Here is a 49,540-nt window from a genome sequence, read left to right as displayed (position 1 = left end):
CGCCCCCCGCCCCCCCCCCCCCCCCCCCCCCCCCCCCCCCCCCCCCCCCCCCCCCCCCCCCCCCCCCCCCCGCCGGGGTTCCCCCCCCTGCTCAGACCGCCTTGAGGAACGCCTCGCGGCGCACCGCCTGCTCCACCGGGTCCGGCACCGGCAGCGAGGCGATGAGCCTGCGGGTGTATGGGTGCTGCGGGTCGCCCATGACCTGGTTGCCGATGCCCTCCTCGACGAGCTTGCCGCGGTAGAGCACCCCCACCCAGGTGGAGAGCATGTCGACCACGGCCAGGTCGTGGGAGATGAACAGGGCCGCGAAGCCCAGCTCGGACTGCAGCTCCTTGAACAATTCCAGCACCTTGGCCTGCACCGAGACGTCCAGGGCGCTGGTCGGCTCGTCGGCGATCAGCAGCTTCGGGTCCAGCGCCAGGGCCCGGGCCAGCGAGGCACGCTGGCGCTGCCCGCCGGAGAGCTCGTGCGGGAAGCGGGCGGCGAACGCGGCCGGCAGCTGCACCGCCTCGAGCAGCTCGTCGACCCGCCTGCGGGCGGCCCGGGCATCGAGCGCCTTGTGCACCAGCAGCGGCTCGGCAACGCATTCGCCGATGCTCAGCTGCGGGTTGAAGCTGGCCGCCGGATCCTGGAACACGAACCCGATGTCCTGGCGCAGCTTCTTGAAGCTGCGCTCCTTGAAGTCGAGCATCTCGTAGCCGAAGACCTTCAGCGAACCGGAACTGACCTTGTTCAGCCCGGCGATGGCCCGGCCGATGGTGGTCTTCCCGGACCCGGACTCGCCCACCAGCCCGTAGACCTCCCCCGCGCAGATTTGCAGCGAGACGTCGTCGACGGCCGTGAACGAGGGCGTTCCCAGGCGCCCGGGATAGACGATGGAAAGGTTGGTGGCTTGGACCAGCACCTCCTTGTCCTGTCCGGAGCGGGAGGTCATCCCGGCCGAGGCGGAGTTCCTGCCCAGGTGCGGCACCGCCGCCAGCAGCGCCTTGGTGTAGTCCTGGCGCGGGTTGGCGAAGAGCTCGGCGCTCGGCGCGCTCTCCACGATCTTGCCCTGGTACATCACCACCACCCGGTCCGCCAGGTCCGCGACCACCCCCATGTTGTGGGTGATCAGCACGATCCCGGTGTTGAAGTCGTCGCGCACCTCGCGCAGCAGCTCCAGGATCTCTGCCTGCACCGTGACATCCAGCGCCGTGGTCGGCTCGTCCGCGACGATCAGCGCCGGGTTCAGGGCCAGGGCCGCGGCGATGATGACGCGCTGCTTCTGCCCGCCGGAGAACTGGTGCGGGTAGTAGTTGACCCGCTTCTCCGGCTCCGGGATGCCGACCTTGCGCAGCACCTCGATGGCGCGGGCCTTGGCCTCCCTGCGCCCGACCTTGCCGTGGGCGCGGATGCCCTCGGCGATCTGCCAGCCCACGGTGTACACCGGGTTCAGCGCGGTGGAGGGCTCCTGGAACACCATGGAGACCTCGTCCCCGCGCACCGCGCGCAGCTCGCGGGCGCCCAGGGTGAGCATGTTGCTGCCCTTGAGCACCACGGCCCCGCGGGCCACCGCGGTCTCGGCGAGCAGCCCCAGGATGGTGCGGGCCGTCACCGACTTGCCCGAGCCGGATTCGCCGACCACCGCGACGACCTCGCCGGCGGCGACCTCGAAGCCGACGCCGCGCACCGCCGGGACTTCCCCGGCGTCGGTGGTGAAGGTGACCTCGAGGTCCTTGATTTCCAGGACCGTGCCGTCGGCGCGGCCGATCACGTCCTTGCGGTGTGCGTTCATGCTGTGGCCTTTCCGCCGCGACGCTTTGCTTTTCGGCGCATCCGCAACCGCGGGTCCGCCAGGTCGTTCATGGATTCGCCCACCAGGGTCAGGCCGAGCACCGTGAGCACGATGGCGGCGCCCGGGAAGACGCCGGTCCACCAGATGCCGCTGGTGGCGTCGCTGAGCGCGCGGTTCAGGTCAAAGCCCCACTCGGCGGCCTTGGTCGGTTCGATGCCGAAGCCCAGGAAGCCCAGGCCCGCCAGGGTCAGCAGCGCCTCGGAGGCGTTGAGCGTGAAGATCAGCGGCAGCGTGCGGGTGGCGTTTCGGAAGATGTGCTTGGCCATGATCCGCACGTTCGAGGCGCCGACGACCTTGGCGGACTCGACGAAGGGCTCGGCCTTCAGCCGCACGGTCTCGGCGCGGATCACCCGGAAGTACTGCGGGATGAAGACCACGGTGATGGAGATCGCCGCGGCCATGATGCCGCCCCACAGGCTCGATTGGCCCTTGGAGATCACGATCGACATCACGATGGCCAGCAGCAGCGAGGGGAAGGCGTAGATGGCATCGGCCAGCACCACCAGCACCCGGTCCAGCCAGCCGCCGATGTACCCGGAGACCAGGCCCAGGATCACGCCGAGGAAGATGGAGAAGACCACGGCGACCACGATCACCGCGACGGCGGTCTGGGCGCCCCAGAGGGTGCGGGAGAAGACGTCGAACCCGCCCACCGTGGTGCCCCAGAGGAACCTGCCGCCGGGGGCGGCCTGCGTGGGGAAGTTTCCCTCGGCGTCGGAGGCCTGGGCATACCCGTAGGGTGCCAGCACCGGGGCGAAGATCGCCGCCAGCAGGAAGAGGGCGGTCAGCACCAGGCCCGCCACCAGCATTCCGCGCTGCAGCCCGGCGCTCATCCGGTAGTGGGAAATGATCGGCAGCCGCGTCCACAGCGGCTTCCTGGCCCCGAGGGCCGTCAGCGTTGTTGTGCCCATGGCTAGAACCTCACTCGGGGGTCGATGAGCGCGGCAATGATGTCCACGATGAAGTTGGTGAGCGCGACGATGACCGCCAGCAGCACCACGATGCCCTGCACGGCCACGAAGTCGCGGGCCGTGAGGTATTCGGCCAGCTGGAAGCCCAGGCCCTTCCACTCGAAGGTGGTCTCGGTGAGCACCGCGCCGCCGAGCAGCAACGCGATCTGCAGGCCCATGACCGTGATGATCGGGATCAATGCCGGGCGGTAGGCGTGCTTGGTGAGGAGCCGGTATTCGGAGACCCCGCGCGAGCGGCCGGCCTCCACGTATTCGCGGCCCAGGGTGCCGATGACGTTGGTGCGCACCAGACGCAGGAACACCCCGGCGGTCAGCAGGCCCAGGGCGACGGCGGGCAGGATCGCGTGCTCGATGACGTCGGATGCCGCGGCCATGTTCCCGGAGCGCAGCGCGTCAAGCAGGAAGATGCCGCTGGGGTTCTGCAGCCTGGTCAGGGCGAGTTCTGCGCTGATGCCGGCCCGGCCGGCAATCGGCAGCCAGCCCAGCCAGACCCCGAAGACGAGCTTGAGCAGCAGCCCGGCAAAGAACACCGGGGTGGCGTAGCAGAGGATCGCGAAGACGCGCAGGATCGCGTCGGGCCAGCGGTCGCGCAGCTTGGCCGAGATCAGGCCGAAGGGAATTCCGATCAGCAGGGCGACGACCAGCGAGTTGAAGGCCAGCTCGGCGGTTGCTGCGCCATAGGTGGCCAGCACCTCGGTCACCGCGCGGTTGTCGGTGAGGGTCCGGCCGAAGTTGCCGGTGAACACCTGTCCGAGGTACTCGAAGTACTGGATGAGGACCGGGCGGTCGTAGCCCGCGGCGGCGATGCGCTCGGCCAGCTGGTCGGGTGTCAGGCGGCCGCCGAGGGCGGCGGTGATCGGGTCTCCGGTGACGCGCATCAGGAAGAACACGAGTGTCACCAATATGAAGATGGTGGGGAAGATCAGCAGGAAGCGTGTGACGAGGTAACGTACAAAGCTGCCTCCTGCCTTGGTTGCCGTTGCTGCCGGTGTCGGTGGTGGCGACTCGGCTTCGGCGAGGTCGGTCATGATGGCCATTGATGGTGCGTCCTAGCTAGGTTGGGGCTGTGGGCGGCGGGCCCGGACATGGCCCGCCCCGGCTCCCCTCCGTGGGAGGGGAACCGGGGCCGGGGTGTCGGCGGAACCCGCCGGGGTGGGTGGCTACTTGGAGATGACACCCAAGCGGAACTTGAACGACGGGTCGAGTGTCTTCTCGACACCCGAGACGTCGGCTCCCGCGACGGCAACCTGCGCACCCTGCAACAGCGGGATGGTGGAGAGGTCGCCGGCGACCTTGGTCTGGATTTCCTCGATCAAGGCGGTGCGCTTGGCAGCGTCGGTTTCCACGCGCTGTTCGCTGATCAGCGTGTCCACTTCCTTGTTGTCATAGGCGTTGCCCAGGAAGTTGTTCTTGGCGAAGAACGGACTCAGGTAGTTGTCGGCATCCGAGTAGTCCGGGTACCAACCGAGCTGGTAGGACGGGTAGTCGGTGACGCGCGACTTCTGGTAGGTCACCCATTCGGTGGACTGCAGATCGACCTTGAACAGGCCGCCCTTTTCCAGCTGGCTCTTGACCAGGGCGTATTCGTCGCCCGAGCTGGGGCCGTAGTGGTCGGGGTTGTACTGGAGCTTCAGGTCGACCGGGGCGCTGACCCCTGCAGCCTCGAGGACCGCCTTGGCCTTGTCCAGCGACGGCTTCCCGTCTTCGCCGTACATGTCCTTGAGCGGTTCGATGGCTCCGGTGAAGCCCTGCGGCACGAAGGAGTACGCCGGCAGGTACGTGCCCTTGTAGACGCCAGTGGCAATCGCCTCGCGGTCAACGAGGTTGGCCGCCGCCTGGCGAACGGCCAGTGCCTTGGCCGGATCGGCGTTGTCGGTCTTGGCGCCGAACGGCATGATGTCGAAGTTGAAGACGATGTAGCGCAGCTCGCCGCCCGGGCCCGTGAGGACCTTGACCTTGGAGTCCTTGCCCAGGTCCTCCACGTCGGTGGGCGAAAGTGCGCGCCAGGCGACGTCGATGTTGCCCTGCTGCACGTCGAGCTTCAGGTTGTTGGAATCCGCGTAGTACTTGATGTTGGCAGCGCTGTTCGCCGGGGCTTCCAGCAGGCCCTTGTAGCCGTCATAGGGCTTGAAGGAAACCAGCGAATTCTTCGCGTAGCTCTCGATCGTGTACGGTCCGGCAAAGGACTTGCCGGCGATGATGTCCTCATCGGGGAGGACCTTGTCGGCGGGGAAGACCTCGTCGTCGACGATGGGGCCCACGGGGCTGGTGAGCACCTGCGGGAAGGTCTGGTCGTTGCCGCGCTTGAGCTTGAACACCACGGTGGTGGCATCCGGGGCCGAAACGCTGTCGAGGTTGCCCAGCAGGGAGGACGGCCCGTTGGGATCGGCGATCTTTACCTGGCGGTCGAACGTGTGCTTGACGTCCTTGGAGTCAAGGGCGGTGCCACTGGCCCATTTCAGGTCGGCCTTGAGCTTGACGGTGTATTCGGTTGGCGTGGTGAACTCGGCCGATTCCGCGATGTCGTTCACCGGGTCCGCCGAGCCGGGGACCGAGTTGAGCAGGAACGGGAAGATCTGGTTCATGACCATGAACGAACCGTTGTCGTAAGAGCCTGCCGGGTCGAGCGTGGTGACCTTGTCCGTGGTTCCCACGGTGATCGGGCCACCGGCTGGGGCGGATTCGCCTCCGGTGCCGGCGCCTGGTGTTTCGGCCGGACCGGTGCACCCGGTCAGGGCCAGGGCGGAGATGCCGATAACGGCTGCGGCGAGGCGCATCCCGTTTTTCTTGCGGGCCATGAGCATTCCTTATCTGTCAGCGAGCATGTGAGGTGATAGAAAACACATGCTTCATACAGCTTAGGTGATCATCGTCACTACGCACCACCGCCTGCCTCATTGGACCGAATTGAAATGAAAATGCAACCAGCTGCCCGCCCGATTCCACCCCCGCGGCACCCGAGGCCCCTTCCCGCCCATCCCCCTCCGTCCCCGCTCCCCGGCGAAGTGGCCTAGGGTTAAGCACGATGATGACACGAAGAGACGCTGCGATTGCGTTGGATATCCCCATGGAAATGGCCAAGCGGCACGGCATCCCGCCGCGCCTGAGCGAGGCCGCATTCGCCGAAATGAACGCCAATCCCCCGGCTTGGCTGATCCAGTCGCGCGCCAACCGCACCGGCAAGCGCCCCGTCTGGGTGCACCTGACCTGCGCCGTTTGCGGTTTCACCGAGGCCGAACGGCCCAAGAAGTGGTGGCCGGAATTCGACTTCGTGCACTGCGCCGAGCACGGTCCGGCCCAGTTGCCCCGGCTCGAGGCCGGCAAGACGCGCCTGGAATACCCGGACATCACCCCACGCATGTACGGAATCGTCGACGAGGCCAAGGCCTAGCCGCACCTGTTGCAATTCAACGTCCCGTCTTCCGTCCCGCCTCCCGCGGGGCCGAAGGCGGGACGTTTGCGTGTGGCATGCGGCACGCGGAGCGTGAGAACGTGCCGTCGAGTGCGCCCCCCGAGCCGCAGGAACCCGGGATGAGCGAGAAGGGTCTCTGGCCCCGAAGGTGCCGCTGAAAACAAGCCAACCGTTCATGGCGGTCTGCGACGGGGCCGAGCGGGGCTATCGCTCGCTGTCGATGGCGTTGGCCGCGTTTCCCGTTTCCGGAGGTCCCTCGAGTCGCCTGTAGCGGACCAGCATCACACCGCTCTTGAAGGATCTCGGCGGCTCGACCAATTCGAAGCGGGTGGGTGCCGTGCCGGCCGGAAAAAGCCGCTTTCCCTCCCCGATCACGACCGGGCAGACCCACAGGTTCACCCGGTCAACCAGGCCTTCGCGAAACAGGGTCTGCAGGAGGTTCGCGCTTCCCCAGGTGTGGATCTGTTCGTGCCGCTGCCGCAGGTCGCGAACCTCCCGCGCGGCATCGGCGACCTGCGTGCTGGTGGCCCAGGTCAATTCCGGTTTGCCGCGGGATGCCACGTACTTGGGCACCCGGTTGAAGACGCTACCGATCTCGTCGCTCGCGCTCGGCCAGTAGCAGCGGAAGATGTCGTATGTCGTCCGGCCCAGCAGCAGCGCGTCGGATGCCTGCACGTCCCGTACCAGCACGTCGGATGACTCCTGGTCCCAGAATGGACGCTCCCATCCGGCGTACTCGAAGTCCCCGTCTTGTTCGTTTGGGCCACCATTGGCCTGGATCACGCCGTCAAGCGTGATGTTCATATTGACGTGTAGCTCGCCCATGATGCCGTTCCCCTGATCATTCGCGTAGTGTCCACCGGACCACCCTTGCAGCCAGTATCCGACCGGCGTCTCGAATCGACAACAGGCCTTGCTGGTCTCTTTCGGGGGTACCGCTGCGACTTTGCCATTCACATGGCCCAAGGCCATTGCGCTGCTGCTGACGAATGATCCTGGCTTCAGGTCAGGGGTTTCTCAATGTTGGTTCTTGACGTCCTGCACGGACCGCGACAGCAGGCAGAACTCATTTCCCTCGGGATCGCTCAAGACGACCCAGCTGACATCCGCTCCCTGGCCCACGTCCGTCCGCTTCGCGCCAAGGGCGAGCAGTCGCTCAAGCTCCTCGGCCGTGGACACGCCATCCGCCCGCAGGTCGAAATGCAGCCGGTTCTTCACGGTCTTGCCCTCGGGCACCGCAAAAACATCGATGGAAGGCCAGGTTTCATCTTTTGGCGCGATGCTGATTCCATCGCTGTCCTCTTCGACAATGTGCCAGTCCAAGACGGCGCACCAGAAATCGGCCACCACCCGCGGCCTGATCGCATCGATGGCAACGGCAGCTATACGACTGGGCATGGGACCACAGTAGACCAGGACATGCGGCCATGGACAGGTCCACCACTTCACGATTCCACTTCGGGTCAAGAGCGTCTTGGGAGCATCACTTGAACGATTCACCCGCGGCAGCGCCGGCCCACCACCGCGTACATGAGTCGTGGCGCCAGACAACCGCGGACCGGGCCGACACGTATGCGCCTTCGGTCCAGGGGGCATGGGTGGCCACGATTCAGGGTACCCCCGTCGGACGGTTTGTGGCGCGGAAGACCTGAACCTGGACGTGGTTCCGCCAGCCTGGCTGCCTACGGCTTGGCAGGCACGAGGGTGTAGCGGTCAAGCCCGCATTCGCCCGCCTCATGTTGGAAGCCGCGTCGGGTGAGCAGCTTGGCGGAAACGGTGTTGGCAGGGTCCACGCGGGCAAAGAGTTCCCGGGAATCGTAAACCTCGGGAATCGTGGTCAGCGCGCCATCGAGCATGGAACCGGCAATGCCGCGGCCCCAGTGTTCCGGTGACACCCAGTATCCGATCTCGATGCCGTCGTCCTTGCGGGTGGAGACCACGATGCCGACGCGATTTCCTGTTTCCGTCGCCAGGAACCAGCGGGATGATCCCGCGAGATCGAGGGCCTCCTCCGCAAGCGCTGCACGGACGCGGTCCTCGATGGTTTGCCGGTCCCAGGGCCGACCGTCCCCAATGAAGCGAGTGACGCGCTCGTCGGAGGCCATGCCGGCGAAAAATGCCGCGTCAGACTCTTGAAATGGCTGCAGGGTAACGGAAGGAAGTTGCGGCATTGAAACCCTTTCGGAGTTGGCGGGGACTTGGCCAACCTATCAAGGGCCAGGGATTGTGCTGAATCCCCAAGAGGGCTCCAGCGGCCCGAGACGTGGCTGCTGGTCGCGGTCGGCCGGCTTCTTGCTGCCGACCGCGACCAAGCCCGCCTAGCCTGCGATGAGTTCCATGACACGACCCTGGTGGACTGCCCTGTAGATATCGTCACGAATGAGATTGGCTTCCCGGGCGGTGAGGGTGCTTTCGATCGGCCGGAGCGTAATGCGAATCAGTGCGTTCGCCTGCCCTGGTTCGATCTGCAGCCTGTCCCGTGCCGCCACAGGCAGCTCCTCGCAGTCGGTCAATCCAAGAAGTTCAACCGATTCAAGGTCGTCCATGCGCTCCCCGAGCGCTTGGCGGACTTCGTCGCCCAGGATCTCCTCGTCGAAGGATGTTGGGACGACGATCGAGATGTCGCGCCGAATCGGAGGAAGAAGCGAGACCGGTTGCCACGGCGCCAGATCGAGCATCTGGGTTCCGATGCGTTGGTCACGGGCACGCAGGAGCCGGATGTCGGGAATGCCCTTGCGCAGCATCAGCGCCCGGTCCAGGCCCATTCCCAGGGCGAGGCCCGACCACCGCTCCGGGTCGAGTCCGGCCTCGTTGAAGAGGTGCGGCGCCATCATGCCGCATTCGGCGAGTTCCAACCATATGCTGCCGACCAGCACGTCCACTTGCAGCCCGTTGGTCGTGTAGGGATGGACGGCAGGCACCGTGCGCCATTGGGCACCGGGCAAGACCGCTTCGACGAGGACGGCGATCATCGCTTCAAGGTCGGCCGGCCCCAGGGCCGGGGATGGACAGATCCGCCACAGGTCGACCTGGTGGGGGGCGCCGACGTGGGTCCGGTCGATGGCGTCCCGTCGATACACCAGCCCGGGCATGACGACCAGTTCGTCCAACGCGCCGGTTCGCGGCAGATTCCTGAGCAACGACGGGACCGATGCCGAGGTGTGGCTCCTGAGCATCGCCGTGGGGCTCACGTATCGCGAATACCGTTGATCGCGGGTCACGGTCGACGCGGAGAAGCCCAGGTTGTCGTAGTTGTCGGCGACCGAGACCAGGGGGCTGTTTCGCACCGTCTTGGCGACCAAGCCCCAACGTTGGGTGAGAGCCGTGGTGACCTGGTGCAGCAGCTCTTGCATGGCGTGTGGGCCGTGCTCGGGATTGGAGAGATCGCGGAGCGTTAAAGCGTCGTGGAGTTCATCTGCGGAAAGATAAGTAGTCATGGGAAGTCCTTGTCTGGGTTTGGATCGGTGGATAATCCCCCGATCCGCTCCGCCGCCAGGACCTAGGCGCGCGCCTCAGAGCCCTCGCGACCGGCAACCGGTCGGGGGCTGATAAATCGCAGAGAGATACGCATGAGGCCAAGGCTAGCAGGTTGCCCATTTCCGTCCAAGGGAACCCTTGGCCTGGCGCACGCGGCGACCGCAGGTCGAATGAAGCCTCATGTTGGCCCGGCACTCTCTGTTTGCGTTCTGGCTCGAGTCCGCCGGCCAACGCTGCCACGATGTACGCCATTTCAGGGCTGACGGATGTTCGCCACATTGGTCAACTTTCGTGCCGCAACGCCATGCGACCCCGAGGCGCAGCCGAAACCTTCGCGGAAACCGTGTTTTGGCCTGGGCCCGCTGTCGCCGATTACATTGCCACCTCTTCGATTTTGGAACCGGATTGGAATGAAGTGACTCAGAGTTCTTCAACTCGTCTGAGGATGGTCGACCATTTGCTTGCCCTATCTTGAATTATTCATTCCCGACCTAGGTGCGCATAGAGCCCCGGGACAGGAAAACGAGAGTTGACAGGGCCTTCCGGGTGGCAAACTGCAAACATGCCAGCTAAAGTCGAATTGGGGCGGCTTCCAAGTCATTGGGAGTCCTATACGCTTGGGGACTTGCCAATACCTGGGACTCCTCGACTGGCGGACCGGGTTGGTAATTCAACTTCATCGGTTCCAAGACAAAGGCCTAGGTCATGAAAACTCCTTCTGCGCGTACCCGGAAAATCGCCATGTTCGGCGCGGCCCCGCTGGCCATCTTGATTGCCGGCGGAATGGTCTGGCAGGGTTCCCAAGCTGCCTTTACCGCTTCCACCCGAAACGCCGGCAGCGCATGGAGCACCGGCAACGTCGTCCTCACCGACGACGACCTGGGTGCCGCCGCATTCACGGTGGAAAACATAGTCCCAGGCCAGGCCGGCCAAAAATGCATCGTGGTTACTTCCCAATCCAACGTCCCGGGCGAGGTTCGTGCCTACACGCAGAATCTGATATCCGCGAAGGGCCTCGAGGACCGGATCTTCTTCGACTTGGAGCAGGGCACGGGCGGCTCGTTCAACGATTGCACCGGTTTCACGCCCACCGCCAACAACGTCCCCGAACTGCCCCTCTCCACGCTGGCGTCGGTCAACCGAGACTTTGCCACCGGCGGCGCGCCGTGGGATACGGCAGGCAACCCCGGCGAGACCCAGAGCTATCGCGGGACTTGGCGCTTCGACACCACCGGCATGAGCCAGAGTGAGGTCAACGCCCTGCAAGGCGCCCGCGTGGGCATCGACCTGGTGTGGGAGCTCCAGTCCGACCAGTCGCCCACGGCGCCGTAGCCGGGCGGCTACGGCAGATCTAACCTGTGAACCGGGAGGAACCCGGGTCCGCCCGGAAACCCTCCCGGTGGTACCCGCTGTTTTCCGCTGACGGCTGGACGCTGTTCCTGGCGTCCATTGCCTCGCGGCTGTATCTAGGCGTGTTGCTGAGCCTTGCACTGATCGCGATGCTGCCTGCCGTGCTGGGCTGGCACGGCACGGTGGTGCAGAGCGGTTCCATGGAACCTCACATCAATGCCGGCGATGTAGTGCTGGCTGCGGATTTCGGAGCAACCCAGCAGGTTCCGGTTGGCGGCGTGGTGGAGTTCACCAGCCCGGCCGAGGCCGAACCCGGCGGTGCGGAGAGGATCCGGCTGCACCGGATCGTTGCCGAGAACCCGGACGGAACCTTTGTCACGGCGGGCGACGCAAACGTCCAGGTGGACAGCACCCCGCTGGAGCGCGGGCAGATCACCGGGCAAGCCAGGATCCTCGTTCCGGCCATCGGGCTCCCCGGCTTCTGGCTGGGCAGTGGAAACCTCACCGCGCTGGCCTGGTGGGGCGTGCTGACGCTGCTCGCGGTCGTCGTGGCTGTGTTCGGAAGCCGCACCTCCGAAGACGGTGAAGACGGGAGTGAACGGAACGATGACAACGGCGACTCGGCCCCCACCGGCAACCGGACAGGGCGATGGAAATCCGGTGCTGCCCTCGCCATCGTTGCTGCTCTTGCCGCCTTGGTGTTTGCCACCGCCACGGCTTTCTCGTCCGCGGCATTCACTGCAGCCACCTCGAACGCCTCCAATGTGTTCGGAGCCGCGGAAGACTGGACGCCGCCAACCGCAGCCATGTCGAGTCCCGGGTCCACGGTCCGGGCAGGCGTAACCCTGACGGCGGTAGCCAGCGATGGTGAAACCGGGATCCGCAGCGTGGCCATCCAGTACCTGCCACCCAATGGCGAGTGGACCACGCTGTGCACCAAAACGGCCGAACCCTACGCGTGCCAATGGAACACGCAGACCGTGCCGGACGGGGACTACAGGCTCCGGGCAGTCGCCACGGACAACTCGGGCCTGAGCACCACCTCGTCCTCGGTGCAAACCACCGTGGCCAACGCGTTCGCGGTGGTCCTCGAGAATCCCGACGAGGTCGTGCGCGGCAACGTGAATCTCACGGCAACCCTGCACAGCCCCGGAAGCACCGCTTACGCCGTCCGCGTAGAGTATTCCTCCGCAGGTGCCAACAAGTGGAACACGCTGTGCCAGAACCTGCTCGCCCCTTACAGATGCACGTGGCCGACAGTAAACTTCGCCAATGACGCCTACGACCTCCGCGCAGTGGCCGTTTCAGGGTCCACGTCCACCTACTCGGACACCGTCACCGACGTGCTGGTGGACAATCTTGCACCCACGGTGACCATGAGCGATCCGGGCACACCGCTGCGAGGCGTCAGCACGTTCGCTGCCATGGCCGCGGACGCCCATTCGGGTGTCAGCCAAGTGCAGATCCAGTACGCCCGCACGGGCACCAGTACCTGGGCACAGTTGTGCACCCTCACCGCGGCACCCTACTCCTGCCGTTTCAACACCACGGCGCTGGCCAGCGCCTCCTACAGTTTCCGGGCCGTCGCTACGGACGACGCGGGCAACAGCACGACGTCGGTTCCCGTGGCCAACAGGGTGGTGGACAATACGGTGTCGTCGGTGTCCATGGAGGATCCCGGCGCCTACCTGACGGGCAATGCAACCCTTTCGGCGGTGGCGAATTCGACGGCGGGCGTGGGCAGCGTCCGGATCCAATCCTCGCCTTCCGGGACGAACACTTGGACCGCGCGCTGCACCCTGGCCTCAGCGCCGTACTCGTGCGACTGGGACACGCGGACCGCGGCGGATGGACTGTACGACTTCCGTGCGATCCTCACCGACGGAACCGGCAGGGAAACGATCTCTGTCCCGGTCACCGCGCGGCGGGTGGACAACAGCCCCCTGCGCGCCGCAGACATCCAGGCCGCCAACGGCACGGGAACCGCGGGCAGGCTCGACGCCGGCGACACCCTGACATTCACCTACAGCCAGCAAGTCAGCCTCCCGTCGGTCACGCCGGGATGGGGCGGCGCTTCCCAGCCGGTGACGGTCCGCTTGCGGGACGGCAACGTCCAGGGCCTGGGCACGGGCGGCAACGCAGACGTGGTGGATATCCAGCGACCGGGCAGCACGGTGAATCTGGGCTCGGTGAACACCAAGGGGAGCTTCGCCAAGAACAATCGGACGGTCACCTTCAACGGCACCATGACGGCCGCAACCCTGACCACCGACGGCGTCCCCCGGACCGTTGTCACCGTGACGCTGGGAAGCCCGTCCAGTGGATCCGGCAGCCTGCGCACCGCCACCACGGCCGGCTCAATGGTGTGGTCCCCGACCTCGTCCGTCACCAGCACCACCGGCGTCGGAAGTTCCCTGGCCCCGGCCACCGAATCGGGATCCGTCGACAAGGATTTCTGAGCCGGGCACAAGCACGGGCACCCTCCGCCCGCCGGGCGCGAAGAAGGCCCCGTTCGGTTTGGTTCATCCAAACCGAACGGGGCCTTCCCTGGCCGTGGCCGGGTTGGCCTAGGACACCAGGGACGGGTCCCAGGCGGTGGAGCGGGCCGAATCGATGGTGGCCTGGCCCAGCACGCGGGTGCCCTGGTAAATGACCATGGTCTGGCCCGGGGCGACACCGCGCATCGGCTCGATGAGCGTGGCGACCAGGACGTTGCTGCCGTCTTCCTGCGGCTCGACGCGGGCGCGGGCATCGACCGGGTCCCCGTGCGCGCGCACCTGGACCATGCAGTCGAACTCGGTGCCGGCGGCCGCGTCGGCGATCGGCAGCCCGGCCCAGGAGATGCGGATGCCGCGCAGCTCGTCGACGGCCAGCAGGGCCTCGGGGCCGACGATGACCTTGTTTTCCTTCGGGCGGATTTCCAGCACGAAGCGGGGCTTGCCGTCGGCCGCGGGAGTGCCGAGCTTCAGGCCCTTGCGCTGCCCGACGGTGAAGGCGTGGGCGCCCTCGTGCTCGCCCAGGGACTTGCCCTCCTGGTCAACGATCTCGCCCTTGGTCATGTCGATGCGCTCGGCCAGCCAGCCGCGGGTGTCCCCGTCGGGGATGAAGCAGATGTCGTGGCTGTCGGGCTTGTTGGCCACCGAGAGCCCGCGTGCCTCGGCCTCTGCACGGACCTCGGCCTTGGACGGGGTGTCGGCCAGCGGGAAGATGCAGTGCTCCAGCTGCTCGTGGGTGAGCACGCCCAGCACGTAGGACTGGTCCTTGGCCCAGTCGGCGGCGCGGTGCAGCTCCGGGTTGCCGGCCTCGTCGCGGATGACCTTGGCGTAGTGGCCGGTGCAGACCGCGTCGAAGCCCAGCGCGATGGCCTTTTCCAGCAGCGCGGCGAACTTGATGCGCTCGTTGCAGCGCATGCAGGGGTTGGGGGTGCGGCCGGCCTCGTACTCGGAGATGAAGTCGTCGACCACATCCTCCTTGAAGCGCTCGGAGAAGTCCCACACGTAGTACGGGATGCCGAGCTTGTCGCAGGCGCGCCAGGCGTCGTTGGAGTCCTCGACGGTGCAGCAGCCGCGGCTGCCGGTGCGCAGGGTCCCGGGCATGCGGCTCAGCGCCAGGTGCACGCCGACGACCTCGTGGCCGGCCTCGACGGCGCGTGCCGCCGCGACCGCGGAGTCGACCCCGCCGCTCATTGCTGCCAAAACCTTCATCGTGTGAACCCTGTCCCTGCCGTTTGGATGCTGCTGACTTGTGCGGCCATGCCGGCCTTTTTGGCCCGTGCATAGGCCTCGGGCAATGCCGCCACCAGTTTCTCAACGTCGGCGGGGCCCGTTGTATGCCCGAGTGTGAAGCGTTGTGCGCCACGTGCCGTGGCCTCGTCCCGGCCCATGGCCAGCAGCACGTGTGAGGGGCGCGGCACCCCGGCGGTGCACGCGGACCCGGTGGAGGAATGGATCCCGAGCATGTCCAGCACGAAAAGCAGCGAGTCGCCCTCGCAGCCCGGGAAGGTGAAGTGCGCGTTGCCCGGCAACCGGGTGCCCGCGTGTGAGGGATCCGCGGTGCCGTTGAACACGGCCTCGGGAATCAGCCTCGACACCCCGTCGATGAGCGCGTCGCGCAGCGTGGCCAGGCGCTCGGCTTCGGCTTCCAGGTTGGCCGCGGCCTGCGTGGCGGCGGCCGCGAAACCGGCGGCGGCCGCGGCGTTCAGCGTGCCGGAGCGCAGCGCGCGTTCGTGCCCGCCGCCGTGCTGCACGGGGGTGAGCACGACATCGCGGCGCACGAAGAGGGCGCCGATTCCCACGGGCCCGCCGATCTTGTGGGCGGAGACGGCCATGGTGGCCAGCCCGGAGCCGGCGAAATCGGTGGGCACCGAGGTGAAGGCCTGCACGGCGTCCGAGTGCACCGGGATGCCGTGGGCGTCGGCGAGCGCAACCACCCGGGCCACGGGCTGGACGCTGCCGACCTCGTTGTTGGCCCACATGAGGGTGATCAGGGCGATGTCGTGGGGGTTCTTCGCGATTTCGCATTCCAGCGCGGCGAGGTCGATGACGCCGTCGGCGTCCACCTCGAGCCAGGTGACCTCGGCCCCCTCGTGGTCCGCCAGCCACTGGACGGTGTCCAGGACCGCGTGGTGTTCGATGACCGAACAGAGGACGCGGGTGCGTGCGGGGTCCGCGGCGTTGCGGTTCCAGTACAGGCCCTTGATCGCGAGGTTGTCCGATTCGGTGCCGCCGGAGGTGAAGACGACCTCCGAGGGGTGGGCCCCGGCCGCGGCGGCCAGCTGTTCGCGGGCCTCCTCCGTGACGCGGTGGGCGCGGCGTCCGGCGCCGTGCAGCGAGGAGGGGTTGCCGGTCTGCGCCAGCTCATGGGTCATCGCGGCAAGCGCGGGTCCCGACATGGGTGTCGTTGCTGCGTGGTCTAGGTATACGGGGCTCGTGGACACCGAACAATTCTAGCCCTCTTGCGGGTTTTCGGGGCGGAGTGATTGCTCACAGCGCCCCCGCCCGCACGCCAACTAGCCCGCCGGCGGGCTAGTTGCCCTCCTGCTGGAAGTACTCCCCCGCCAGCTCCTCGGGGTCGAAGGGCTCGGTGTCGGGCGCAGGCAGCTCGTTGCGGGTGTCGCCCGCGGCATCGAGCCGGGAGTCGGCGTCGACCTCCCACGCCTCGATGCCCTCGCAGCCCAGCAGCGCGTCGATGAGCTCGCGGCTGCCGCCGACGATGGTGGAGTCCTCGTACAGCTCGGTGGACATCAGCCAGGCGCGGTCCTTCGGCCAGGCCAGGTTGGGCGACTGGCGCTGTTCGCCCAGGGAGGTCCGGGCCCACAGCGGGCTGGCCAGGTCCTCCGCATCGCCGCGGAAGACGTAGAAGGAGCGGTAGCCGGAGCCGATCTGCAGCGTCGGGGCGTTCCTGACCTCATCGGAGAACGCCGGCGCCTTCGCCTGGGCCGCAAGCTCCGCGGTGCGCCGCTTGTTTTCCTCCTCGCCCAGCGCGGGATCGTCCTGGATCACGACCTCCACCTGGTCCCCGCCGTGGATGAAGGCCAGTCCGTTCCACAGTGCCAGGTGGATTTCATCCGGGGTACCGGTGTGTGCCGCCAGCACCGGGGCGATGGTGCGCAGCTCGGCGGCCCCGAGGCCGTCCCAGCCCGGGGCCTCGCCCTCCCAGGAGTCCTCTGCCAGCGGCACCCCGTCCTCCCCGATCCCGGAAAGCGCGGCGAACTGCGCCAGCGCGTGCATGGTGCTCCCGCGCCGCTTGGCGATCGCATCCCAGCGCACGGGCTGCCCGTCGGCCCCCATGGCCGGGTGGAAGATCCTCACGTAGGCGGCAAAGCCGCGCGGCACCTGCCCGGCCACCAGGTTCGCGGTGTCGGCGTCACGGCCTTGTTCCGCCAGGGCCTGCACTATCCATGCGCCGGCCTCGGGGGCGACGAAGTTCAAAGTCATTCATACAGGGTACCGAAGCCCGCGCCCGCGGAGCGCCAGGCGGTCCCCCGCCGGCGACCGGGACCCCGTTGCACCCTCCCAAAAGCTTCTAAAACTGATAAGAATGATCTAACAGATCATTGCAAGGAGCCCGCATGAGCATGTATCTACCCGCACTTCGCCATCCGGTCCACCGCTTTGCGCATCGCAGCATCGATTTCAGCACACAGGTCGCGTTGATGGCGATCATCAACCGCACCCCCGACAGCTTCTACGACTCCGGGGCGACCTTTGCCCTGGGCTCCGCCGTGGACGCTGCCCTGCAGGCGGTCGACGCCGGGGCCGACTGGATCGACATCGGCGGGGTGCCCTTCTCCCCCGGCCCGGCCCTGTCGTGGCAGGAAGAGGCCCAGCGGATCGTCCCGGTCATCGAGGCCGTGCGCGCGCAATCGGACGTGATCATCTCCGCCGACACGTTCCTGCCGGAGGTCGCTTCCGCGGCCATGGCCGCCGGCGCCGACGTCATCAACGACACCACCGGACTGAGCAACCCGGAGCTCGGACGGGTCGTGGCCGAGGCCGGGGCGCACCTGGTCATCACGCATTCGCTCGCCGCGCCCCGGACCATCTACCCGCGCCCGACCTACGACGACGTGGTGGCGGAGGTGGCGGGGTACCTGCGCCGGAAGGTCGCCTTCGCCCGCTCCCTGGGGGTCGCAGAGGAGAAGATCATCGTGGACCCGGGCCACGACCTGAACAAGAACACGCTGCACACCCTGGCCATCACCGCCGGGTTCGAGGCGATCGCGGCGCTGGGCTACCCGAGCCTCGCGGCGGTCTCCAACAAGGACTTCATCGGCGAGTCGCTGGATTTGCCCAAGTCCGAACGCACCGCCGGATCCATGGCGGCGGCCACCATGTGCATCATGAACGGGGCCCGGATCATCCGCATGCACAACGTCCCCGAGTCCGTCTCCACCATACGGATGCTGGAGGCCGCCATGGGGTGGCGCGAGCCTGCCTACCTGGTCCACAACATGGGCGACGTCAATCCCCCGGCGCACCCCGGCACCTCGTCGGCCGACACCCAGTCGGCCCGCCGGGACGTCAGGGAGGACGCCTGATGCGCCGCCTGCTGCCGGAGGCCGCGGCCGACCTCGACGATGCCGGGCTGCTGGATTCCTACGCACCCCCGGGAGGCGCGGACCCGTTCGTCCGCTTCAACTTCGTCTCCTCGGTCGACGGGGCCGCGACGCTCGGCGGCCTCTCCGGGGCCCTGGGCACCGCGGCGGACAAGCGTGTGTTCATGCTGCTGCGCCGGGCGGCCGACGTGATCCTGGTCGGCGCCGGGACCGTGCGGGCCGAGGGCTACGACGGGGAGCTGCTCGATGCCCCCTCGCGTGCCTGGCGCCTGGAGCACGGCATGTCCGAACGCCCCGTGCTGGCGGTGGTCTCCGGGCACCTGGGCCTGGACCCCGACGGGGACCTCTTCACCCGGAACCCCGGCAAGATCCTCCTGCTCACTTCCGCCGCGGCGGACCCCGGGCGGGCGGCCGCCCTGGGTGCGGTGGCAGAGGTCGTTTCCGCCGACGCACCGGGAACCTCCATCGACCCCCGGTGGATCATCAAGACGCTGCACGGCAGGGGCCTGCGCGTGATCCATTCCGAGGGCGGGCCCACGCTCCTGGGCGACTTCGTGCGGGCCGACGCGGTGGACAGCCTCTGCGTGACCTTCTCCCCGCTGCTGGCGGCCGGGGACTCGCCCCGGATTGCCCGCGGCGCCGCGCCCGAGGTGCCCCGGGAGCTGGCGCTGCACCTGCTCCTCGAGGAGGACGGAGGCCTGCTGGCCGAATACCGCCGGCCCCGGCCCGGCGGAAGCGCCCCCGCCGGGCAAACACCCACCGGCAACCGGTAGGATCGCTTGAGCAACATCGCGCATCGATGCCTGCTCCCCCGATCCGAAAGGCAGCCACGTGGCCCAGCGGCAAACCCATTATGAGGTACTGGGCGTTGCCCCCACCGCCAGCGCCACCGAGATCAAGTCCGCCTACCGTCGCGCCGCCCGGCTGACGCATCCGGACCACGGCGGAAACGCCCAGGACTTTGCCCGCGCCACCCTGGCCTACGAGACCCTCATCGACCCCGAGGCCCGCACCCGCTACGACCGCAGCTACGGCACCGAGTCAAGCTACCTGCGCGGCAAGGCACCTGCCGGCGGGGCCGGCGGCCCGGCGTCCGGCGGCTCGATGCGTTTCGAGACCGGCGGGCCCCGCCCCGCGGCAACCGACGCCACGGTCTATGTCCCGGGCCTCGATGGCCCCGGCGCCGTCGACCGTGCTACCTCCGTCCGCCAGGTGCACGGCACCCCGCGCAAGCGCGGGATCTTCGGCGCCCAGGCCCGCCTGGCACGCGAGAGCCGCACGGTTCAGTTGCTGACCCGCCAGGTGCTGCCGTCGCTGCCCTCCACGCGCCTGGTCAACGGGCTGCACGCCCCCAACGGCGGCTACATCGACCATGTGCTGCTCGGCGGCTACCGGCTGGCGCTGATCCACTCGATGATGCTGCCCAAGGGCGTCTACCGCTGGGACGGGGCATCGCTGCTGCGCGACGGCAAGCACATCGACCCGCCGCGCATCGCCCCGCTGGTGCACGACATGCAGCGCCTGTTCCCCGAACTGAACGTCACGGGCTGGACCGTCATCCTGTCCCCGGACGGGAACCTGCACGAACCGGTGATCGACTACGCCCGCGGCGGCGAACCGGGGCCCATGAACGTGCTCAACGTCGTCAACGCCATCAACCTGGTGCGGGAAATGAAGATGTTCCTGGGCACCGGGCCCGCCCCGCATGTGGTGGATCGCACAATTCTGGCCCGGCTGCTGGGCGGAATGTACTGACCACGGGGGCCGCACGCCCGGCCGCGGGACGGGCGTGCCGCGCCACGGATCCGGCCCCTGCCGGCGGCGGGTCGTGCGCACCGTAAACTGGGGTGCGTGTTCCGAATCCTTTTTTACACTCCAGAAATTCCCGGCAATACCGGCAACGCCATCCGCCTGGCCGCGGTCACCGGCGCCGAACTGCACCTCGTCGAGCCGCTGGGCTTCGATTTCGAGGACTCCAAACTGCGCCGCGCCGGCCTTGACTACCACGACCTTGCCGTAGTGACGGTCCACCAGGACCTGGCCTCCGCCTGGGAGGCACTGGCCCCCTCGCGCGTCTTCGCCTTCACCTCCGAGGGCGAGACGATGTACACCGACGTCTCCTACCAACCGGGCGACGTGCTGCTCTTCGGCCCCGAGTCCGTCGGACTGCCCGCCGAGGTGAAGAAGGACGCCCACGTCACCGCCACGGTGCGCCTGCCCATGCTGGAGGCCCGGCGCTCGCTGAACCTGGCAAACTCGGCATCCATCGCGGTGTACGAGGCCTGGCGCCAGCACGGATTCGCCGGCACCGGCGCGCGCTAGGCAACGCCACTGCGGGCCGCCGGAACCCAGCCGGCACACAAGAAACACCTAGGCTACTGGCCTATGCTTACACGTGGCCTTCCCCGGCCACCCAACTCGATTTCCAAAGGACGGCAACCCTCATGACCGGCATCGATCCCTCCATCCCCGCGCACCGCGGCGACGAGAACGACGAGAACCTCGGCATGGACCTCGTCGACCAGGTTTCCACCCATGCCGAGCGCCCCGCCCGGCGCCCGCTGAAGCGCTGGATGTTCGTGGTCGCGGCCCTGGCCGTGGTCGTCATCGGCCTCGTCGCCGGGCTGGTGAACCTGATTCCGACCAACTACGTCTCCAAGGTCGAGCGCGCCTCCGACCAGGTCGTCGCGCAGACGGAGCTGGAAGACGGCGGGCACGCGGTGCTCACCACCTCGGCCAAGGCCGACGCCGGCATGGTCGAGCTGACCGACCTGCCGCGCCTGGAAGCCAACGAAACCTACGCGGTGTGGCTCATCGAGGCCTCCACCGACAGGCCGACCCTGCTGGCCAACGTCCTTCCCGACGAGAATCCCATCCGGGAGGGCTTCAACGGCGTCGGGAAGATCGGCTCGGTGATGGTCTCGCTGGAGCCCGCCGACGGCAGCAGCACCGCCCCGAGCACCGAGCCGCTCGCCGTGCTCGACCTGCCCGAGGCCAAGTAGCGCGGCACCCGCGCCGCACACGAAAGTGGGCCGCCACCCCCCCTTCACGGGGAGTGGCGGCCCACTTTCACTTAATGCCGCCGCTTGATGCTGCAGCAGCCAGGCGCCTCGGCGCTAGAAGCCTGCGATGGTGTCCGCCGCGTTGACCGCGACCACGTGGAAGGCCTCGGCCAGGGCGCCGGGGGCGAACCCCGCCTTGGTGCCCTGGTCCTGGCACTGGGCGCGCACGTAGCGTTCCATGGCCGGCACGTCGGGGTGCTGGCTCAGGTGCTGGCGCAGCGCCGCAAGCTTCTGCTCGAACACCTCCGTGATGTCCACCCGGTGGTTCTCCCGCTCGGCCGGGGCCCCGTAAAGCCAGAGCCACGGCAGCTTGTACGCTTCCAGACCCGCTTCGAGCAGTTCCGGGTAGGAGAACGGGTTCTCCACCGCCGGATAGATGGCCCGGGTCACCGCCTCCCCGCATGCCAGGTGGTCGGGGTGCGAGCGCTGGATCCGCTCCCAGTTGCGTTCCGGGTGCATGGCCAGAACCACGTCGGGGCGCAGCGCGCGGATCAGCGCGACCACCTGCTTCATGACGCGGTGGTTGGGCTCCAGGAACCCGTCGGCCTCCCCCAGGAAATGCACGGTGTCCACGCCCACCAGGGCCGCGGCCGCGCGCTGCTCGGCGTGCCGGGTGGCGGTGATCTGCTCCGCGGTCCGTGCGTCGAAGCCGCCGGCGTCCCCGTCGGTCATGATGCAGTATTCGACCTGCACGCCCGCCGCGGTCCAGGCAGCCACGGTGCCAGAGGCCCCGAAGTCCAGGTCGTCGGGATGCGCGCCGAAGCACAGCACCCGCTGGACCTTTTGGGCCTGCGGGTCAAAGATTCCCACGCCGCCCTAGCCCTTGCGCCGGCGGATCTCGGCGGCTGCCTGCGGCAGCACCTGCGCCAAATCGCCCACGATGCCCAGGTCCGCGATCTCGAACACCGGGGCGTCGGGGTCCTTGTTGATCGCGATGATGGTCTTGGCGGTCTGCATGCCGGCCTTCTGCTGGATCGCCCCGGAGATGCCCGCGGAAATGTACAGCTGCGGAGAGACCGTCGTGCCGGTCTGCCCCACCTGGGCGGAGTGGTCGATCCACCCGGCGTCGGTGGCCGCGCGCGAGGCGCCCACCGCCGCGCCCAGCGCGTCGGCCAGGTCCTCCACGGGACCGAAGTCCCCGTCCACGCCGCGGCCGCCGGCCACCACGAAGCGGGCCTCGGACAGCTCCGGGCGCCCGGTGGCGGTGTGCGGTGCGGTGGCGGTGATGCGGGCCGCCGGGGCACTGTCCCCGAGTTCAAGCTCGTGCACCGGTGCGGTTGCGCCGGTGGCAGGGGCCGCCTCGGGCAGCTCGACGCTGTTGGCCTTCAGCGTGATCAGCGCCGGGCCGCGGGTGACCTGCGCCTTCACGGTGTAGCTTCCGGCGAGCACCGGCTTGGTCACCGTGAAATCCGCGTCGACGTCGATGGCGTCGGTGATGACCCCGGCGTCCAGGCGCACGGCGGTGCGGGCGGCGATTTCGCGGCCCTCGACGGTGTTGGGCAGCAGCACCGCGGCGGCGCCCGATGCGAGCACCGCGGCCTCCAGCAGCGAGACGGCGGGGGCGATGAGCCCGGCGGCGTCCAGCCCGCCGGCGGCCGCGTAGAAGCCGGTGGCCCCGGCGGCGCCCAGCGCGGCCAGCGCCTGGCCGTCGGCCGGTCCGCCCAGCACCGCGGTGGCCTGCCCCAGGCGGGCGGCCAGGGCCAGCAGTTCACGCTGCCCCTTGCTGGCCGTGCCGGCGGGGGCGTGGATGTATACCAAAATGTTCGACATGTTTATCCCCTTGTTGGTGCTAGAGCAGCTTGGCGTCGGCAAGGAAGTCCACCAGCGCGATGCCGGCCTGGCCGGAGTCGGTGATGATTTCCCCGCCCGTGCGCGGCGGGCGCGGCACGGCCTCGAGCACGCGGGTCGCGGACCCTGCGGCGCCCACGGCCGATTCGGCCAGGCCCAGCTCGGCAAGCGTGAGCGTGGTGATCTTCTTTTTCTTGGCCGCCAGGATCCCGCGGAAGTTCGGGTAGCGCGGCTCGTTGGCCTGGTCGGTGACCGAGATGACCACCGGCAGCGCGGCTTCCAGGGACTGCGCGCCGTCATCGCCCTGGCGCACCCCGGTGACGGTGTCGGAGCCGGGAGCGAGTTCGACCTTGGAGAGGTTGGTCAGCTGCGCCATGCCCAGGCGTTCGGCCAACTGCGCGGGGACCAGGGAGGTCTCGGCGTCGGTGGAGGCCATGCCGGTGAGCACCACGTCGAAGCCGCCGAGGTGCTTGATGGCGGTGGCCAGCACCAGCGAGGTGGCCCCGGCGTCGGAGCCGGCCAGCGCGGGATCGGTGATGTGCACGCCCTTGGCGGCACCCATCTGCAGGGACTTCTTCACGGCGTTCGCTGCCGCCTCGGGCCCCATGGTCAGGGCCGTGACGGTGTTGCCGGCCTTGTCCCCGCCGCGGGACTCGGCCAGGGCCAGGGCCGCCTCGATGGCGTATTCGTCGAGTTCCGACAGGACGGAGTCCTTGCGGTCCAACCGGTTCCCCGGGCCGGTCAGGTGGCGCTCGAATTGGACATCGGGCACGTGTTTGACCAACACGAGAATGTTCAGGGGCGTGCCGGTGTTCTGGCTCATTGCTGCCTTTCTGCAAAACATGGACAGATCTGCGGGGGAAACGGCGGCCGCTGCGCACGGGCCGCCTCCAGGGGCGGGCGGGACCGGCCCTTCTCCCGGTCTCTATCGTATCGGTGCCGGCGGGTGCCCGGTGGCAGGTGCCGGGGCACCGCGTGCGGCCGGCGCACGGCCCCGACGCGCCAAACGCGCCGGTGCCGGCAGGAAGTGGTGGTTCTCCCTGCCGGCCCCGACGCGTCCGGGTACATTTCGCCGCATTTCGCAGCGTTGCGCCCCGTTTCGCCGTGCGCGGCCCGGCGACGCGCCGCATGTTGCGCCGTGTTGCGGCGCGGTTCTCAGGCGGCCGGGGATTCCCCGACTGTGACGGTGGCCGTTGCGTCCGACCCGCCGCGGGTGTAGTGGATGTCCGCGGTGCCGCCGGCCGGGATCTCGCGGATCGCCGCGGTCAGCGAGGTGCTGTCGGAGATCATGCGGGTGTCGACGCCGGTGATGACGTCGCCGACCTCCAGGCCCGCCTTGGCCGCCGGGCTGTCGGGCACGACCTTCCTGACCTCGGCGCCGACGCTGAAGGAGGACGAGCCGCCGTCCTTCACCGACGCCGCCTTGGCCCGCACCTCGACGCCCAGCATGCCGTGCGAGGCCGAGCCGTCGGCGATGATGTCGTTGGCGATGCGCTTGGCGTAGTCGATCGGGATCGCAAAGCCGACGCCGATCGAGCCGCTGTCCGCGGAGGCGCCGGAGCCGGACCCGGATGAGGCGATCGCGACGTTCACGCCGATGATGTCCCCGTTGACGTCCACCAGGGCGCCGCCGGAGTTGCCGTGGTTGATGGCGGCGTCGGTCTGGATGACGTTGATGTAGATCGAGCCCTCGCCCCCGGACTGCTGCTGTTCCGGGGCGCCGGGGAACTGGAAGTTGAACTGGTTGTCCTCGCCGCTGTCCTCGGCGCCCTCGCCGTCCTTGGGCACCGCCGAGGAGGCGACGGAGATGGTGCGGTTCAGCGTGGAGACGATGCCGTCGGTGACAGTGCCGCTCAGGCCCAGCGGGGCGCCGATAGCGATGGCGGTGTCGCCCACGTTCAGGTTGCCCGAGGCGCCCAGCGTGGCGGGAACCAGGTTCTGCGCGTCGATCTTGATCACCGCGAGGTCCGAGAGCGGGTCGGTGCCCACCAGGGTTCCGTCGTGCACCTTCCCGTCGGAGGTGCGCACGGAGATCGCCGGGCTGCCGGTGGTGCCGCCCAGGGTCACCACGTGGGTGTTGGTGAGGATGTGGCCGGCGGTGTCCAAGATGATCCCGGAGCCAGAGCCGGCCGAACCGGAGCCCGCGACGTCGATGGTCACCACGCTGGGACTGGCCTTGGCCGCCGCGGCGGTGACGGCCGTGACGTTCTTCGGGTTGTTGATCACGACGTCGCCCTGCGGGGTCGCGCTGCTCGATGACACCGTCGTGCCGTTGGAGGACATCACGTAGTTGGCGCCGACAGCCCCGCCGGCACCCACGAGGGCCGCCGCCACCATGCCCACGATCAGGGCACCGGAGGTGAACTTCTTCGGGGCGTTGTTCCGCGCCGGCGGCACCGGGACGGTGAAGGCCGCGGCGTGTTCCTCGGCGGTCGGGGTTCCGTACGGCGAGCCGGCATGCTGCGGCTGTGAGTTCCAGGCGTGCCCCGGTGCCGGCTGGTGTGCCGGCGGCTGCGGCTGCGCGTTGCCGGCGGCGTCCTGTTCGGTGGCACCGGTGTGGCGCGGCAGGGCCTGGGTGGGATCGGCGGCACCGTCGATCTTTGCCGCCGGCGCCTGTGGGGCGGCCGATGTCTCCGGCGTGCTGGCGCCAGTGGCCGGCGGTGCCACCGGGCGCGGCGGCACGGCGCCGGATCCGGATCCGGATCCGGGCTGCGACTCGCCGTCGGCCGGGGTGCCCGGGTTCTTGGACTCGTTCTCGCTCATGGCTCTTCTTCCCATCCTGAAGGTGGACAATCCTGCGTTTCCTGGTTACAACTATGCCCTTGCGGGCTGTGGCGGCGAAAAGGAGAACCTGAGTGTCGGCTGTGAGAATGCGTGATTCCCATCCCCCTGCGCGGTGCTGCGGCGATTCTGTGGACTCGCGCCCATCGCCCCCATAGAATCGACATCGACAGCAGAAACCGGAACGTTGCCAGTATCCACGCACCAGACCAGGCCTTTCTGCGGCCGACCATGCAAGGGTGAAGGAAAAATATGAAGTCGCTCCCCCGGCGGATGGCACTTGTTGCCTCCGCAGGAATCTTGTCCCTGTTCATGCTTGCACCGCCGGCCTCGGCCGACTCCCCCGTGCAGATTCCCCCGGGCGAATTCGTGGTGGACCAGGCACGGGTCCTGGGCTCCGATGCCACCGAGGTGACCGACGCGGTGAACCAGCTGCGCCTGGACACCGGCCAGTCGCTCTTCGTCATCTACGTGGATACCTTCTCCAATCCCGACGACCCCGACGACTGGGTCCGCGAGGTGGCCGAGAACAAGCAGATGGGCAGCAGCGACTCGGTACTGGCCATCGCGGTCGGGCAGCGCCAGGCCCGCCTGGTGTCCCACGACGACGGCGACATCGTCGACCAGGACCAGGAAATCTTCACCAAACTGGTCAGCCCGCAATTGTCGCGGGACGACTGGGCCGCCGCGGCGCTGGGCGCCGTCACCGGCATCGAGAACGTCGCCGCGGGCAACTCCCCCACCGGGCAGGAGGCCACGAACGGAACCGGCGAATCGGGCGGTTCCGGCGGCGGTGCCGGCTGGATCCTGGTCGGCGGCGTCGCGATCGTCGGCGGCGCCACGGCCTGGGCGCTGGCACGCCGCAAGAAGCTTCCCGCCGGTCCCCCGCAGGTGGCCACGGGCCCCGACGGCAAGCCGCTGGAGCCGCTCGCATCGCTCAGCATCCCGGATCTTCGCACCAAGGCGGGCAGCCTGCTGATCGCCGCGGACGATGCCATCCGCTCCTCCGAGCAGGAGGTCGGCTTCGCGCAGGCGCAATTCGGGGAAGCCGCCGTCAAGCCCTTCGCCGAGGACATCGAGGCCGCCAAGGCCCACATGTCCGAATCCTTCAAGTTGCAGCAGCAGCTCGACGACCACATTCCCGACACCGAGGCCGACCAGCGCTCCTGGCTCGGGGAGATCATCCGCCGCTGCGAGGCGGTGAACGAAACCCTGGAGGCGCACACCGAAGAGTTTGCGTCGCTGCGCGAGCTGGAACAGAACGCCCCGGCGGCTGCCGCCTCGCTCAAGGCGCAGATCGAGCCGATGCGCCAGCGCGTCGGCACCGTGCGGGACCAGCTCACCGGGCTCACCGCCCGCTACACCGACGGCGCGCTGCACCAGGTCCACACCAACATCGCCGAGGCCACCGACCGGCTGGACTTCGCCAACACCGCGGTGCTCACCGCGGAGGCGAAGATCTCCGCATCCGAGTCGGCCGAGGCCGCCGTGGCGGTGCGTGCCGGCGAGGACGCCGTGCACCAGGCAACCGTGCTGCTTGACGCCGTCGCCCATGCCGGGGACGACCTGGACAAGGCCCGTGCCGACCTCGAATCCCTGGTCTCCACCGCCGCCAAGGACCTGGCCCAGGGCCGCGCCCTGGTCGCCAACGGCTCCAACCCCGAGCTCGCCGGTTCCGTCGCCGTCCTGGAGGCCGCGCTTTCCTCGGTCCAGACCCAGGTCGGCAGCGGCCGGGTGGACCCGGTGGCGCTCGTCTCGGAGGTCGACGCCGGCCTGCGACCGCTCAACGACCAGCTGAACCGGATCCGCGATGCGCAGGAACGCGCCAACCGCGCGGCCGAATCCCTGCAGGCGGCCATCCGCACTGCACAGATGAAGATCAGCGGCACCGACGACTTCATCAGGGCCAGGCGCGGCGGCGTGGGCGCCACGGCGCGCACCCGCCTGGCCGAGGCCCAGCGCAACCTCGAGGAGGCGTTGCGCCTGGCTCCCTCGGACCCGCTCAATGCCCTGTCCCATGCCGAGCACGCGTCTGCGCTGGCCGACCAGGCCGCACGCGAGGCGGAAAGCGACGTCGACGGCTTCGGTGGCGGTTACGGCGGCGGCTTTGGCGGGGGTCGTGGCGGCGGCAGCGGGCTTGGCGGTGCCATCCTCGGCGGCATCCTCATTGACTCCATCCTGCGCGGCGGTTCACACTCGGGCGACTCCGGCGGCGGCCTCTTTGGCGGCGGCGGGTTCGGCGGGTTCGGCGGCGGTGGCGGAGGCGGCGGCTTCGGTGGCGGCTTCGGCGACGGCGCGGGAGGCAGCTTCTAGGAAGCGCCGGTGCCGCGGAAGCCGTTTTGCACACTCCCGGCCCACAGATTGCAGTACCGCGGTTCCGGAACCCGGAAGCGCGACAGAGAAAAGTTCAACAAGATCAGTCAACGAAAGGTCTCACCGTGGTAAAGCAGTCTATTTTTGGCCGTGTCGCCCAGCTGGCCAAGGCCAACATCAACGCCATGCTCGATTCGGCGGAAGATCCGCAGAAGATGCTCGACCAGATGGTGCGCGACTACACCGATAATATCGCCGAGGCCGAAACGGCAGTGGCGCAGACCATCGGCAACCTGCGCATGATCGAGGAAGACTACACCGAGGACGTGCAGGCCGCCTCCGACTGGGGCAACAAGGCGCTGGCGGCATCGGGCAAGGCCGACGAGTTCCGCTCCGCCGGCGACGGCGCAAATGCCGACAAGTTCGATTCGCTGGCCAAGGTAGCCATCCAGCGCCAGATGCAGTCGGAGTCCGAGGCAAAGTCCGCTGAACCGACCATCACTTCACAGCGCGACATCGTGGACAAGCTCAAGACGGGCCTGGACGCCATGAAGTCCAAGCGCCAGGAGCTTGTTTCCAAGCGCGACGAGCTCGTTGCACGCGCCAAGTCCGCCCAAGCCCAGAACCAGGTGCAGGAGGCCGTGAAGTCCATCGACATCATGGATCCCACCAGCGAGGTCAGCCGCTTCGAGGAAAAGATCCGTCGCGAGGAAGCCCGCGTGCGCGGCGCCGCCGAGCTTGCCTCCTCGTCGCTGGACGCGCAGTTCAACTCGCTGGAGGACATGGGCGAGCAGACCGAGATCGAGGCCCGCCTCGCCGCATTGAAGGCGCCGAAGGCAGCGCCCTCGATCACCACCGGCGCGGGCGAGTAACCCACACCGGCCCGACGCACCACGGCCGCCCGCGGGCTGCCACTCGAGGGGGCGGACGGATACGGGGTACACCGGCACCAAGCCGGAACCCCGTCTCCATCCGCCCCCTTCTTGCTGCCCGGTGGCTTCCCCGCATACAGGACGCGGCCGGATTGTCGTCCCGGCGCGGGCCGCCAATGTCCCGAGGCAAAGCAAGAGCCAGGGGGTCGGGTTGCATTGCCCACCACCATGACTTCCACACGGGGAAGCTGAAACTGGTCAGGGACAGCAATGGCCTGCCAGCGGTCTTGCTGCCCAAGTATCTCGACTCCGAGCAGATTCCTCGCCGCGATGGCCACTGGCAGCGGAGGCGGCAGACAAACCCCACCTTGTTTTAGGGGTATCCGGTTTTCGGGTACTTCACGGTGTTCCCTGGTTCGGCGGTTCACCGTTAATGCAAGAAAGGCCCTGCGGATCCGGAGATTCGCAGGGCCTTCATTGTGGAGATGGGGAGAATTGAACTCCCGTCCGATGTGGTGTTGCCAGGTCTTCTCCGGGCGCAGTTTGCGTTGGAATTTCTCTGCCCCAGCCGTCATGCAAACAAGCGGCTGATCCGGGCACAGTTACCTAAATTATGCGGGTTGTTCCGGTAACACTAACTTCCCGCAGTGGCTATCTAAATGACGTAAGGAACAGGGGCGATAGCATCCCCTGGCTTACGGACTGTCTGGCTGCTTAGGCAGCGAGAGCGAAGTCAGTGCGCTTTGAGTCGGCACTTATTGTTTTGCAAAGAGCGTTTACGAGATAACTTTGCATCCTCGGCCCGCTTCACATGTCGCGACTCACACCGTCGAAACCGATCATCCCCGTATTTTGTTGTCAACGGGCAGCTTGCGCTGCCCCAACCACACGGATTAACCGCGTGTATCCAACCACACGGATTAACCGCGTGTATCTAGTCTAACGCACAATCGCTCCACGTCTATTCCCCGCCCGGTTCCGTCCACTCGGTGCAGGCAGCCGCATAAGGCCCGATACGGGAAAGGTGCGACTATTCGCGCGCTCCGCGGTTGCGTTCCCGCATCGTGCGCAGCGCCTCGCGATTGTCCTGCTTTTCACGCAGGCTCTGGCGCTTGTCATATTCCTTCTTGCCGCGCGCCACGCCGATTTCGATCTTGGCGCGTCCGTTCTTGAAATACAGGCTCAGCGGCACAATCGTCAGACCGGATTCGTTGATCTTGCGTTCGATCTTCAGCAGCTCTTGGCGATGCAGGAGCAGCTTGCGGCGCCGCCGGGCTGCGTGATTTGTCCACGAGCCATTGAGGTACTCCGGAATATAGACATTCTCCACGTACAGCTCACTGCGGTAAAACTGTCCAAATCCATCAACCAGCGATGCCTTGCCCTCACGCAGGGATTTCACCTCGGTCCCGCTGAGCACCATTCCGGCTTCGTAGGTATCGAGAATCTCAAAGTCATGACGGGCCTTGCGGTTGCTGGCAATAATCCGCTGTTCCGGGTCTTTCTTAGACACGTGGGCAACTCCTCTCCGCTAGTGGTTTCGTCACTTGGCGAGCTTATAGCTTACCGCTAGAGAAGTCCCAATGGGTTTACGGCCACACCATTGACAATGGTTTCAAAGTGCATGTGGCAGCCTGTGGAGTTGCCCGTCGTGCCGACATATCCAACGAGCTGGCCCTGATTGACGTTCTGGCCAACGCCAACCACAATGCGCTGCATGTGATGGTAGTTCGTTGCAAGAGCCCTGCCCTTGACCACACCGTGGCTGATGGTGACCTTGTTTCCAGAGGTTCCGCCCCAGCCGGCCATCCAGACTTCGCCATCCGCGGCGGCATAGACCGGCGAGCCGCATTGTCCGCCAAAGCCCCAGTCGACACCGGCGTGCACATAACCGCCTCGTCCACCATAGTCAATGGTTCCTGCTGGCGTGGGCCGCCAACCAAAGCCCGAAGTCTGCCGGCCGCCGGAAACCGGCTTGATCAGGCCCCAGGAACTACGTTCCGGCGGTGCCGCCTGCGGCGCAGGAGCAACGTACTTGGGCTTGACGTAGGTGTTCTTTTTCTTCTGGCGCGCAGCTTCTTCCCTGGCCTCCTTGGCCCGGGCCGCCTCTTCACGCTCCCATTTGGCCTTCGCTTCGGCCACACGCTTGCGCTCGGCTTCCGCCGCCTTGCGTTTGCGCTCGGCTTCCTCACGGATCAGGCGTTCCTGGCGTTCCTTGATTTCCCCGTTGATCTTGACTTGATTGGCCTCTTCGGCGCGCAGCTTCTGCTGAATACGCGGACGCTGGGCCAGAAGCTGGGCACTGAGGGCGTCGGTCTGGGAGATGATCCCATCGAGTTGCTGCTTCTTGGACTCGGCGTCATCACGGGCAACTTGCTCACGAGCCAATGCCGCATCGGCGGCCGACTTGAGATCGGTGATCTCGGCTTCGACCGCAGCCAGTCGCAACTTCGCGTTGGCGTCCGTCGCCGACTGTTCCGACAAGGCGTCGAGAGCCGCGTTCTGAGACCGCATGGCTTGGTCGGCGAGATCCATTCCGGCCGCCAGGTTGCCATCGGATGTAGCGTTCAACAGCAGGGAAAGATCCGATGAAACGCCTCCGCGCTTATAGGCTTCCGTTGCTATCTGCCCGATGATCTCTTTGGAATCCTCCAGCTTCGCCTTGCCCTCGGCAATCTTCACGTTTAGCTGGTCGCGCGTTTCGCGGGCCGCTTGGACCCTGCGGGCAAGGTCGGCGGCCTCATCGGCTGCCCTGCGCACCCGGCCCTGCGCATCGGCCAAGGCTTGTTCGGCTCCGGGAAGCTGTGCCTGCAGTCCGCGAAGCTTGGCATCGGTGACTTTGATGTCGTCGTCCAGGACTTCCAGGTCTTCGGAAAGGTGATCGATGTTCTGTTCAACCTGTTGCTTGCGGTCATCTAGCTCATCGGCGTGGGCGCCTACGCCTCCGGAGACCAGGAGTGCGATCGACAACGCACCCACGGTTCCCGAACGCGCCATGCGGCACCATACTGCTTTGGCTAACATAAATGTCCTTTGAATCCTCGGTGAACTGAATCTTTCTTAGGCAAGCGACGCACTAAACCTTCAAGTAGCGCCGCAAGGTTACCAACGACGATACACCAGCCAAAACCACACCCAGCAAGATCAGCCACGGCGCGACCAGGAAAACTTCCCCTGTGGATATGAATGCCGTGTCCTTGTACTCAAGGGCAAGTTTGTCGTCGATGAGGAACCTCACCGCCGCCCACAAGACGCCACAAGCCAACAATGCGCCAATCAACGCCGAGATGACGCCCTCCAACACGAAGGGCAATTGGAGCGATGACTTTGAGGCACCCACCAAGCGCATGATGCCGGTTTCGCGGCGGCGCAAATAGGCCGACAATCGAATCGTCGTGCCGACCAACAGCACCGCGCACAGGATCATGACCCCGGCAATGCCGATGGCCACGAAGGATGCAATGTTGATGATGGAGAAGATCTTTTCGAGCAGTTCCCGCTGGTCGACCACGACATCAACGCCGTCCATCGACGAGAAGAGTTCCTTGATGATCTGGTATTTTTCCGGATCAACCAGGGAAACCCGGAACGACTCCGGAAGTTGGTCAGCGGTCACGGTTTCACTCATCGAAGAGTTCTCGAACTGTTCGCGGAAGTGGGTGAGGGCCTGGTCCTTCGATTCATATTCGAAGTTGTCCACGTACGGCTTGACCGCTGCCGAGCCCAGCATCGAATCGATTTCGCCACGCTGGTCGGCCGTTACCGCGCCCTCGGCACAGTTGGTGCCTTCATTGTGTTCACCGCACAGATAGATGGCCACCTGGACCTTGTCGTACCAGTAGCCCTTCATCTGCGTGATCTGCATCTGCATGAGCGCCGCGGTGCCGACGAATGTCAACGAAATGAAGGTAACCAAGACAACGGAAACCACCATGGAGAGGTTTCGGCGGAGGCCAGTGCCTACTTCGCCGAGAATAAATCCGAGTTTCATGGCAAGTCGTCCTCAGTGTCAAAGGGCGCAAAGGCCTGGCTACGGTCCGACGGCCTGTGCCAAGTACTGTGGTCGGCCTGGCGCAATTCGCGCGTGCCGTCCTGATTGATCACCGGGATCATCGAGGTGTATTCACCGGCGCTTTCATCGCGCATGATCTTGCCCAGAGAAAGCTCAATAACGCGACGACGCATGGAGTTGACGATTCCGTCGTCGTGCGTGGCCATGATGACCGTGGTGCCGTTTTGGTTGATCCGGTCCAAGACGTTCATGATCCCGACGCTCGTGGCCGGGTCCAGGTTGCCGGTCGGCTCGTCGGCGAGCAAGATCTGTGGCTTGTTGGCGATGGCGCGGGCAATGGCCACGCGCTGCTGTTCACCGCCGGAAAGCTCGTCAGGCTGGCGCTTTTCCTTGCCCTCCAGGCCTACTAGCTTCAGCACCTCGGGAACATGGTCGCGGATTGCGCTTCGGCTCTCCCCCACCACCTGCATGGCAAAGGCGACGTTCTCAAAAACATTCTTCTGCGGCAGCAGACGGAAATCCTGGAAGACGACTCCGATGCCGCGCCGCAATTTGGGCACACGCCACGAGGGAATGCGGGCAACGTTTTGACCGGCGACATGAACGGATCCGCCGGTGGCGACAATTTCGCGCAGGATCAGCCGCAGGAAGGTGGACTTGCCGGAACCGGAGGCCCCAACAAGAAACGCGAAGTCGCCGCGGTCGATCTCAATGGATACGTCGTCAAGGCCAGGGCGCGCATTCTCCGAACCAAGGCGTGACTTTTGGTCATAGACCATCGTGACGTTTTCGAATCTAATCATCGCAGCTCTGCCCGCGGGATCGCCGGCGCATGATCCAGGCACGGGACTTTGTTGAAGGAAGTTGCAAAGCCAGCCCTTGAACTCTATCCGCCCCGGACGCACACATCCGGGACAAAAAGCGGGTGTGTCACGAACCTGTGAGCCAGGTGAACGCGCGCTGCGTGAGGGAAACCCAACGACGCGACATCACTTGAAGGTACCGAAACCACGCACACACGAGGTCGGCCGGAGCCTCGCCTCAACCGTCGTTTGGTCTCTGGTTTTTCCGTCCCGACGTCGATCATCGGAACGGCTTTCCACTACAGCAGTTGCGCGTCCGTTGCGGCGCGGACCTGTTCGGGCGTGACGCCGGGGGCACACTCAACCAACCGCAGGCCGGCACCTGTGACGTCTATTACGGCGAGATCGGTGATGATGCGCTGCACCACTGCGCGACCGGTCAACGGCAGGGTGCACTCGGTGACGATCTTCGCACTGCCGTCCTTGGCCACGTGCTCCATCAAGACGATGACGCGTTTCGCACCATGGACCAGGTCCATGGCACCGCCCGGGCCCTTGACCATCTTGCCGGGGATCATCCAGTTGGCCAGGTCCCCGCCGGCCGACACCTGCATCGCCCCGAGGATCGCCGCATCGATCTTGCCGCCTCGGATCATCGCGAAACTTGTGGCCGAATCGAAGTAGCTGGCGCCGGGAAGCACCGTCACGGTTTCCTTCCCGGCGTTGATCAGGTCGGGATCGACATCGTCCTCGGCGGGATAGGGGCCGACGCCAAGGATTCCGTTCTCCGATTGCAGCACCAGCGTTCGGTCCGCCGGGACATGGTTTGGCACGAGCGTGGGCAGCCCGATGCCGAGGTTGACGTAGGCGCCATCGGGCAGTTCAAGCGCGGCCCGGGCCGCCATTTCATTGCGTGACCAAGGCATTGCCTAGCCCTCCTTCGGGTGTGGCGCGTCGTTGGATTCAGCGGCGGCCGCCTGGACCGTCCGCTTCTCAATCGGCTTTTCAATGTCGGGACCAACCTCCACCACCCGGTGCACAAAGACCCCGGGCAGGTGGACCGCATCGGGATCGAGTTCGCCGGGTTCAACCAGGTGCTCCACTTCGGCGATACAAATCTTCCCCGCCATCGCTGCCACGGGCGAGAACTGCCGCGCGGCCTTGTTGAATATCAGGTTGCCGTGGCGATCCCCGTAAGCCGCGTGGACAAGTGCGTAGTCCGTGACGATGGCTTCCTCCAGCACGAAGGTCCCCGGTTCGCCGCCTGGCGCGAAGTCACGCTGGTCCTTGGGCTTGGAGGCCTGCACGATCTCGCCGTCGGAGCCATATCGCTGGGGCAACCCGCCCTCGGCCACCTGGGTCCCGACGCCGGTGCGCGTGTAAAAGGCGGCGATGCCGGCTCCTCCCGCACGCAGCTTTTCGGCCAGCGTGCCCTGCGGGGTCAGTTCCAGCTCCAGTTCGCCGCTGAGGTAGCGGCGAGCAAATTCCTTGTTTTCGCCGACATAGGAAGACGTCATCTTCGAAATCTGTCCCGCCCGCAGCAAAACGCCCAGTCCGTGTTCGTCGGTTCCGCAGTTGTTCGAAACCACCTTCAGGTCACCCACCCCGGTCTGCAGCAACGCGTGGATCAGTGCGTTGGGATTGCCCGAAAGCCCGAATCCGCCCACTGCGATGGACGCTGACTCGGGAATGTCTGCCACGGCTGCTGCGGCTGATTCGTAGCTCTTGTCTAGCATTCCTGCGCTCCTGGGATTGCGGGTGGACGATGAGGCGAAACCACGGGACTGCCTGCACCAGGCATTTCGCATGGTGCTCTTGCGTCACCGGCTTGCGAGTACCTTGTAGCCACATCGTAGGACGTCCAGGCCCGGAATTCACCCATCGGGATGCAATCGCTCCCCCCGGCGGGCCACTGTGCGGCGGTTCTCCGCGCCCACGGTGCGAAAGGCCCGCAGGGCGTCGGTGCCGTCGGTTTCCGAAAAACGGAAAAGGAGGTTCCGCGGACACGTGGTGAAACGAGTCTGCGGAACCTCCTTGATCCGTACAGTGCCCCCGCGTCCGGCCCGGTGGCCGCCCAGCGTCAGGCTCGTGGATGCCTAGGACTGTGGACGGCGCTGTGCCGCCCGCCACCGGATCCCGGCATCGATGAAGTCATCGAGTTCGCCGTCGAAAACGGCGGAGGTGTTTCCGACCTCGTGTTCGGTGCGCAGGTCCTTCACCATTTGATAGGGGTTGAGCACATAGGAACGCATCTGGTCGCCCCACGAGGCCTTGACGTCGCCGGCCATCTGCTTCTTTTGCGCGTCCTGCTCGGCCTTCTTCACCAACAGCAACCGCGACTGCAGCACGCGCAGTGCCGCCGCACGGTTTTGGATCTGCGACTTCTCGTTCTGCATCGACACCACGATGCCGGTGGGGATGTGAGTCATGCGCACGGCCGAGTCGGTGGTGTTCACGGACTGGCCACCCGGGCCCGAGGAACGATACACATCGACGCGGATTTCGTTCTCCGGGATCTCGATGGAATCGTTTTGCTCGATCAGCGGAATGACCTCGACAGCGGCAAAGGACGTCTGGCGGCGGCCCTGGTTGTCGAAGGGCGAAATGCGCACGAGGCGGTGGGTTCCGGCCTCGACGGACAGCGTGCCGAATGCGTAGGGCGCGTTGATTTCGAAGGTGGCCGATTTCAGGCCGGCCTCTTCGGCGTAGGACGTGTCCATGACCCGTGTCGGGTAGCCGTGCTTTTCGGCCCAACGCATGTACATGCGCATGAGCATCTCGGCGAAGTCCGCGGCGTCCACGCCGCCGGCCCCTGCCCGGATGGTGACAACGGCCTCGCGGGCATCGAATTCGCCGGAGAGCAGGGTCACCACTTCCAGGTTGTCCAAGGCCTTGCGCACCGACTTGAGCTCGGTTTCGGCCTCCTGCATGGCGTCGGCGTCGCCCTCCATTTCGGCGAGCTCGACCAGCACCTCCAGGTCATCGATCCGTGTCTGGATGCTCGTGAGTCGCTCAAGCTCGGACTGGCGGTGCGAGAGCTTGGAGGTGACCACCTGCGCGGCGGCCGGGTTGTCCCAGAGATCGGGAACACCGGCTTCCTCGGAAAGCATCGCAATGTCGGCGCGGATGCGCGGCACATCGGAGACCTCTTCGATGGAGGCGTAGGTGGAGCGCAGTGATTTGATTTCGGCAGAAAAGTCAGTTGAAGCCATGGTAGGTTCCAGCCTACGACATTTACGGCGCCAAGCTTTGCGTCGCGACTTGTTTCCGCCCGAAGGGTCTGCGCCCGGTGATGTAGCCAGGTCGCATTCGCCCCGTCACCGGCGAGCGCGGTTCCACGCGCTTCGTCCCCTCGAAGTTGGCGTTGGCCAGATGCACTCGGTTATTCAACGAGAGAGCAACGTTCGTGCATGGGAATCGACGTGGATGGACACCCCGCGCGGAACCACCCATCCGATGATGGGTGGGTGCACCACCGCGCCGAGCCGCACGTGTGCCGTTACCCCATCGGGTTCCACGCCGGCGCTGACAATGTGCAGGTTTGAAAAGCCGGCACGCGCATTGATGTCAGCAAGGTATTTTTCCGCCGCGTTCCGGACCTCCGCCGGCTGCAGCCGAAGCGAGGCGACGTTCTCGCCGCCCGCCGTAAGTTCAAATTTGTCTGCGGCGACGTGGTTTGGGCTAACGGGATGCAAACGCTGCGCCACGTCAGCTCGAAAAAACGGATCACCGCTGTCACCGATGTCGACGGCGATATGTGCCCTATTTATTCTCCGAGTTATGTTGCTATTTCAAGTAAAGCGGCGGCTACGCCGCCGACATCCGACGTCCTCCCGCACGAACCTCTCGCAAATGGGCTAGAATCGTGCTTCTTTCTGCTCCAGCTCCGCAGGCTTATTCGCCGGAAGCCGCCCGTTCGGCGTCGCGTACTCATCAAGAACCCACTTCCACTTGGATTTCAGACCCGAAGTGGCCCACTTCCGCCCACCTTCGGCGGGAAGCATAAATACCAGCAGGAATCCAGGGGCATTAGGCACAAAGACCTTTAAGCGCTCACGCCAAGCCTGTGGCGACTCATCGGACGCAACAATCCACACGTCCGGCATCTCATGCCACCACTCTTCGGCATTCTTCTTAACTTGGGCATGAATCAGAGTCCTCTGTGTTTCGTCTATGCCGGCCAAGAGAATGATCAAAAAACCGCTCATTTGCCGAAACCCTCTCGAACTTCATTATCAGAGCCGTAAGCATCCGGCTCCTCCACCACCTCGTCAGCGACCAGACCAGTCGGTGCAACCGCAGTACCGGGCCCGCGTTCCAGTTCGACGTCGGATTCGGTAACCTCCAACACCGGAAACGACTCCACTCTGTCACCACGGTTGCTATCGCCAAGAATTAGCGTCTCTTGGATATGAGCGTACTCGGTACCTGTTACCTGGGTCAGCATAAGCTTCGAAGGGTCAATGAGAGAGACAACGAACACACCAGCTAGCAACAGCAGCAGGAGCAGGCCGGAGAACCCGAGTAGGAACGGAATTAGCCACAGCTCTACGTTATTACTGGCCAAGACCGCGACGACGCTTACAGTAGCGAACAGGAGAATGCCGAGAACGGTCGCGTAGAACCCAAGCACCGTTTTCGGATTGATCGTTTGGCGTCCGCGCATAGCGTTCGTGACCTGCTTTATAGCGCTCACGTGTCCACCCCTCCCCTGGCGTGCAACTTCAGCACAGCCGGACTTGAGGGGTTACTGAGAACTGCCCCCTTCACATGAAGCTTACCCGGGCGTCACGGTGTGTCGACAACTTGTCTCGTTCCCGGCCTGAGTGGCTCCGGAAACCAAGAGTTCAACCCGGCGCCGCCGGCGGTGTTCAGGTGATGCGCTGCCTGCCGGGTCATCGAGCCGAGCTCCACAAGGTGGTCGAGCCGGCTGGCCCGCGCGATGGACTTGCGGATGTTCACTGCCCAGTGGTGGCCAGTATGCCGGGTGCCACCAGCCCCCGGTCCCGTTCTCCATCGACCTCCAGGTGGCCGCATGACGCGGCAATTTGTCGGTCCCACCAGTAAGAATGAACAAGCCAACCAGCCCAGGAGCACACCATGAGTGACCACTACGCAGACCACCAGCCCATCCCCCACGGCATCCTCCTGAAGTGGCCTTCCCTGTGCGAAGGTGCGGGGCGCTGGGCGGTCCTGCATGACCTGGAGGGCCCGGCGGGCGTCCTGTTCCATAGCCAGGCCAACGGCATGGGCTTCCTGCCGTTCCGGGCGACACCCATCAGCCTGGCAACCACCATGGGGTACATCCAAGCATCGAACACTGAAGGCAGTTCCCCGGAACGGGTGTTCGATTACTGGGCCGGTTCCGGTTCCGTCAACAGGTACGCCGGGCCGATCCACACCACCGAGGACCTGGGGGCCGTGGCCGACTGGGTGAATGAACACAACGCCGAGCCCCCGGCCGATATGCTGGCCCCGTAGCCTCCAGCCGGACTGGCTACAGCGAACGCCCCGCACAGGACTCAATCCCGTGCGGGGCGTTCTGCGTGCATAGACTGTTCCGGTGAATGGAACCTTGTATGTGCTGGCCCAAGCCGCCGCGCCAGCCGCCGACGCCGCACCAGCCAACCCTCTCGCGGCCCTCCTGGGCGGCGTTCTCCCCCTAGCCACTGGAGTCATCGGCTACCTTGTCGGCTTCCTGCGAGACGCCAACAGGGCCAAGGCAGACCGTGAAGCCCGGCATCAGGAACAGGTCTTAGAAGCTGCGATCGAACTTCTAGGTTCCACTGCCCAATTGCAAAAGAGTGCGGCTATTGTTTTCGCCAAAATGGAAGCAACTAATCAGTTCAACCCTGAGTTTGGGGACTGGTCTGAGGAACAGAAAGAAAAACTATTGGCAGCCAATGCGGCTTTCTATGACGTAGTTCATCAGGAAGAGCGAAAGTCCGCTGACAGAGCCCTCTATGTCGCCATGGACGGCCTAATGAGCACTAGAGAACTAACCAAGCCTCACGCTCTTCGGATTAGCATCCTCGCTCCGAGCATGGAGTCGCTAGCCAACGAGATGGTAAATGCTGCCAGCCATCCTGGAGCATCCGAAGAAACCGACACGGCAAAAAACCTTCAGGCAGAATACGCGGTAGCCAGGGAAGCATTTGCGAACGCCGTCCGTTCCTACCTCAAGGTTCCCACCCGGGGAAGATCCTTCAGACAGAGAGTGCTTTAGCCCGCTTCCGTGGCCCGCGCCCGCCGCTTCCGGGAATACTCCCGCCGGACCGCCAACCTCATTTCTCGGGCCTCAGGTGACTCCAGGGCCAGCCGCTTCCGCTCTTGTTCGCGCCGCGCCACACTGCGCGCCACCTTCCGGGCCTCCAAAATGGCCTGGTCCTGCTCCCGGTCACCACCTGGCACCTGGCCCCCATCCCGAGGCACACCGCCCCACACGCCCCTGCCCTCCCCCAGGCCAACCTCCAGGCACTCCAGACGCACAGGGCAACCGCCACACACAGCAACCGCCCGCGCCGTCCTGTCGGCGTCAGCGGAAGCGAACCAGTCCCCCGGCGACGGATCACCGGCACACGCCGCCCCATGAACCCACTTCACCAGGAACCACGCCCAACCCCGGCCTGGGGCCCCACCAGAACCCCACGGGGCACCTTGGGGCACCCCACAGGACCCCAGTGGGGCATGAATGGGGCACCGTGGGGCACCCCAACGCCCCACCCACGAACCAACGGGCGTGCCAGGACCGAGAAACCAGCCCCGACACGCCCCGCAAATTGCGAAGTCACCGCTAGTTCTTGGCCTTCCCGCGTGCCTGGGCCATGACTTCCTCGACGCTGGGCATGTCCTGGAGTACCGCGTGCAGTTCCCCGGTCAGGAACCCCTGGGCCGCCTTGATCGCCTCCACGGTGCTCCAGCCGCCCTTCTTCCGCCCCAGGCTGGGGTTGCTCACCCAAGCGCCCAGGATGCCCTCCCACCCTTCCTGCATGGCCTTGGCGGCGATACCGCCCGCAATCTCCACGTTGTCGCCCTGGTGCGCCTTCCGCAGAAGCTGGTCGAACGCCTTGGCGGCTTCCTGCTCCGTGGTCAGGGTGGCGTTCAGCGCCTCGATGCGGGCCTTGGTTTCGTGCTCCCGGGCGGGGTCCCGGCGTGTGTAGAGCGGCGCGGTCCCGAACAGGCGTTGCGTTTCCTTGGCAATGGTGGCGCGGGCACCCACCAGGACGCGGGCGCGGTGCCGCACGATGGCCGCCTGGGCCTCCCGCTGGGCCACCTGGGCATCGTAGGGCTTTTGGGCCATCATGGCTTGCACGATACGGTTGCCGCCGGTCTGGCGGGCTTCTGCGGCGTCGTGAAGGGCGGAGCCAATCGGGTTGTTCATTGCGTTGGTATTCATTGTGTTTCTCCTGCTGTTGTGTTCTGCCAGGCTGGCGGTCGCCGCCTGGAGGTCTTTGGGAATGCTGGCCAGCGTGGGCGGTGCCCGTTCCCCGGAATGGCACCTGTTACTGGTCACGGTCGGCACCTTGATTTACTGGCCAGACGTGGCCAGAACCAGGTCACCGGATCAGACACCGGTTTGGCGGCCAATTCAGCCGATTTCACGCGGCCTCGTCCCGGTCGGCAATGCGGCCCATGGCGTCGGCGCGCAAGGTGTAGTAGCTATGCCCGTTGCGCTCCCGCTGGGACAGGTAGCCCGATGCCACCGCCAGGTCCCCCACCGCCAGACTTGCCGCCGTCGCTGGTGCCAGCCGGCCGTACTAGGGCTACGTCGATGTAGGTTGTCGCCCCGTCGAACCAGCGGCCAGTGTCCCGGTCGCGGTCGCGGCGGTGTTCGACACAGGCCAGGCGCAGACGGCAAGCTGTGGTCCCACTGGCCAAGGTCTATAGTTCGGGCTGGGCAGTCACGCGCCCGGTGGCGATCATGGTTGGAAGGCTCATGGTTTTCGTTCCCATCGGTTGGTTCTAGAAGGTGGCACCGGGCTGGGCCCACTGGTCGGCGCGGGAGGTTAGGTCGGCTTGTTGCGCGGCGGTCCAACCCTTGCCTCGATTTGAGCGCGCTTTCCTTGGGTTCTGCGGCGGGCCGTCGAACGTGGCACCGGGTTGGGCCCAATGATCGGTGTAGGCGTCGTCCTGGCGGGCACTGGAGCCCTGCAAGCGTGAGCGCGGTGTCCCATACCCAGGTTTAGGCCCGAATCGCCGGGCCACCGACTCCCCGCGGCCGGGGGCATTGGGTCACGGCAGCGTACTCTCATTTCAAGGGTGCGCTACAGGTCATTCAAATAAAGCTGAGAGTGGGCGGGGGCAGTGGTGAAACTGTGGGGAAGGGTGTCTGACAAAGGCCAGCACCCTGTGGGTTCCTCTTCCAGCTTTGGATCCAGCCCCGTGAGTACCGTCGCCGCACATTGCCGCTGTTCCATGAGTACGTCGGCATAGGATTACGGTCATGCTCAATCTCACCGGCTTCGTGCCCTGGCCACTGAATTCGGATCTGACCGCGTACTGGACAATGTGGGGCACGGTTGCAACCGCCTCCGTCACAGCTCTTCTAGCGCTATTTGCCTATCGCGCCTGGGATACTTCCAAAAAGACCTTGGGTGCTATGCAAAAGCAAGCTAGAGCCGATTTGGGTGAGCGACAGGAATCAAGGGAAATTTCTGCCCTCGCTGACTATCTACTCGCCATGAGTGAAGTGGGGGTCTTGAAGTCGCGCATCCCTGACGGCGCTCCCCGGGCCAGCTTTTTCGATGATCCAGAGCGGCAACGTCTTGAGGCTGAGATTGCCTACGCAGATCATGTTGCCCAAGAGGTCACCGGGCCGATTGAGCGGAACGGCATGATTTGGAGGCTCCACCATCACCGAAATGAGTTAGCGTTAGAGCGAATTCTGTGGGCAGAAATTGACTTAGTCGATGCACTTTCCCAGCTTCATTTCCTGAAAGGATTCCGGCGTGCGCAGGCCATTCATCACTGTCGTAACTTCGTGGAGGAATTCGCTACGGTTCTCAGAGACTGGCAAATGAACACTTCCAATCGTGAGGTACACGTCCGCGAAGCTTCCGAACTGGCATCGACCCTCAAATCACAAATTGAGAGGATCAGCTCGCACGACGTGGAAGATGATTTGGAGCCAGCCACTGAGAAGGAGCCGCCAGCCTAACCATGAAGTCAAAGTCTCCGACGGCTTGTGTGAGCAGCTGGCAACGTTCTGGGATCGCGGAAAGTTTTTGGCGGGTCCCTTCGTGAAGCAGCAGAGCATTGCTCACCTATTTGGTGCGATCCTTGCCGTACCCGGGCGATGGTTTCAGCCGTACGGGTGATCCTGCGGATGGAGCTTTCCTGCCGCGCTCGCCGAACGAACCACGGTTAAGCATCCGTTCCAGTGTGGGCGCTACGGGCGGTAGGTATTGCGAATAATGAAGCTCTCGATGGCAGATTGCTGGATCTTCCAGCGCCATCGAAGTCCTGGCATTTTGATCCCGACCAAGTCCCCGCGCCTCAAAAGTTAGCGGACTGTTTCCGGGTGCATGTCGAGCATTTCGGCGGCACGCACGCTCACGAGTTTCTGCAGTCCTCAGTTCACCATGCTCATCCCCCGGGTTGACTTCACATCCTGACTGGCGGCGCCGAAGTGCGTGCCTAAGCTGCCCTCCACGGCCGGTATGTGTTTCGTTTGATGAAGCGGTCTATGGCTGCCGGCTCCACCTTCCAGCGGCCTCGAAGGCCAGGCATTTTTACTCCGGCAAGATCACCCCGCCGGAGCAGTTCACGCACAGTCTGCGGATGCATTCCCAGTTGCTCGGATGCTTCTTCGATGTTCAACAGCTTCTTCGTCATTTGGATCGCTCACCATGAGACGAGGCATTCTGGAACCATGACACTCCAGCAAGAAGAACTTGCGTTCGAACTGTCGGCCACCCTCGCTAACCTCGCTGTATGGAGTCTGTTGAAGTGCAATTCTCGGCGGCCCGGGAACCCATCCGTGTCCGCCGGCAAGGCCGCGTGTGGCACGTGGTGGCCACGCCGGTGCGCTGGTATGAACGCGTGAAGTAGTGGAAGACCGAGCAATCAGAGCCAACGGATGAGTCGAAGGCATGAAGTCATTACAGCGCTTCGAGCGAGCTCAAATTTTTTACACGCGGAGTGCATGCTAGGTTCATTGTTTCGACGATGAATCATGTTGGGTTCGCGATTTGGGGGAAACTTTGACGAGAGCGAAATCGCTGCTAAGGAAAGTCTGGCGCTCCATTTGTAGCATGGTGGCGGCCATTGTCATCAGCCCAACTTCCAGAATCATTTTTTCGATCTTGACTGGACTTGTGCTCTTGGTTGGCTTCTACGCCGAGAAAGAGCCGGTATGGGTTCAGGGATGGTTGCCAAGTTGGTTTGTCGATTTCTATACCTTGATTGCTGCCCTGCTAACAGTTCAGCCGCTCTTTGGCGGCATCGCCGCGGCGGTCACTAAGAAGAAGTTGAAGCAGTCGCTACGTGAAGGCATGGATGAGGGACTGAAAAGAATCGTTGAATGCATTCGCGATATCGCTCGCATCAACACCCATAACGGCTGGCTGCCAGAGGATGCCCGGCGGTTCGAACGCAGAGTGGTTGAATCGATGCAACAATTGATGCAAATGACGGGGGTCGACGATCCACGGGTTTGTCTATACGAAATCGAAGCTACAGACCGGACACAGGAAGACGCCGCAGGCCGGCCGATAGTAAACGATCTAGCCTATGTGCATCACTACAATCGAGATCGTCCCACTGTTAAGTTCGTCAGAACAGATGAAGAAGCGGCCGGGCTCTTCGAAGCCTTAGACACTGGTCAGCATTCCCGACAGCTGAATCGCCCCAATTACGATCCGGAAAAACACCATTGGCGTTCAGCATTAAGAGTCCCAGTTGAGCACGACGTGAACAGATGGGGCGTTTTGACGGTTGATTCTCCGAAGAAACATGGCATGGCTGAAGGGTACGAAGAGATCCTGGGGTTCGGTGCAGCCTTGGTCGTGGTTGCTCGACTTTGTGAAGAGCACAGCGATGCTCCGACCTTTGAACGATTGCAAGAATCGTTAGGAGACTTTAATGCGTCGGGGGCGTGAGATTCAACGATCTGGCCGTAAGCTACAAGGTAAGAGAGGAGCGTTCCAATGGCTGCCACACAGCAAGCAAACGATCTAGCTGCATTCATTGTCCAACGGCTTGGACGCATCGAGACCCTCAAATTGCAGAAACTCCTGTATTACTGCAACGCGTGGAATTTGGCACTAAGAGGTCGCCCTATGTTTCCTGACCAGATTGAGGCTTGGAAGCATGGCCCCGTCATTAGTTCCATCTACACCATGCATCGAAAAGAAACTTCGGTGGACAGCTGGGAGGCTGGAGACGCAACACGAGTCTCGATGCCGGATCAAGATCTCGCTACTGCGGTGATCAACCTTTACGGTGCGCGTTCTGGTTGGGCGCTTCGCAATTTGACGCATAAAGAAGACCCTTGGATGGCCGCATGGGACCGTTGTGGACACGGCGAAAGGTACGGCGAAGTTATCACCGAGGATGAAATGGGTGCCTACTATAGGGCGCGAATTTCTGCCAAGGAAGAATCCGGCAACGGCTGATTCTTCGGACTATTTCGTGGCATTGATCCAGGCACAACAAATGAGCCCCACCCGATCTTTAGATCGGGTGGGGCTCATTTGTTGTGCACTCCGTTGGGGGACGGAGACGCACCAGGTCCGCAAGCTCTGGGGGAGGCTTGCGCTTCCACGACCCCAGCCAGAGCTAAGTACGAACCGCAAATCAAGCCGTCCGAGAGTTGCTAAACCTGGTCGCGCTCTGGCGACTGGGTAGGCTCGTGCGGGTTGGCGATGGGGAAGCCGCTTTATCCCCCCGTCAATGATTGCTGTATGCGCCTTTCACGGAGTTACGCTGCTGCCGATGCCCGCCGACAGGTCCGCGAATATTGGCTGATGTTCCCTACGGTAGTCACTGGACTTGAGGCAATCGAAGGTACGCGGGGTAGTCATCGCTTCCATGATTACCTTCGCCGCTTCCCATGGGTTGGCTTCAATGTAGCGGCTTATGTCCCGCGGCAGTACGCCTAATACGACCGACAGGGTTCCAACGAGGTTAAGTCCCTGCGCCGCCTCCCTGAGCTTGTCCACGCTCCCGATAAGGGAGCAGCAGCAGTCGATTCCGCTTCGCGCTCTTGGCATTCCTGTTGCCCGCTGTGCCCATGCTTGGCGTGGGGCAGTACGTGGGCCAGAGTCGAGCGCGCTTGAATGGGAGCAAGGGTGAGCCGGGGTCCAATTGTGCGAGCGGCATAGTCATAAGCTCCCCACCGGCCGTCCGGAAAATATTCGGGAAGCACTGTCACAACCGTGACGCACAATTGAGCAATCTCCGATTCGAATTCGGCTATGGCTGCGGCAATGGCCGGCGAGTGTTTGGCGTTGATTGGTTGGGTACCATTGGACATGGTTCTACTCCTGATGGGGCGTGAATCAGGCAGTGCTGGTCCATTTCTTGCCGGAATAACCAGCGCCGCTTCTGTGTGGGTCGTCCTGCCCAATTTCGAAAAGTGGGCGGGCATAGGTACGGCCCCAGTCAATTGACGGGGCTGGTGAGGGAACTCGCCGTTGGGTCGCGCCGAATCAACGATTGAATCTTCAATTCTTTCACCAGTTTTCCGCGTGGAGTAATCTCTTCCATGACTGCTCAGGTCACCCCAGACAGCCGTTAAATAGCCGGCTCCGCGCCCGGCTGGAGCTATCGCCGAATGCCCGGCAGGGGAAGCCGCTGAGCTGCTGCAGCTCCCCCAGCAAAATCAGCTGGCTTCTTCCATGCGCAGCAGACGGGACATGGTCGATACGCTCACCTGTGCGGCGTCAGCAATTTCCTTGGGGCCCATGTCGTTGCCTGCGTGCAGCTTCTTCACAAGAGCCACCTTCTTTGCGTCGAACGTGCGGGGCCGGCCGCCCAGCTTGCCTCGCTCCCGGGCCTTCTCACGGCCTTTGCTCGTGCGCTCGTTGATCAGTGCGCGTTCGAATTCGGCAATAGCTTTGAACATAGAAAATGCCCCGCAACAATCTGTCAGGCTCGCGGGGCATTGATTTCCCTATGCGTAAATTGCTACCGGGATAACCCGAACCACGGGGCCCTTGAGTTCAAGCGTAAAGCTGGCATCGAATTTTCCGTCAGCTCCAGCTTCGTCAAATTTCTCGCCCAGTTCATCCAGCCACGGCTGCTGAATTCGATTGAGAAATTTGTTTCGAGCAAGAATGGAGTCACTGACGGCAGTGACGCTCACAACCTTCCCCAAGACCTTGAATTGGCCGTCCAATATTCTGTCTTGGTCCTTCCCAATGAAATGCTCCGTGTCGCAAATGACTACTGCCGTTGCGCCCTGCCTGCGAGATCCGGTCACGACTGAACCGAAGAATTCTCTAGTGATCTCATTCTTGAAGTCCTGGCGCAACGCGCTCACAACGGCCGAGGCCATTTGCGCATCGCCTTCAGCTTTGTAGCGCTCCTTCTGAATAAAATTCTGCAACTGATCATGACCCGAACTCTCGTAAGAATCCCAGTTCTCAAGAACCTTCTGTTTCGATTGGTAATGCACGAAGGCCGCCGCAAGATCTGGCGTGACAAGATCCAACAAAGTGTTAAACTCATTTGGCCGGAACCCGGCTGTAAACTCGACGAAATCGCCAGGTTCCAGTTCTTTCGTCGAGCCACGGTCCGTTAATTTCTGAACTACTCTCGAATGCTGAAGGTACGCCTTCACCGCCTGGAAGTGATAATGAGCGGTGTAGGTGAAGGTATCTGTCGTCGAAAGCTCATCCCTCGATCCGCTAGTGCTGCCAGTCTGCCCATTCGCATTCGCATGCGCGCTGGCATTGCCGAAGAACGGGATGCTACCACCAACCTTTCCCCCGGCCTCGACTCCGGCAGTCGAACTCGAATTGGAGTCAACAGCGGCTACCGACAGCTGCGACCCTTCGGTTAGCAGTCCTTGCTTGTAGATCTGTTGTACGAGGCCAGTGATGAACTCGTCGTTACGGTATATGACCAAATCAAGCTCGGTGTTGAATTGTTCGTCTTGCCTGCCGTCAGATTCGGCAACTTCAATCACATCATCAGCCACAAGTTTCCCCCAGTTAGATAATTCCATACGCATCGCAAAGTGACTCTCTACATTGCCTGAGGCAAGGATAGTTCACGGCGTCGTGGCCGTGACGCGCAGCGTGGCTTCGGCACCGCTGAGGAAGTCCATCCCGTGCTTGCTCACGACGGGCCCATCTGCATACTCTCTGTCTGACTGGCGCAGGGCTCGCACCTCGGCCAGGCTGGCGACTGCCGCTGCGTGCTTCATCGCGTGTCACCGGGCAGGCCCAGTACCGGGGCAGGTTGCCCACCCCGGACGCGGAGCGGCACCGGACAACCATGACCGAGACGAGATCCGCCCGATCGCGTTGGAGGGGATCGGATTCGACACCCTGGCGCGCTCTCTCCGGCGGATGCTGCCGACGGAGACGGCCATGGCGGATGCCGGACCGGACCCCGGCGACGAACCCGGCCTCGAACCCAAGCCAGGTGCCGTGCCCCGCACGGGCGCCGTCATCGGCGACACGGCCGAAGGCCAGCTGCAGCTGGATCTCGACGCGGACGGGCCGCACCTGCTGGTCGCCGGAACCACCGGCTCGGGCAAATCCGAGCTGCTTCGCTCCCTGGTGCTGGGACTGGCCGCGGGATCCGGACCGGATGCACTGTCGTTCATGCTCGTCGACTTCAAGGGCGGCGCCACGTTGGCGCCGCTGTGCCGGCTGCCCCACGTCCAGAACTTCGTTTCGGACCTGGATGCCGCCGCAGGGGAACGGATCCTGGACCTGCTCGGGCACGAACTGCACCGGCGCGAGGCATTTCTCGCGGACCACGCAGCCACCGACCATCGCGACTACCTGCGCTCACGCACCGCCACCGATCCGGCGTTGCCCAAGCTCGTGGTGCTGATCGACGAATTCCGCGTCTTCGCCACCGAGTTGCCCCAGGCGCTGGAGCGGGTGGTCCACATTGCCACCGTGGGCCGTTCACTGGGGATCCACCTGGTGCTCAGCACGCAGCGGCCGGCCGGGACCATCAGCGCCCCGTTGCGTGCCAACATCGGGTCGGTCATCGCGCTGCGCACCATCGGCGAATCCGAGTCGAACGACCTGATCGGCTCGGCCTCGGCGGCCCGGTTGGACGCCTCGACCCCCGGCATGGCGTATTTCCGGCGCGGCGGAGAACCCCCGGTGAAGTTCCGGGCCCGCGTCAACGCCCGTCCCAGCGTCCCGGCCCGCCTGCGCGGATTCGGCGCGGGCCTGGGCGGCGTGCTGTTCGGCGAGGAATTACCGGCCGAAGGACCTTCGGCCGGTTCCCCGGCCGTGGCGGCCCGCGAAGGTCCCGGGCTCGCCGGAACCGAGGTGGAACTGGCCGCGCAGGTGGACCGCATCCGCGACCGCCACCGCGACGTCGAGCCCGCCCCGAACCCGTTTTCCGCTGCGCTTCCGCAGCGATTGCCGGCAATCCCCCGTTCGGTGCTCAAGCAGGCGGCAGGGCTTCAGGGCGTGGTCGGGATGCTGGATCGGCCGCATCTTCCGCAGGCCGGCCCCCTGGTCTTCGACCCGCGGGCCACCGCCCGGCTCATGGTCTGCGGGCTGCCGGGTTCCGGCATCGAACAGGTGCCCGAGCTGCTGGTCCACGCCGTGAACCGCGGGGCCTTCCGGATGCCGGCCATGTTGCTGGACGGCAACGGCACCTTGGGTGCCCT

Annotated in this window: 47 protein-coding genes, 1 other RNA gene and 1 pseudogene; 16 read left to right on the top strand and 33 right to left on the bottom strand. The window is 65.0% G+C overall.

Features of this window, described 5'->3' with window-relative positions; translation table 11 throughout:
• Positions 1-91: 91 nt before the first annotated feature.
• The 4 genes from ACIPVK_RS16450 to ACIPVK_RS16435 form a co-directional block, all read right to left on the bottom strand.
• Positions 92-1,774: a dipeptide ABC transporter ATP-binding protein gene (locus tag ACIPVK_RS16450; protein ID WP_407613053.1), complete on the bottom strand. Its 1,683-nt coding sequence runs from the start codon at positions 1,772-1,774 to the stop codon at positions 92-94.
• The gene (locus ACIPVK_RS16445; protein WP_407613052.1) at positions 1,771-2,745 is read right to left on the bottom strand and encodes an ABC transporter permease; all 975 of its coding nucleotides are present in this window, start codon (positions 2,743-2,745) and stop codon (positions 1,771-1,773) included. Before ACIPVK_RS16445 ends, ACIPVK_RS16450 begins: the two co-directional genes overlap by 4 nt.
• A gap of 2 nt (positions 2,746-2,747) precedes the next feature.
• On the bottom strand, positions 2,748-3,833 hold the full coding sequence (locus ACIPVK_RS16440) for an ABC transporter permease (RefSeq protein WP_407613057.1): 1,086 nt from the start codon (positions 3,831-3,833) through the stop codon (positions 2,748-2,750).
• Positions 3,834-3,965: 132 nt separating this feature from the next.
• Positions 3,966-5,603: an ABC transporter substrate-binding protein gene (locus ACIPVK_RS16435; RefSeq protein ID WP_407613051.1), complete on the bottom strand. Its 1,638-nt coding sequence runs from the start codon at positions 5,601-5,603 to the stop codon at positions 3,966-3,968.
• Between the two features lie 227 nt (positions 5,604-5,830).
• Here ACIPVK_RS16435 and ACIPVK_RS16430 point away from each other — a divergent pair, with 227 nt between their 5' ends.
• Positions 5,831-6,196 carry a hypothetical protein gene (locus ACIPVK_RS16430; protein ID WP_407613050.1) on the top strand — a complete coding sequence of 122 codons (366 nt, stop codon included), beginning with the start codon at positions 5,831-5,833 and terminating at the stop codon, positions 6,194-6,196.
• A 225-nt stretch (positions 6,197-6,421) separates the two neighbouring features.
• On the opposite strand, the gene ACIPVK_RS16425 is transcribed toward ACIPVK_RS16430, so the two are convergent.
• The 4 genes from ACIPVK_RS16425 to ACIPVK_RS16410 all read right to left on the bottom strand — a co-directional run bounded on the left by ACIPVK_RS16425 (position 6,422) and on the right by ACIPVK_RS16410 (position 9,654).
• Positions 6,422-7,042: a dihydrofolate reductase family protein gene (locus ACIPVK_RS16425; protein ID WP_407613049.1), complete on the bottom strand. Its 621-nt coding sequence runs from the start codon at positions 7,040-7,042 to the stop codon at positions 6,422-6,424.
• Between the two features lie 192 nt (positions 7,043-7,234).
• Positions 7,235-7,615: a VOC family protein gene (locus ACIPVK_RS16420; RefSeq protein ID WP_407613056.1), complete on the bottom strand. Its 381-nt coding sequence runs from the start codon at positions 7,613-7,615 to the stop codon at positions 7,235-7,237.
• Between the two features lie 284 nt (positions 7,616-7,899).
• Positions 7,900-8,388 carry a GNAT family N-acetyltransferase gene (locus ACIPVK_RS16415; protein ID WP_407613048.1) on the bottom strand — a complete coding sequence of 163 codons (489 nt, stop codon included), beginning with the start codon at positions 8,386-8,388 and terminating at the stop codon, positions 7,900-7,902.
• Positions 8,389-8,535: 147 nt separating this feature from the next.
• Entirely contained in the window at positions 8,536-9,654 is a 1,119-nt protein-coding gene (locus ACIPVK_RS16410; protein WP_407613047.1) for a hypothetical protein, read from the bottom strand.
• A gap of 745 nt (positions 9,655-10,399) precedes the next feature.
• On the opposite strand from ACIPVK_RS16410, the gene ACIPVK_RS16405 reads away from it, so the two are divergent.
• Both ACIPVK_RS16405 and ACIPVK_RS16400 read left to right on the top strand, forming a co-directional pair.
• Entirely contained in the window at positions 10,400-11,026 is a 627-nt protein-coding gene (locus ACIPVK_RS16405; protein ID WP_407613046.1) for a hypothetical protein, read from the top strand.
• A 26-nt stretch (positions 11,027-11,052) separates the two neighbouring features.
• Positions 11,053-13,503: a S26 family signal peptidase gene (locus tag ACIPVK_RS16400; RefSeq protein WP_407613045.1), complete on the top strand. Its 2,451-nt coding sequence runs from the start codon at positions 11,053-11,055 to the stop codon at positions 13,501-13,503.
• Between the two features lie 108 nt (positions 13,504-13,611).
• On the opposite strand, the gene mnmA is transcribed toward ACIPVK_RS16400, so the two are convergent.
• The 3 genes from mnmA to ACIPVK_RS16385 form a co-directional block, all read right to left on the bottom strand.
• Positions 13,612-14,748: a tRNA 2-thiouridine(34) synthase MnmA gene (gene mnmA / locus ACIPVK_RS16395; protein ID WP_407613044.1), complete on the bottom strand. Its 1,137-nt coding sequence runs from the start codon at positions 14,746-14,748 to the stop codon at positions 13,612-13,614.
• Positions 14,745-15,935, bottom strand: a complete 1,191-nt coding sequence (locus ACIPVK_RS16390; RefSeq protein ID WP_407613055.1) for a cysteine desulfurase family protein — start codon at positions 15,933-15,935, stop codon at positions 14,745-14,747. The genes mnmA and ACIPVK_RS16390 overlap by 4 nt, the downstream gene beginning before the upstream one ends.
• A 133-nt stretch (positions 15,936-16,068) precedes the next feature.
• Positions 16,069-16,980, bottom strand: coding sequence for a hypothetical protein (locus tag ACIPVK_RS16385; protein ID WP_407613043.1), 912 nt, complete (start codon positions 16,978-16,980; stop codon positions 16,069-16,071).
• A gap of 134 nt (positions 16,981-17,114) precedes the next feature.
• On the opposite strand from ACIPVK_RS16385, the gene folP reads away from it, so the two are divergent.
• The 5 genes from folP to ACIPVK_RS16360 all read left to right on the top strand — a co-directional run bounded on the left by folP (position 17,115) and on the right by ACIPVK_RS16360 (position 21,103).
• Positions 17,115-18,083, top strand: a complete 969-nt coding sequence (folP, locus tag ACIPVK_RS16380) for a dihydropteroate synthase (RefSeq protein WP_407613042.1) — start codon at positions 17,115-17,117, stop codon at positions 18,081-18,083.
• Positions 18,083-18,874 (top strand): dihydrofolate reductase family protein, encoded by a 792-nt coding sequence (locus ACIPVK_RS16375; RefSeq protein WP_407613041.1) that lies wholly within the window; start codon positions 18,083-18,085, stop codon positions 18,872-18,874. The genes folP and ACIPVK_RS16375 overlap by 1 nt, the downstream gene beginning before the upstream one ends.
• Before the next feature lie 58 nt (positions 18,875-18,932).
• Positions 18,933-19,856: a J domain-containing protein gene (locus ACIPVK_RS16370; RefSeq protein WP_407613040.1), complete on the top strand. Its 924-nt coding sequence runs from the start codon at positions 18,933-18,935 to the stop codon at positions 19,854-19,856.
• 96 nt (positions 19,857-19,952) lie between these two features.
• Complete coding sequence (locus ACIPVK_RS16365; protein ID WP_407613039.1) at positions 19,953-20,423, top strand: tRNA (cytidine(34)-2'-O)-methyltransferase; 471 nt, start codon at positions 19,953-19,955, stop codon at positions 20,421-20,423.
• A gap of 122 nt (positions 20,424-20,545) precedes the next feature.
• Entirely contained in the window at positions 20,546-21,103 is a 558-nt protein-coding gene (locus tag ACIPVK_RS16360; protein WP_407613038.1) for an anti-sigma factor domain-containing protein, read from the top strand.
• A gap of 114 nt (positions 21,104-21,217) precedes the next feature.
• Here the strand turns inward: ACIPVK_RS16360 and ACIPVK_RS16355 are convergent, their stop codons facing one another.
• From ACIPVK_RS16355 to ACIPVK_RS16340, 4 genes are all read right to left on the bottom strand, one after another.
• Positions 21,218-21,973, bottom strand: coding sequence for a PIG-L deacetylase family protein (locus tag ACIPVK_RS16355; RefSeq protein WP_407613037.1), 756 nt, complete (start codon positions 21,971-21,973; stop codon positions 21,218-21,220).
• Between the two features lie 6 nt (positions 21,974-21,979).
• Entirely contained in the window at positions 21,980-22,933 is a 954-nt protein-coding gene (locus ACIPVK_RS16350) for an electron transfer flavoprotein subunit alpha/FixB family protein (RefSeq protein ID WP_407613036.1), read from the bottom strand.
• A gap of 19 nt (positions 22,934-22,952) precedes the next feature.
• Positions 22,953-23,774 carry an electron transfer flavoprotein subunit beta/FixA family protein gene (locus ACIPVK_RS16345; protein ID WP_407613035.1) on the bottom strand — a complete coding sequence of 274 codons (822 nt, stop codon included), beginning with the start codon at positions 23,772-23,774 and terminating at the stop codon, positions 22,953-22,955.
• A gap of 332 nt (positions 23,775-24,106) precedes the next feature.
• The gene (locus tag ACIPVK_RS16340) at positions 24,107-25,714 is read right to left on the bottom strand and encodes a S1C family serine protease (RefSeq protein ID WP_407613034.1); all 1,608 of its coding nucleotides are present in this window, start codon (positions 25,712-25,714) and stop codon (positions 24,107-24,109) included.
• 270 nt (positions 25,715-25,984) lie between these two features.
• Between ACIPVK_RS16340 and ACIPVK_RS16335 the strand changes: the two genes are divergently transcribed.
• Both ACIPVK_RS16335 and ACIPVK_RS16330 read left to right on the top strand, forming a co-directional pair.
• Positions 25,985-28,045 (top strand): TPM domain-containing protein, encoded by a 2,061-nt coding sequence (locus ACIPVK_RS16335; RefSeq protein ID WP_407613033.1) that lies wholly within the window; start codon positions 25,985-25,987, stop codon positions 28,043-28,045.
• 125 nt (positions 28,046-28,170) lie between these two features.
• A complete protein-coding gene (locus ACIPVK_RS16330) occupies positions 28,171-28,917 on the top strand; it encodes a PspA/IM30 family protein (protein ID WP_407613032.1) in 747 nt (248 codons plus the stop codon).
• 477 nt (positions 28,918-29,394) lie between these two features.
• Here the strand turns inward: ACIPVK_RS16330 and ssrA are convergent.
• The 12 genes and pseudogenes from ssrA to ACIPVK_RS16270 form a co-directional block, all read right to left on the bottom strand.
• Positions 29,395-29,764, bottom strand: a transfer-messenger RNA (tmRNA) gene (gene ssrA / locus ACIPVK_RS16325).
• Between the two features lie 183 nt (positions 29,765-29,947).
• The gene (gene smpB, locus ACIPVK_RS16320; RefSeq protein ID WP_407613031.1) at positions 29,948-30,430 is read right to left on the bottom strand and encodes an SsrA-binding protein SmpB; all 483 of its coding nucleotides are present in this window, start codon (positions 30,428-30,430) and stop codon (positions 29,948-29,950) included.
• A 56-nt stretch (positions 30,431-30,486) separates the two neighbouring features.
• Entirely contained in the window at positions 30,487-31,941 is a 1,455-nt protein-coding gene (locus tag ACIPVK_RS16315; RefSeq protein WP_407613030.1) for a peptidoglycan DD-metalloendopeptidase family protein, read from the bottom strand.
• Positions 31,942-31,993: 52 nt separating this feature from the next.
• Positions 31,994-32,908 (bottom strand): permease-like cell division protein FtsX, encoded by a 915-nt coding sequence (ftsX, locus tag ACIPVK_RS16310; RefSeq protein ID WP_217389927.1) that lies wholly within the window; start codon positions 32,906-32,908, stop codon positions 31,994-31,996.
• The gene (ftsE, locus tag ACIPVK_RS16305; RefSeq protein WP_407613054.1) at positions 32,905-33,732 is read right to left on the bottom strand and encodes a cell division ATP-binding protein FtsE; all 828 of its coding nucleotides are present in this window, start codon (positions 33,730-33,732) and stop codon (positions 32,905-32,907) included. Before ftsE ends, ftsX begins: the two co-directional genes overlap by 4 nt.
• Before the next feature lie 299 nt (positions 33,733-34,031).
• Positions 34,032-34,658: a CoA transferase subunit B gene (locus ACIPVK_RS16300; RefSeq protein ID WP_407613029.1), complete on the bottom strand. Its 627-nt coding sequence runs from the start codon at positions 34,656-34,658 to the stop codon at positions 34,032-34,034.
• A gap of 3 nt (positions 34,659-34,661) precedes the next feature.
• Positions 34,662-35,468, bottom strand: coding sequence for a CoA transferase subunit A (locus ACIPVK_RS16295; RefSeq protein ID WP_407613028.1), 807 nt, complete (start codon positions 35,466-35,468; stop codon positions 34,662-34,664).
• Between the two features lie 360 nt (positions 35,469-35,828).
• Positions 35,829-36,944 carry a peptide chain release factor 2 gene (gene prfB / locus ACIPVK_RS16290; protein WP_407613027.1) on the bottom strand — a complete coding sequence of 372 codons (1,116 nt, stop codon included), beginning with the start codon at positions 36,942-36,944 and terminating at the stop codon, positions 35,829-35,831.
• A gap of 174 nt (positions 36,945-37,118) precedes the next feature.
• Entirely contained in the window at positions 37,119-37,439 is a 321-nt protein-coding gene (locus ACIPVK_RS16285; RefSeq protein ID WP_407613026.1) for a hypothetical protein, read from the bottom strand.
• Positions 37,440-37,589: 150 nt separating this feature from the next.
• A complete protein-coding gene (locus tag ACIPVK_RS16280; RefSeq protein WP_407613025.1) occupies positions 37,590-37,940 on the bottom strand; it encodes a hypothetical protein in 351 nt (116 codons plus the stop codon).
• A complete protein-coding gene (locus tag ACIPVK_RS16275) occupies positions 37,937-38,428 on the bottom strand; it encodes a hypothetical protein (protein ID WP_407613024.1) in 492 nt (163 codons plus the stop codon). Before ACIPVK_RS16275 ends, ACIPVK_RS16280 begins: the two co-directional genes overlap by 4 nt.
• 111 nt (positions 38,429-38,539) lie before the next feature.
• Positions 38,540-38,712, bottom strand: a pseudogene (locus tag ACIPVK_RS16270) (CpaF family protein); the annotation flags it as partial.
• Positions 38,713-38,832: 120 nt separating this feature from the next.
• Between ACIPVK_RS16270 and ACIPVK_RS16265 the strand changes: the two are divergent.
• Positions 38,833-39,213 (top strand): hypothetical protein, encoded by a 381-nt coding sequence (locus ACIPVK_RS16265; RefSeq protein WP_407613023.1) that lies wholly within the window; start codon positions 38,833-38,835, stop codon positions 39,211-39,213.
• 100 nt (positions 39,214-39,313) lie between these two features.
• Entirely contained in the window at positions 39,314-39,958 is a 645-nt protein-coding gene (locus ACIPVK_RS16260) for a hypothetical protein (protein ID WP_407613022.1), read from the top strand.
• On the opposite strand, the gene ACIPVK_RS16255 is transcribed toward ACIPVK_RS16260, so the two are convergent.
• Together ACIPVK_RS16255 and ACIPVK_RS16250 are read right to left on the bottom strand one after the other, a co-directional pair.
• Complete coding sequence (locus ACIPVK_RS16255) at positions 39,955-40,335, bottom strand: WhiB family transcriptional regulator (protein ID WP_407613021.1); 381 nt, start codon at positions 40,333-40,335, stop codon at positions 39,955-39,957. The genes ACIPVK_RS16260 and ACIPVK_RS16255 overlap by 4 nt on opposite strands.
• Before the next feature lie 190 nt (positions 40,336-40,525).
• Positions 40,526-41,128: a hypothetical protein gene (locus ACIPVK_RS16250; RefSeq protein WP_407613020.1), complete on the bottom strand. Its 603-nt coding sequence runs from the start codon at positions 41,126-41,128 to the stop codon at positions 40,526-40,528.
• A 1,047-nt stretch (positions 41,129-42,175) separates the two neighbouring features.
• Between ACIPVK_RS16250 and ACIPVK_RS16245 the strand changes: the two genes are divergently transcribed.
• Positions 42,176-42,889, top strand: coding sequence for a hypothetical protein (locus ACIPVK_RS16245; protein ID WP_407613019.1), 714 nt, complete (start codon positions 42,176-42,178; stop codon positions 42,887-42,889).
• Between the two features lie 479 nt (positions 42,890-43,368).
• Here the strand turns inward: ACIPVK_RS16245 and ACIPVK_RS16240 are convergent, their stop codons facing one another.
• The gene (locus ACIPVK_RS16240; protein WP_407613018.1) at positions 43,369-43,566 is read right to left on the bottom strand and encodes a helix-turn-helix domain-containing protein; all 198 of its coding nucleotides are present in this window, start codon (positions 43,564-43,566) and stop codon (positions 43,369-43,371) included.
• A gap of 419 nt (positions 43,567-43,985) precedes the next feature.
• On the opposite strand from ACIPVK_RS16240, the gene ACIPVK_RS16235 reads away from it, so the two are divergent.
• On the top strand, positions 43,986-44,831 hold the full coding sequence (locus ACIPVK_RS16235) for a hypothetical protein (RefSeq protein ID WP_407613017.1): 846 nt from the start codon (positions 43,986-43,988) through the stop codon (positions 44,829-44,831).
• A 48-nt stretch (positions 44,832-44,879) separates the two neighbouring features.
• Positions 44,880-45,347, top strand: a complete 468-nt coding sequence (locus ACIPVK_RS16230) for a Panacea domain-containing protein (protein WP_407613016.1) — start codon at positions 44,880-44,882, stop codon at positions 45,345-45,347.
• Positions 45,348-46,555: 1,208 nt separating this feature from the next.
• Here ACIPVK_RS16230 and ACIPVK_RS16225 read toward each other — a convergent pair.
• The 3 genes from ACIPVK_RS16225 to ACIPVK_RS16215 form a co-directional block, all read right to left on the bottom strand.
• A complete protein-coding gene (locus ACIPVK_RS16225; RefSeq protein WP_407613015.1) occupies positions 46,556-46,798 on the bottom strand; it encodes a recombinase family protein in 243 nt (80 codons plus the stop codon).
• A 48-nt stretch (positions 46,799-46,846) separates the two neighbouring features.
• The gene (locus ACIPVK_RS16220; protein ID WP_407613014.1) at positions 46,847-47,875 is read right to left on the bottom strand and encodes a hypothetical protein; all 1,029 of its coding nucleotides are present in this window, start codon (positions 47,873-47,875) and stop codon (positions 46,847-46,849) included.
• A 72-nt stretch (positions 47,876-47,947) separates the two neighbouring features.
• Positions 47,948-48,103, bottom strand: a complete 156-nt coding sequence (locus ACIPVK_RS16215) for a hypothetical protein (RefSeq protein WP_407613013.1) — start codon at positions 48,101-48,103, stop codon at positions 47,948-47,950.
• Between the two features lie 166 nt (positions 48,104-48,269).
• Between ACIPVK_RS16215 and ACIPVK_RS16210 the strand changes: the two genes are divergently transcribed.
• Positions 48,270-49,540: FtsK/SpoIIIE domain-containing protein (locus ACIPVK_RS16210; protein WP_407613012.1), on the top strand; the 1,271-nt coding region annotated here is incomplete at its 3' end.

This window comes from Paeniglutamicibacter sp. MACA_103 (genome assembly GCF_045798555.1).
Taxonomy (GTDB): domain Bacteria; phylum Actinomycetota; class Actinomycetes; order Actinomycetales; family Micrococcaceae; genus Paeniglutamicibacter.
Note: the sequence above shows the minus strand (reverse complement) of the source record. Positions and strands in the feature narration are given on the sequence as shown.

Bases quoted from the DNA above. Each gene is read 5' to 3' on its own strand.
- ACIPVK_RS16450 (WP_407613053.1), bottom strand. From the start codon at position 1,774: ATGAACGCACACCGCAAGGACGTGATCGGCCGCGCCGACGGCACGGTC.
- ACIPVK_RS16445 (WP_407613052.1), bottom strand. From the start codon at position 2,745: ATGGGCACAACAACGCTGACGGCCCTCGGGGCCAGGAAGCCGCTGTGG.
- ACIPVK_RS16440 (WP_407613057.1), bottom strand. From the start codon at position 3,833: ATGACCGACCTCGCCGAAGCCGAGTCGCCACCACCGACACCGGCAGCA.
- ACIPVK_RS16435 (WP_407613051.1), bottom strand. From the start codon at position 5,603: ATGGCCCGCAAGAAAAACGGGATGCGCCTCGCCGCAGCCGTTATCGGC.
- ACIPVK_RS16430 (WP_407613050.1), top strand. From the start codon at position 5,831: ATGATGACACGAAGAGACGCTGCGATTGCGTTGGATATCCCCATGGAA.
- ACIPVK_RS16425 (WP_407613049.1), bottom strand. From the start codon at position 7,042: ATGGGCGAGCTACACGTCAATATGAACATCACGCTTGACGGCGTGATC.
- ACIPVK_RS16420 (WP_407613056.1), bottom strand. From the start codon at position 7,615: ATGCCCAGTCGTATAGCTGCCGTTGCCATCGATGCGATCAGGCCGCGG.
- ACIPVK_RS16415 (WP_407613048.1), bottom strand. From the start codon at position 8,388: ATGCCGCAACTTCCTTCCGTTACCCTGCAGCCATTTCAAGAGTCTGAC.
- ACIPVK_RS16410 (WP_407613047.1), bottom strand. From the start codon at position 9,654: ATGACTACTTATCTTTCCGCAGATGAACTCCACGACGCTTTAACGCTC.
- ACIPVK_RS16405 (WP_407613046.1), top strand. From the start codon at position 10,400: ATGAAAACTCCTTCTGCGCGTACCCGGAAAATCGCCATGTTCGGCGCG.
- mnmA (WP_407613044.1), bottom strand. From the start codon at position 14,748: ATGAAGGTTTTGGCAGCAATGAGCGGCGGGGTCGACTCCGCGGTCGCG.
- ACIPVK_RS16390 (WP_407613055.1), bottom strand. From the start codon at position 15,935: ATGTCGGGACCCGCGCTTGCCGCGATGACCCATGAGCTGGCGCAGACC.
- ACIPVK_RS16385 (WP_407613043.1), bottom strand. From the start codon at position 16,980: ATGACTTTGAACTTCGTCGCCCCCGAGGCCGGCGCATGGATAGTGCAG.
- folP (WP_407613042.1), top strand. From the start codon at position 17,115: ATGAGCATGTATCTACCCGCACTTCGCCATCCGGTCCACCGCTTTGCG.
- ACIPVK_RS16375 (WP_407613041.1), top strand. From the start codon at position 18,083: ATGCGCCGCCTGCTGCCGGAGGCCGCGGCCGACCTCGACGATGCCGGG.
- ACIPVK_RS16360 (WP_407613038.1), top strand. From the start codon at position 20,546: ATGACCGGCATCGATCCCTCCATCCCCGCGCACCGCGGCGACGAGAAC.
- ACIPVK_RS16350 (WP_407613036.1), bottom strand. From the start codon at position 22,933: ATGTCGAACATTTTGGTATACATCCACGCCCCCGCCGGCACGGCCAGC.
- ACIPVK_RS16345 (WP_407613035.1), bottom strand. From the start codon at position 23,774: ATGAGCCAGAACACCGGCACGCCCCTGAACATTCTCGTGTTGGTCAAA.
- ACIPVK_RS16340 (WP_407613034.1), bottom strand. From the start codon at position 25,714: ATGAGCGAGAACGAGTCCAAGAACCCGGGCACCCCGGCCGACGGCGAG.
- ACIPVK_RS16335 (WP_407613033.1), top strand. From the start codon at position 25,985: ATGAAGTCGCTCCCCCGGCGGATGGCACTTGTTGCCTCCGCAGGAATC.
- ACIPVK_RS16315 (WP_407613030.1), bottom strand. From the start codon at position 31,941: ATGTTAGCCAAAGCAGTATGGTGCCGCATGGCGCGTTCGGGAACCGTG.
- ftsX (WP_217389927.1), bottom strand. From the start codon at position 32,908: ATGAAACTCGGATTTATTCTCGGCGAAGTAGGCACTGGCCTCCGCCGA.
- ftsE (WP_407613054.1), bottom strand. From the start codon at position 33,732: ATGATTAGATTCGAAAACGTCACGATGGTCTATGACCAAAAGTCACGC.
- ACIPVK_RS16300 (WP_407613029.1), bottom strand. From the start codon at position 34,658: ATGCCTTGGTCACGCAATGAAATGGCGGCCCGGGCCGCGCTTGAACTG.
- ACIPVK_RS16295 (WP_407613028.1), bottom strand. From the start codon at position 35,468: ATGCTAGACAAGAGCTACGAATCAGCCGCAGCAGCCGTGGCAGACATT.
- prfB (WP_407613027.1), bottom strand. From the start codon at position 36,944: ATGGCTTCAACTGACTTTTCTGCCGAAATCAAATCACTGCGCTCCACC.
- ACIPVK_RS16280 (WP_407613025.1), bottom strand. From the start codon at position 37,940: ATGAGCGGTTTTTTGATCATTCTCTTGGCCGGCATAGACGAAACACAG.
- ACIPVK_RS16265 (WP_407613023.1), top strand. From the start codon at position 38,833: ATGAGTGACCACTACGCAGACCACCAGCCCATCCCCCACGGCATCCTC.
- ACIPVK_RS16250 (WP_407613020.1), bottom strand. From the start codon at position 41,128: ATGAATACCAACGCAATGAACAACCCGATTGGCTCCGCCCTTCACGAC.
- ACIPVK_RS16245 (WP_407613019.1), top strand. From the start codon at position 42,176: ATGCTCAATCTCACCGGCTTCGTGCCCTGGCCACTGAATTCGGATCTG.
- ACIPVK_RS16240 (WP_407613018.1), bottom strand. From the start codon at position 43,566: ATGACGAAGAAGCTGTTGAACATCGAAGAAGCATCCGAGCAACTGGGA.
- ACIPVK_RS16235 (WP_407613017.1), top strand. From the start codon at position 43,986: ATGGTGGCGGCCATTGTCATCAGCCCAACTTCCAGAATCATTTTTTCG.
- ACIPVK_RS16230 (WP_407613016.1), top strand. From the start codon at position 44,880: ATGGCTGCCACACAGCAAGCAAACGATCTAGCTGCATTCATTGTCCAA.
- ACIPVK_RS16225 (WP_407613015.1), bottom strand. From the start codon at position 46,798: ATGTTCAAAGCTATTGCCGAATTCGAACGCGCACTGATCAACGAGCGC.
- ACIPVK_RS16215 (WP_407613013.1), bottom strand. From the start codon at position 48,103: ATGAAGCACGCAGCGGCAGTCGCCAGCCTGGCCGAGGTGCGAGCCCTG.